The organism is Pseudarthrobacter sp. HLT1-3 (genome assembly GCF_059383535.1).
The window spans coordinates 1-57,671 of the sequence record NZ_JBWZCJ010000015.1 but is presented as its reverse complement, the minus strand read 5'-3'; the positions used below and the strand labels follow the sequence as shown (position 1 = coordinate 57,671).

Annotated in this window: 50 protein-coding genes, 1 tRNA gene and 1 pseudogene (1 of these 52 running past the window's edge); 32 read left to right on the top strand and 20 right to left on the bottom strand. The window is 67.5% G+C overall.

All coding sequences use genetic code 11. From position 1 onward, the window contains the following. Window positions 1-1,292 carry the 5' portion of a nicotinate phosphoribosyltransferase gene (locus AC50X9_RS13745; protein ID WP_494894314.1) on the bottom strand. It extends 37 nt beyond the left edge of the window, so 1,292 of the gene's 1,329 nt are visible here — the first part of the coding sequence; the start codon lies at window positions 1,290-1,292; the stop codon falls past the left edge of the window. 37 nt (window positions 1,293-1,329) lie between these two features. Between AC50X9_RS13745 and clpS the strand changes: the two genes are divergently transcribed. The 6 genes from clpS to rdgB all read left to right on the top strand — a co-directional run bounded on the left by clpS (window position 1,330) and on the right by rdgB (window position 5,695). Further along, on the top strand, window positions 1,330-1,692 hold the full coding sequence (clpS, locus tag AC50X9_RS13740; protein WP_494894313.1) for an ATP-dependent Clp protease adapter ClpS: 363 nt from the start codon (window positions 1,330-1,332) through the stop codon (window positions 1,690-1,692). Then, the gene (locus AC50X9_RS13735) at window positions 1,685-2,251 is read left to right on the top strand and encodes a DUF2017 domain-containing protein (protein WP_494894312.1); all 567 of its coding nucleotides are present in this window, start codon (window positions 1,685-1,687) and stop codon (window positions 2,249-2,251) included. Before clpS ends, AC50X9_RS13735 begins: the two co-directional genes overlap by 8 nt. 210 nt (window positions 2,252-2,461) lie before the next feature. After that, window positions 2,462-3,400 (top strand): glutamate racemase, encoded by a 939-nt coding sequence (gene murI / locus AC50X9_RS13730; RefSeq protein WP_494894368.1) that lies wholly within the window; start codon window positions 2,462-2,464, stop codon window positions 3,398-3,400. After that, window positions 3,397-4,194, top strand: coding sequence for an MBL fold metallo-hydrolase (locus AC50X9_RS13725; protein ID WP_494894311.1), 798 nt, complete (start codon window positions 3,397-3,399; stop codon window positions 4,192-4,194). The genes murI and AC50X9_RS13725 overlap by 4 nt, the downstream gene beginning before the upstream one ends. 68 nt (window positions 4,195-4,262) lie before the next feature. Beyond that, on the top strand, window positions 4,263-5,021 hold the full coding sequence (rph, locus tag AC50X9_RS13720; RefSeq protein ID WP_494894310.1) for a ribonuclease PH: 759 nt from the start codon (window positions 4,263-4,265) through the stop codon (window positions 5,019-5,021). Continuing rightward, window positions 5,018-5,695, top strand: coding sequence for an RdgB/HAM1 family non-canonical purine NTP pyrophosphatase (rdgB, locus tag AC50X9_RS13715; protein ID WP_494894309.1), 678 nt, complete (start codon window positions 5,018-5,020; stop codon window positions 5,693-5,695). Before rph ends, rdgB begins: the two co-directional genes overlap by 4 nt. Before the next feature lie 176 nt (window positions 5,696-5,871). Here the strand turns inward: rdgB and AC50X9_RS13710 are convergent, their stop codons facing one another. Continuing rightward, complete coding sequence (locus AC50X9_RS13710; protein ID WP_494894367.1) at window positions 5,872-6,639, bottom strand: VTT domain-containing protein; 768 nt, start codon at window positions 6,637-6,639, stop codon at window positions 5,872-5,874. Between the two features lie 93 nt (window positions 6,640-6,732). Between AC50X9_RS13710 and AC50X9_RS13705 the strand changes: the two genes are divergently transcribed. Continuing rightward, window positions 6,733-7,752, top strand: a complete 1,020-nt coding sequence (locus AC50X9_RS13705) for a 3'-5' exonuclease (RefSeq protein ID WP_494894308.1) — start codon at window positions 6,733-6,735, stop codon at window positions 7,750-7,752. Between the two features lie 80 nt (window positions 7,753-7,832). Beyond that, window positions 7,833-8,393 carry a DUF4395 domain-containing protein gene (locus AC50X9_RS13700; RefSeq protein WP_494894307.1) on the top strand — a complete coding sequence of 187 codons (561 nt, stop codon included), beginning with the start codon at window positions 7,833-7,835 and terminating at the stop codon, window positions 8,391-8,393. Here AC50X9_RS13700 and AC50X9_RS13695 read toward each other — a convergent pair. Then, the gene (locus tag AC50X9_RS13695) at window positions 8,390-9,517 is read right to left on the bottom strand and encodes an ADP-ribosylglycohydrolase family protein (RefSeq protein ID WP_494894306.1); all 1,128 of its coding nucleotides are present in this window, start codon (window positions 9,515-9,517) and stop codon (window positions 8,390-8,392) included. The two genes, AC50X9_RS13700 and AC50X9_RS13695, sit on opposite strands and share 4 nt — an antisense overlap. Window positions 9,518-9,682: 165 nt before the next feature. On the opposite strand from AC50X9_RS13695, the gene AC50X9_RS13690 reads away from it, so the two are divergent. From AC50X9_RS13690 to AC50X9_RS13675, 4 genes are all read left to right on the top strand, one after another. Next, on the top strand, window positions 9,683-10,615 hold the full coding sequence (locus tag AC50X9_RS13690; protein ID WP_494894305.1) for an MIP/aquaporin family protein: 933 nt from the start codon (window positions 9,683-9,685) through the stop codon (window positions 10,613-10,615). A gap of 128 nt (window positions 10,616-10,743) precedes the next feature. After that, window positions 10,744-11,928, top strand: a complete 1,185-nt coding sequence (locus AC50X9_RS13685) for an exonuclease SbcCD subunit D (RefSeq protein ID WP_494894304.1) — start codon at window positions 10,744-10,746, stop codon at window positions 11,926-11,928. Next, a complete protein-coding gene (locus AC50X9_RS13680; RefSeq protein ID WP_494894303.1) occupies window positions 11,925-15,065 on the top strand; it encodes an AAA family ATPase in 3,141 nt (1,046 codons plus the stop codon). The genes AC50X9_RS13685 and AC50X9_RS13680 overlap by 4 nt, the downstream gene beginning before the upstream one ends. A 166-nt stretch (window positions 15,066-15,231) precedes the next feature. Beyond that, entirely contained in the window at window positions 15,232-16,632 is a 1,401-nt protein-coding gene (locus AC50X9_RS13675) for an MFS transporter (protein WP_494894302.1), read from the top strand. A gap of 141 nt (window positions 16,633-16,773) precedes the next feature. On the opposite strand, the gene AC50X9_RS13670 is transcribed toward AC50X9_RS13675, so the two are convergent. After that, window positions 16,774-17,490, bottom strand: a complete 717-nt coding sequence (locus AC50X9_RS13670) for an IclR family transcriptional regulator (protein ID WP_494894301.1) — start codon at window positions 17,488-17,490, stop codon at window positions 16,774-16,776. A 191-nt stretch (window positions 17,491-17,681) separates the two neighbouring features. Between AC50X9_RS13670 and AC50X9_RS13665 the strand changes: the two genes are divergently transcribed. The 3 genes from AC50X9_RS13665 (at window position 17,682) to AC50X9_RS13655 (ending at window position 21,310) form a co-directional block, all read left to right on the top strand. Next, window positions 17,682-18,218, top strand: a complete 537-nt coding sequence (locus AC50X9_RS13665; RefSeq protein WP_494894300.1) for a flavin reductase family protein — start codon at window positions 17,682-17,684, stop codon at window positions 18,216-18,218. Window positions 18,219-18,294: 76 nt separating this feature from the next. Then, window positions 18,295-19,749, top strand: a complete 1,455-nt coding sequence (hpaB, locus tag AC50X9_RS13660) for a 4-hydroxyphenylacetate 3-monooxygenase, oxygenase component (RefSeq protein ID WP_494894299.1) — start codon at window positions 18,295-18,297, stop codon at window positions 19,747-19,749. Window positions 19,750-19,954: 205 nt separating this feature from the next. Then, the gene (locus tag AC50X9_RS13655; RefSeq protein ID WP_494894298.1) at window positions 19,955-21,310 is read left to right on the top strand and encodes an MFS transporter; all 1,356 of its coding nucleotides are present in this window, start codon (window positions 19,955-19,957) and stop codon (window positions 21,308-21,310) included. A 208-nt stretch (window positions 21,311-21,518) separates the two neighbouring features. On the opposite strand, the gene AC50X9_RS13650 is transcribed toward AC50X9_RS13655, so the two are convergent. The 5 genes from AC50X9_RS13650 to AC50X9_RS13630 all read right to left on the bottom strand — a co-directional run bounded on the left by AC50X9_RS13650 (window position 21,519) and on the right by AC50X9_RS13630 (window position 26,378). After that, window positions 21,519-22,346 carry an alpha/beta fold hydrolase gene (locus tag AC50X9_RS13650; protein ID WP_494894297.1) on the bottom strand — a complete coding sequence of 276 codons (828 nt, stop codon included), beginning with the start codon at window positions 22,344-22,346 and terminating at the stop codon, window positions 21,519-21,521. Window positions 22,347-22,350: 4 nt separating this feature from the next. Beyond that, entirely contained in the window at window positions 22,351-22,680 is a 330-nt protein-coding gene (locus AC50X9_RS13645; RefSeq protein WP_056426240.1) for a biotin/lipoyl-containing protein, read from the bottom strand. Further along, window positions 22,673-23,713 carry an alpha-ketoacid dehydrogenase subunit beta gene (locus tag AC50X9_RS13640; RefSeq protein WP_494894296.1) on the bottom strand — a complete coding sequence of 347 codons (1,041 nt, stop codon included), beginning with the start codon at window positions 23,711-23,713 and terminating at the stop codon, window positions 22,673-22,675. Before AC50X9_RS13640 ends, AC50X9_RS13645 begins: the two co-directional genes overlap by 8 nt. Continuing rightward, window positions 23,706-24,776, bottom strand: coding sequence for a thiamine pyrophosphate-dependent enzyme (locus AC50X9_RS13635; RefSeq protein WP_494894295.1), 1,071 nt, complete (start codon window positions 24,774-24,776; stop codon window positions 23,706-23,708). Before AC50X9_RS13635 ends, AC50X9_RS13640 begins: the two co-directional genes overlap by 8 nt. 237 nt (window positions 24,777-25,013) lie before the next feature. Further along, the gene (locus AC50X9_RS13630) at window positions 25,014-26,378 is read right to left on the bottom strand and encodes an amino acid permease (protein WP_494894294.1); all 1,365 of its coding nucleotides are present in this window, start codon (window positions 26,376-26,378) and stop codon (window positions 25,014-25,016) included. A gap of 175 nt (window positions 26,379-26,553) precedes the next feature. On the opposite strand from AC50X9_RS13630, the gene AC50X9_RS13625 reads away from it, so the two are divergent. The 6 genes from AC50X9_RS13625 to AC50X9_RS13600 all read left to right on the top strand — a co-directional run bounded on the left by AC50X9_RS13625 (window position 26,554) and on the right by AC50X9_RS13600 (window position 33,141). After that, window positions 26,554-27,027 (top strand): Lrp/AsnC family transcriptional regulator, encoded by a 474-nt coding sequence (locus tag AC50X9_RS13625; protein ID WP_494894293.1) that lies wholly within the window; start codon window positions 26,554-26,556, stop codon window positions 27,025-27,027. Window positions 27,028-27,220: 193 nt separating this feature from the next. Next, the gene (locus tag AC50X9_RS13620; RefSeq protein WP_494894292.1) at window positions 27,221-27,931 is read left to right on the top strand and encodes an NUDIX hydrolase; all 711 of its coding nucleotides are present in this window, start codon (window positions 27,221-27,223) and stop codon (window positions 27,929-27,931) included. Beyond that, entirely contained in the window at window positions 27,928-29,241 is a 1,314-nt protein-coding gene (nadA, locus tag AC50X9_RS13615; RefSeq protein ID WP_494894291.1) for a quinolinate synthase NadA, read from the top strand. The genes AC50X9_RS13620 and nadA overlap by 4 nt, the downstream gene beginning before the upstream one ends. After that, on the top strand, window positions 29,238-30,992 hold the full coding sequence (gene nadB, locus AC50X9_RS13610) for an L-aspartate oxidase (RefSeq protein WP_494894290.1): 1,755 nt from the start codon (window positions 29,238-29,240) through the stop codon (window positions 30,990-30,992). Before nadA ends, nadB begins: the two co-directional genes overlap by 4 nt. After that, window positions 30,989-31,984 (top strand): carboxylating nicotinate-nucleotide diphosphorylase, encoded by a 996-nt coding sequence (gene nadC / locus AC50X9_RS13605; RefSeq protein ID WP_494894289.1) that lies wholly within the window; start codon window positions 30,989-30,991, stop codon window positions 31,982-31,984. The genes nadB and nadC overlap by 4 nt, the downstream gene beginning before the upstream one ends. Beyond that, window positions 31,981-33,141, top strand: coding sequence for a cysteine desulfurase family protein (locus AC50X9_RS13600; RefSeq protein ID WP_494894288.1), 1,161 nt, complete (start codon window positions 31,981-31,983; stop codon window positions 33,139-33,141). Before nadC ends, AC50X9_RS13600 begins: the two co-directional genes overlap by 4 nt. Here AC50X9_RS13600 and AC50X9_RS13595 read toward each other — a convergent pair whose 3' ends face one another. Together AC50X9_RS13595 and AC50X9_RS13590 are read right to left on the bottom strand one after the other, a co-directional pair. Next, window positions 33,142-33,621 (bottom strand): GtrA family protein, encoded by a 480-nt coding sequence (locus tag AC50X9_RS13595; protein WP_494894366.1) that lies wholly within the window; start codon window positions 33,619-33,621, stop codon window positions 33,142-33,144. Between the two features lie 58 nt (window positions 33,622-33,679). Next, window positions 33,680-34,354, bottom strand: a complete 675-nt coding sequence (locus AC50X9_RS13590; protein WP_494894287.1) for a DUF1684 domain-containing protein — start codon at window positions 34,352-34,354, stop codon at window positions 33,680-33,682. Window positions 34,355-34,436: 82 nt separating this feature from the next. On the opposite strand from AC50X9_RS13590, the gene AC50X9_RS13585 reads away from it, so the two are divergent. Together AC50X9_RS13585 and AC50X9_RS13580 are read left to right on the top strand one after the other, a co-directional pair. Then, entirely contained in the window at window positions 34,437-35,261 is an 825-nt protein-coding gene (locus AC50X9_RS13585; protein WP_494894286.1) for a hypothetical protein, read from the top strand. Window positions 35,262-35,336: 75 nt separating this feature from the next. Then, window positions 35,337-36,143, top strand: coding sequence for a transglutaminase-like domain-containing protein (locus tag AC50X9_RS13580; protein WP_494894285.1), 807 nt, complete (start codon window positions 35,337-35,339; stop codon window positions 36,141-36,143). Window positions 36,144-36,168: 25 nt separating this feature from the next. Here AC50X9_RS13580 and AC50X9_RS13575 read toward each other — a convergent pair whose 3' ends face one another. Next, the gene (locus AC50X9_RS13575) at window positions 36,169-36,630 is read right to left on the bottom strand and encodes a MarR family winged helix-turn-helix transcriptional regulator (protein WP_494894284.1); all 462 of its coding nucleotides are present in this window, start codon (window positions 36,628-36,630) and stop codon (window positions 36,169-36,171) included. Further along, window positions 36,630-37,760, bottom strand: coding sequence for an LLM class flavin-dependent oxidoreductase (locus tag AC50X9_RS13570; protein WP_494894283.1), 1,131 nt, complete (start codon window positions 37,758-37,760; stop codon window positions 36,630-36,632). Before AC50X9_RS13570 ends, AC50X9_RS13575 begins: the two co-directional genes overlap by 1 nt. 364 nt (window positions 37,761-38,124) lie before the next feature. Between AC50X9_RS13570 and AC50X9_RS13565 the strand changes: the two genes are divergently transcribed. From AC50X9_RS13565 to AC50X9_RS13550, 4 genes are all read left to right on the top strand, one after another. Further along, window positions 38,125-38,817, top strand: a complete 693-nt coding sequence (locus AC50X9_RS13565) for a M20/M25/M40 family metallo-hydrolase (RefSeq protein WP_494894282.1) — start codon at window positions 38,125-38,127, stop codon at window positions 38,815-38,817. A gap of 330 nt (window positions 38,818-39,147) precedes the next feature. Further along, window positions 39,148-40,419, top strand: coding sequence for a diaminobutyrate--2-oxoglutarate transaminase (gene ectB, locus AC50X9_RS13560; protein WP_494894281.1), 1,272 nt, complete (start codon window positions 39,148-39,150; stop codon window positions 40,417-40,419). A gap of 214 nt (window positions 40,420-40,633) precedes the next feature. Then, window positions 40,634-42,031 carry an aspartate kinase gene (locus AC50X9_RS13555; RefSeq protein ID WP_494894280.1) on the top strand — a complete coding sequence of 466 codons (1,398 nt, stop codon included), beginning with the start codon at window positions 40,634-40,636 and terminating at the stop codon, window positions 42,029-42,031. 103 nt (window positions 42,032-42,134) lie between these two features. Beyond that, window positions 42,135-46,379 (top strand): Pls/PosA family non-ribosomal peptide synthetase, encoded by a 4,245-nt coding sequence (locus AC50X9_RS13550; protein WP_494894279.1) that lies wholly within the window; start codon window positions 42,135-42,137, stop codon window positions 46,377-46,379. Between the two features lie 43 nt (window positions 46,380-46,422). Here the strand turns inward: AC50X9_RS13550 and AC50X9_RS13545 are convergent, their stop codons facing one another. The 6 genes from AC50X9_RS13545 to bcp all read right to left on the bottom strand — a co-directional run bounded on the left by AC50X9_RS13545 (window position 46,423) and on the right by bcp (window position 54,979). Beyond that, window positions 46,423-49,698 (bottom strand): efflux RND transporter permease subunit, encoded by a 3,276-nt coding sequence (locus AC50X9_RS13545; RefSeq protein WP_494894278.1) that lies wholly within the window; start codon window positions 49,696-49,698, stop codon window positions 46,423-46,425. An 86-nt stretch (window positions 49,699-49,784) separates the two neighbouring features. After that, entirely contained in the window at window positions 49,785-51,287 is a 1,503-nt protein-coding gene (locus tag AC50X9_RS13540) for a malate:quinone oxidoreductase (protein WP_494894277.1), read from the bottom strand. Window positions 51,288-51,366: 79 nt separating this feature from the next. Then, a complete protein-coding gene (locus AC50X9_RS13535) occupies window positions 51,367-53,025 on the bottom strand; it encodes an ABC transporter substrate-binding protein (RefSeq protein ID WP_494894365.1) in 1,659 nt (552 codons plus the stop codon). Between the two features lie 315 nt (window positions 53,026-53,340). Then, complete coding sequence (locus tag AC50X9_RS13530) at window positions 53,341-54,015, bottom strand: fasciclin domain-containing protein (RefSeq protein WP_494894276.1); 675 nt, start codon at window positions 54,013-54,015, stop codon at window positions 53,341-53,343. Window positions 54,016-54,276: 261 nt separating this feature from the next. Then, window positions 54,277-54,358, bottom strand: a tRNA-Leu gene (locus tag AC50X9_RS13525). Between the two features lie 147 nt (window positions 54,359-54,505). After that, the gene (bcp, locus tag AC50X9_RS13520; protein ID WP_494894275.1) at window positions 54,506-54,979 is read right to left on the bottom strand and encodes a thioredoxin-dependent thiol peroxidase; all 474 of its coding nucleotides are present in this window, start codon (window positions 54,977-54,979) and stop codon (window positions 54,506-54,508) included. A 106-nt stretch (window positions 54,980-55,085) separates the two neighbouring features. On the opposite strand from bcp, the gene AC50X9_RS13515 reads away from it, so the two are divergent. From AC50X9_RS13515 to AC50X9_RS13495, 5 genes are all read left to right on the top strand, one after another. Next, window positions 55,086-55,559, top strand: a complete 474-nt coding sequence (locus tag AC50X9_RS13515) for a MarR family winged helix-turn-helix transcriptional regulator (protein ID WP_494894364.1) — start codon at window positions 55,086-55,088, stop codon at window positions 55,557-55,559. Between the two features lie 71 nt (window positions 55,560-55,630). Beyond that, window positions 55,631-55,771 carry a hypothetical protein gene (locus AC50X9_RS13510; protein ID WP_494894274.1) on the top strand — a complete coding sequence of 47 codons (141 nt, stop codon included), beginning with the start codon at window positions 55,631-55,633 and terminating at the stop codon, window positions 55,769-55,771. 173 nt (window positions 55,772-55,944) lie between these two features. Beyond that, window positions 55,945-56,583, top strand: a complete 639-nt coding sequence (locus AC50X9_RS13505; protein ID WP_494894273.1) for a hypothetical protein — start codon at window positions 55,945-55,947, stop codon at window positions 56,581-56,583. Next, window positions 56,583-56,807: a helix-turn-helix domain-containing protein gene (locus tag AC50X9_RS13500; RefSeq protein WP_494894272.1), complete on the top strand. Its 225-nt coding sequence runs from the start codon at window positions 56,583-56,585 to the stop codon at window positions 56,805-56,807. Before AC50X9_RS13505 ends, AC50X9_RS13500 begins: the two co-directional genes overlap by 1 nt. A gap of 162 nt (window positions 56,808-56,969) precedes the next feature. After that, window positions 56,970-57,386: a hypothetical protein gene (locus AC50X9_RS13495; protein WP_494894271.1), complete on the top strand. Its 417-nt coding sequence runs from the start codon at window positions 56,970-56,972 to the stop codon at window positions 57,384-57,386. Between the two features lie 39 nt (window positions 57,387-57,425). Here the strand turns inward: AC50X9_RS13495 and AC50X9_RS13490 are convergent. Then, window positions 57,426-57,671 (bottom strand): annotated as a pseudogene (locus tag AC50X9_RS13490) (hypothetical protein); the annotation flags it as partial.

The window sequence follows — 57,671 nt, the reverse complement described above, 5'->3', positions numbered from 1 at the left end:
CCGCGCTGCAGCCGGTTCACGGCAGCGGGAAGCTCCTTCATGGTGTCCGCGTGACGCTTGCGCGCCCGCACCACACCCTCCGCGCCGGTCCAGCCGGGCAGCAGTTCGCCGTTTTTCACGAACTGCTGCACCAGCGGCCGGTCGTTGCCGTCGTCGTCCGGGCGGTGTCCGATCCCGACGATCTCCTGGGTGGCCGTGCCGCGGTCGTTGAGCTTGCGCAGGGCGTACTTGCGCCCTCCCATGCTGGTCTTGTTCTTGGCGGCCTTGGCGACGGAAACGAAGTCGCCGTCGTCGTCCGTGCGGCTGACCAGCTTGTAGACCATACTGGCCGTCGGCGCGCCGGAACCGGTCACCAGGGAGGTGCCGACGCCGTACGAGTCCACTGGGGCGGACTGCAGGGCGGCGATGGCGAACTCGTCCAGGTCGGAGGTGACGATGATGCGGGTCCGTTCGTTGCCCAAGTCGTCCAGCAGCTGGCGGACCCACTGCGCCTGGGCGACGAGGTCGCCGGAATCCAGGCGCACCGCACCGAGTTTGTCGCCGGCCAGTTCGACGGCGGTGCGCACCGCTGCCTCGACGTCGTACGTGTCCACCAGCAGCGCGGTTCCAGCGCCCATCGAGGCGATCTGGGCCGCAAAGGCCTCGCGCTCGGTGTCGTGCAGCAGGGTGAAGGAATGCGCGGCGGTGCCGACCGTCTTGAGCCCGTAGCGGAGCCCCGCCTCCAGATTGGAGGTGCTGTCGAACCCGGCGATGATGGCGGCACGGGCGGCCGAAACTGCGGATTCCTCCTGCGTGCGGCGCGAACCCATTTCCACGCAGGGGCGGCTGCCGGCCGCGGTGATCATGCGCGAGGCCGCCGAGGCGATCGCGCTGTCATGGTTGAGGATCGAGAGGATGTAGGTCTCGAGGACGCACGCCTCTGCGAAGGTGGATTCGACGATCAGGATGGGGGAATTGGGGAAGTACGCTTCGCCCTCCGCGTAGCCCCAGATGTCACCGGAGAAAGAGAACCCGGCCAGATATTCCAGGGTCTCCTCATTGACCACCTTTGTGCGGCGCAGGAAATCGATTTCGGTATCGCCGAAGCGGAAGTCCGCAATGCCCTCCAGCAGCCGGCCGGTGCCGCCCACAATGCCGTAGCGGCGGCCGTCCGGCAGGCGCCGGGCGAAGGCCTCAAACACTGACTTGCGGTGGGCGGCGCCGGAATGCAACGCGGCCTGCAGCATGGTCAGCTCGTAATGGTCGGTGTACAGGGACGTGCGGGGCCGGTCCCAGCCAGCTGAGGTAGTCACAAATTCACTCTAGTGCGCATCCCCATAGAATGGACAGATGACCCTCAGCGTTGCGCTCGGCCCTGACACCCAGGAGAGCACCCAGACCGGAACAGGAACGTCAACCGATGTCCTGAGTGCCCCGGACATCCCATGGAACCTCGTGATCTGGAATGATCCGGTGAACCTGATGAGCTATGTCAGCTACGTTTTCCGCAGCTACTTCGGCTATTCGGAGGCGAAAGCCAACAAGCTCATGCTGGAGGTCCACAAAAAGGGGCGGTCCATCGTGGCGCACGGCAGCAAGGAGCAGGTGGAACAGCACGCGGTCGCGATGCACGGTTACGGTCTCTGGGCCACCGTGGAGAAGGCCACCGGCGGCGGCCCGGGTTCAAGCAAGGGCAAAGGAAAACGTGGCTAAGGCATTTAAATACGGAGTCAAGGGCATCACCGGCTATCTGGAACCGGCCGAGCGGGAACTGCTGCGCAGCCTTTTCGACGACGTCGTGTCCATGCTGGAGCCGGAGGAACGCGCCAACCAGGATCCCCTCGCCGCACTTGTCGGGCTCGACTCCGAGGCCCGCGAACCGTCAGACCGTGCCCTGCGCAGGCTGCTCCCGAATGTCTCGAAGACCGACGACGCGGCCTCGCTCGAGTTCCGCCGTTATACCGAGCGGTCGCTTCGGGAGAACAAAATCGGCGCGCTGAAAGCCGCGTCCCTGGGTCTGGACAAGGAGGAACTGGTACTGACACCGGCCGACGCGCGGCACTGGTCCACGGCGATCAACGACGTCCGGCTGGTGCTCGCAGAACGCCTGGACATCCGCGATGACGAGGACGCCGGGCACGTGCACCTGATGCAGGACTGGTCCCAGGCCGAGGACGTCGAAAGCTACCTGGCGCTGGTCTACAACTTCACCACCTGGCTCCAGGAATCCCTGGTCCAGGCGATGCTGCAGGCGCTGGAGACGCGCGCCTGACCCGCGCCCCCGGCCGAGGCCCGCCGCCGGAGGCTGCCGCCGCGTGTGACACATTAGACATGAGTCGCGCGGCACAATGAGATGGCCGCACCCGTGGCTAAGCCCTATCCTCGAATAACCATGACTTCAGCATCGAGCAAGCAGCCGGCAGCGGGAACTGTTCCGGACCGCCCAGCGAGCAACAGCGCCAGCAGCCAGACCGCCAGCCGGATGGGTCCGCGTCCCATCGGCGTGTTTGACTCCGGCGTCGGCGGCCTGACCGTGGCCCGGTCCATCATCGACCAGCTGCCCAACGAATCCATCCTCTACGTCGGCGACACCGCGAACGGCCCCTACGGCCCGCTCCCCATCGCCGAGGTCCGGGCCAACGCCCTGGGCGTGATGGATGAGCTGGTGGATTCCGGCGTGAAGCTGCTGACCATCGCGTGCAACTCGGCGTCCGCCGCCGTGCTGCGCGACGCCCGCGAACGCTACACCGCCCGCTACGGGATCCCCGTCATCGAAGTGATCCAGCCGGCCGTGCGCCGTGCCGTCGCCGCCACCCGCAGCGGCCGGGTCGGCGTGATCGGCACCTCCGCCACCATCGGGTCCCGCGCCTACGAGGACACCTTTGCGGCCGCGCCTGACCTGCACCTCACCTCCGTGGCCTGCCCGGCGTTCGTGCCCTACGTCGAAGCCGGCATCACGACCGGGCCGGAGCTGCTCGCCGTCGCCCGCGAGTACCTGGCACCGCTGAAAGCCGCCGGGGTGGACACCGTGGTGCTGGGCTGCACCCACTATCCGCTGCTCACCGGCGTCATTTCCTACGTGATGGGGGAGGACGTCACACTCGTCTCCAGCGCGGAGGAGACGGCCAAGGACGTGTACCGAGCGCTGGCCTCCCGCGGCCTGGAACGCACCGACGCCGCCGGCCCCACCCACAACTTCATCGCCACCGGCGACGCCGCACAGTTCGAGCACCTCGCCCGCCGCTTCCTCGGACCAGAGGTGCTCAGCGTCCGCCACGTGGACCACGTCGCCGCGCAGTACCCCACGGGCAGCCTCGCCAGAATCACGCCGGAAATGATCGCCGCCGCACAGGCCGGCGCCAGCCGGCCCCGGATCTCCAACTTCGTGGGCGGACCCGCGGGCGGGGGAACACTGCTGTGAAGCTGACCATCGTGGGCTGTACGGGATCGTTCCCGGGCCCCGGCTCGCCGGCGTCGTGCTATCTGCTCACCGCGAACGACGGCGAACGGAACTGGAAGATCGTCCTGGACCTCGGCAGCGGCGCGCTCGGCGCCATCCAGCGCTACACGGACCTGGAGGACATTGACGGGATCTTCCTCACCCACCTGCACCCGGACCACTGCATGGACCTCTGCGGGCTCCATGTCGCGGTGCGCTGGAAGCCGGGGGGCTGGGGCGGGGGCCGGATCCCGGTCTGGGGGCCCGCCGCCACCGCCGACCGGATGGCCACCGCCTACGGCCTGGATCTGGACCCCGGGATGCACGAGGAATTCGATTTCAGCAACTGGTCCGAGCGCAAGCCGGTGACCATGGGCCCGTTCACGGTCACCCCGTACTCCGTCAACCACCCCGTGGAGGAGGCTTACGCGCTCCGCGTGGAGGTCACCGAGCCGGACAAGGACGGCACCCCGGTCACCCGCGTGCTCAGCTACTCCGGCGACACCGACTCCTGCAGCGGCCTCGAAGACGCGGCCCGGGACGCCGATCTGTTCCTCTGCGAGGCGGCCTTCGAGGAAGGCCGCGACGACGGCATCAAGGACGTGCACCTGACGGGCAAACGCGCCGGGGACGCCGCCGTGGCCGCCGGCGCCCGCCGGCTGCTGCTGACCCACATCCCGGTCTGGACGTCGCCGACCACCGTTATGACGGAAGCCAAAGGGGTCTTCGGCCAGCACGTGGCCGTGGCCGTCGCCGGCGTGCACTACACGATCTGAGCGGAACGCCTTACCGTCCGGACGGGCAGGGGGCCGGCTGATCCGGTCCGGGTCGATAAGCTAGGGGCATGACTTCCGAAGCCCTAACTGCCCCCGTCGTCCGTGCCGACGGCCGCACCCCCGACCAGCTCCGTCCGATCAGCATCACCCGCGGCTGGTCCAAGCAGGCCGAGGGATCGGCTTTGATCGAGTTCGGCAACACCCGGGTGCTGTGCACGGCCTCGCTGACCGAAGGTGTGCCGCGCTGGCTCAAGGGCGAGGGCCGCGGCTGGGTCACGGCCGAATACGCCATGCTCCCGCGCGCCACCAACACCCGCTCCGACCGCGAGTCCGTCAAGGGCAAGATCGGCGGCCGCACCCACGAGATCTCCCGGCTCATTGGCCGCTCGCTGCGTTCCATCATCGACACCAAGGCCCTGGGCGAGATCACCATCGTGCTGGACTGCGATGTCCTGCAGGCCGACGGCGGAACCCGCACCGCCGCCATCACCGGCGCCTACGTGGCCCTGGCCGAGGCCATCCGCTTCGCCCGCGAAAATAAAATGATCGCCCGCAACGCCCAGCCCCTGATCGACACGGTCTCCGCCATCTCCGTCGGCATCATCGACGGGATCCCGATGCTGGACCTGCCGTACGTCGAGGATGTCCGCGCCGAGACCGACATGAACGTCGTCGTCACCGGGTCCGGCAAGTTCGTCGAAGTCCAAGGCACCGCCGAGGGCGCCCCCTTCGACCGTGACGAGCTGAACAAACTGCTGGACCTGGCCCTGATGGGCACGGAGCAGCTCGCCGCCATCCAGCGCGACACCCTGGCCGAAGCCCCGTGACGGCGGGCGCTGCCCAGCAAAGCGCTGCACGGCAGGGCGCCGCGCCGGTACTGGTGCTCGCCACACACAACGAGGGCAAGCTCCGGGAACTCCGTGAGCTGCTCCGCGGGCAGGTGCCGGGCCTCGACGTCGACACCCAGGTGGTGGATGCGGGGGCCGTCGGCGCTCCCGACGTCGCCGAAACCGGTGTGACCTTCGCCGAGAACTCGCTGCTCAAGGCGCGGGCGGTGGCGGAAGCGACCGGGCTCGTGGCGATCGCAGACGACTCGGGCCTCGCCGTCGACGTACTGGGCGGGGCACCGGGGATATTCTCAGCCCGCTGGGCCGGACGCCACGGCGACGACGCAGCCAACCTGCGGCTGCTGCTCGACCAGCTGGCCGACGTTCCCGACGGGCACCGCGGCGCCGCGTTTGTCTGCGCCGCGGCCCTGGCCGTCCCGGGCACCGCCGCTGAGGAGGGCCGGGAAGTTGTGGAGTACGGGCAGCTTGAGGGGACGCTGCTGCGCGAGCCGCGGGGTTCCGGCGGCTTCGGCTACGACCCGGTTCTTCAGCCCGCCGGGCTGGACCGCAGTTGCGCCGAGCTGAGCCCCGCGGAGAAGAACGCGATCAGCCACCGCGGGCACGCGTTCCGCGCGCTGCTTCCAGCGATTGTGGAGGCCCTGGCCGGAAAGTAGCCCCCCGGCCGCCGCGGCCGGCTGCAGGAACAGCGCCGCGAAAGCGCAGACGCCAAACGCGCAGGCGCCAAACGCGCAGGCAAAAAAGGATGGCGCCCCACACCGTGGGGCGCCATCCTTTTGGCTTAGTCCGCCGCTCCGGACCGCTGTTCCGGAATGCCTGTCCGGGACGGGAGTTACGGCGTCTTGCGTTCCTCTTCGGGTTCGTGTTCCTCGATGAATTCCTCGACGATGTCCGTGCCGTACTTTTCGGCCTGGCTCTTGGCGATGAAGCCGCGGACGACCTCGATGCCGATCGGGATCACCGAGAGCAGGACGATCACGATGAAGATGATGTCCAGGTTTTCGCGGACCCAGGGGAAGGTATCGCCGAGCAGGAAGCCCAGCAGGGTCACGCCGCCGCCCCACAGCACGGCGCCGATGACGTTGAACACAAAGAACTTGCGCTTGCCCATCTGGGCGACGCCGACGATCACCGGCACAAAGGTCCGGATAATCGGCACGAAACGGGCCAGGATCAGCGCCTTGCCGCCATGCTTTTCGAAGAAGGCGTGGGCGCTCTCAACATTTTCGCGTTTGAACAGCTTCGAATTTGGTTTGTTGAAAATGGCCGGGCCTGCCTTGGACCCGATCAGGTAACCGACCTGGTTCCCGATGATCGCCGCGACGATGATCATCACCACAAAAGCCCAGATGTTGAACTTGATGGTCCCGGTAGCCACCAGGAGCCCGGCCGTGAACAGCATCGAGTCGCCCGGCAGGAAGAAACCGATCAGCAGGCCGGTCTCGGCGAAGATGATGCCGCAGACCAGCAGCACAACCCAGGGCGCCAGCGCCGGGTCGGCCAGGAAGATCTGCGGGTTCAGCCAGTCCGGCAGGAAGGAGGCCAGCTGCGGCTGGACCGGGCCCGCACCGCCGATCGTGGACACGGCAAAGTCACTCAAAGCTAAAAGGTTCACTCATCAAGGGTACTTGACGGCCGCCGTCGGGCGTGGCCGGTGCGGGCCTGGCCGGAATCCGGCGGTAAAGTTTGGACCGTGGGTTTGGACTTTACGGCGATCGACTTTGAGACCGCGAACGGCTTCCGGGGTTCACCGTGCGCTGTCGGCCTGACCAAGGTGCGCGGCGGCGTAGTGGTCGAGGAAGCCGCCTGGCTGATGCGGCCGCCGGAAAACCACGACCGCTTCGACCACCACAATGTCCGGATCCACGGAATCCGGCCCGAGCAGGTGGCAGCGCTGCCGCGCTTCGGTGAGCTCTTCCCGGAGATCGGCGCCTTCATTGGCGGCGACGTGCTGGCCGCCCACAACGCCGCCTTCGACCTCGGCGTCATCCGCTCCGGCCTCGAGGTCTCCGGCCTACCGGGACCGGCCTACGACTACGTCTGCACGGTGATGCTGTCGCGCCGCTGCTACTCCCTGGTGTCCAATTCACTGCCGTACGCGGCCGAGGAAGCCGGCGTCCCGCTGGTGAACCACCACGACGCCGCCGAGGACGCCCGTGCCTGCGCCGGGATCCTGATTGACATTGCCGCCCGCAACGGAGCCGGCAGCATCGCGGAGCTGTTTTTGTCGCTGGGGCTGGCCGTTTCCCGGCAGGCGGCCTTCGACCCGCTGCGTGATCCGCTCTCCAAGGCCAGCCGGTCAGCCCTTGACGCACTCGCCGGGGGAGGGGCTGCAACTGCCCCGGTCCGGGCCTACCTGCCCGGCTGGCCCGAGGAGGGCGCCAATCCGCCGCCGAACGCCTTCGCCGAACCCGGGCACCCGCTGTTCGGCCAGACCGTGGTATTCACCGGCGAGCTCGCCATCCCCCGGCCCGAAGCGAAGATCCGCTCGGCCGAGTTCGGCGCCCGGCCCGAGAGCCGGGTTACGGCCCGCACGACTGTCCTGGTGGTCGGCGACGGGTTCGTGGCCGCCGACCTGCGCTCCGGCCGCATCACCGGCAAGGCACGGCGGGTGCTGGAACTGCACGATCGGGGCCAGCGGATCGAGGTCCTCTCCGAAGGCGAGTTCCTGCAGATGGTGGGCGGCCATGTGGCCTCCGCCGCGCTTGCCTGAGCCCCCACGTCCAGTGGGTCCGCGGTCACAGGGCGCAACAAACAGTGCGCCCGGGGCGGGTCTGCTCCTAGCCTTGAACGATGAGCAAACTGACTTCGGCACCAGCCGCGACGCAGGCACCTGCTACTGCATTTGCACCTGCACGGAGCGGCGGCATCGACTGGCGCACGGTCTTCGCATTTCCTAACCCGGTCAACGAGTACGCGGCCCGCATCACGGCCGCCCTTGTGGTGCTGCTGTCCGTCCTGACGCTGCTGACCGGCGTCGGCTGGGGCCTGGCCGTGATCGCCGCCGGGTTCTGGCTGCGCGTCCTGTTCGGCCCGCGGATCTCGCCGCTCGCCCAGCTGTCCGTCAAGGTCCTGACGCCGCGGCTGGGGAAGACCCGGCTGGTCCCGGGTCCGCCGAAGCGCTTTGCGCAAGGGATCGGTGCCGCGATGTCCACCGCAGCCGCCGTGCTGCTGGCCGTGGGGCTCGCGCCGGCCGGCTGGATCCTGCTGGCTGTCCTGATCGTCGCCGCGTCCCTGGAAGCGTTCGCCGGTTTCTGCCTGGGCTGCGCCATCTTCGGCTTCCTGCAGCGCCGCGGCCTGATCCCCGCGGACGTATGCGAGGCCTGCAACAACATTTCGCTCCGCCGCGCCTAGGCGCCGGTCACCGCTGCCAGCCGTGAGGCCATGCCACGGATAACTTCCGGTGCCTCCAGCGCCGCGAGCCACTGCACCGGCAGGCAGTCCTCGCCGTAGAACGTGCCCAGGATGTTGCCGGCAATCGACGCCGTGGAGTCGCTGTCCCCGCTGTGGTTCACCGCGAGCGTGATGGCGGCGCGGAAATGGGCCTCCGGATCCCCGGCAGCCGCCGTCGGATCCGGGGCAGGAACCGGGGCGGTGGCAAGGACCGCGTAGAGCGCGACGGCGAGTGCCTCCTCGGCCACCCAGCCCTCGCCCAGTTCCGCCACCAGTTCCTCGGGAGCCAGCCGTTCTCCCGCTCCGCCCAGCCGCAGGGCCGCCTCCAGCCGTGCGACGAGGTCCTGGTCGGGTTCCTCACCTTTGCGCAGGTGGCCCGCGTCCAGTTCCCCGAGCGCGAATTGTGCCGCTTCACGCAGGCCGTGTCCGGAGGTCAGGGCGTGGATGACGAGGCTGAAGACCCCGGCGCTCTGCCGGGCGGACGGGTGCCCGTGGGTCAGCGAGGCGGCGTCGGCGCTGAGCTTGTACACGGCGGCAGGCTCGATGTAGGGAATCAGGCCGAACGGGGCCGAGCGCATTACCGTTCCACATCCCTTCGAATCCGGATTGACCGGCCGGTAGAACGTACCCATCTCTCCGCTGGCCAGACCGCTCAGACAGGCGTTTCCCGGCGCCCTGCGGTGCTTTAGGACGTCGTGGGAGTCGATCCAGCGGGGCGGCTGGAACGGCGCCGCCTCAGGCACCGGCACACCCTGGGTGCCGAGCCAGCGCAGGTAGGCGAGCCACAGGCACGCGTTGGTGTCAGCGCCCACACCCGAGTTCGCCCATTCCAGCGCCTCCAGCAGCCCGTCGACCGTGTACAGAGTGAGCTGCGTGTCGTCGGAGAAGTGACTGCCGGCGTCGAGCGCGGTAAAGTCCTGCAGACCCTTCGCACCGAACCTCCCGCGGATCGTGGAGATATCGTCGAATTCGACGGCGTAGCCGAGCGAATCGCCCAGGGCACCGCCCAGCAGGCACCCGTGGATCCGGGATGAGTGTGAGGGGGTGGGGGAGGGGTCGGGGGTTGTGACGGGCTCAGTGCTCATGACTTTGAATTTTACCCCGCTCCGCCGGAGGCGCCGGCAGCCGGGACAGGACGGCTGCCACGCTTTGAGCCGGACATTGAGCCGGGTCTTCCGCCATGGCCCAGAGAACATCCAGATTCGGGTGACAGACTGCTCGCTGACCTCCAAACAAAGGAATGCCCGAACATGATGACGCCTGCGTCTGCCCCCGAGCCGGCCGCCCCTGCGGCCACCGCCCGTGACGATGCCCCGCGGCACGGGCTGCCTGCCCGGGTGTCCGCCGAAGCCCTCGGGACCTTCGTCATCGTGGTCGCCGGCCTGGGCGTTCCGCTGTTCACCATTCCGCAGTCGAACCCGCTCTCCGCGGCCCTGGCCGCGGGGCTGGCGGTCACCGCGGTGATGCTGGCGTTCGGCTATGTCTCCGGCGGCTACTTCAATCCCGCCGTGACGGCGGGCCACGCGATTGCGGGACGGATCCGGCTCGCCGACGCTGCAGCCTACGTGGGAGCGCAGCTGCTGGGAGCCCTGCTGGGCGCGGTGACGCTGTTCGGGATTCTGCGCACCGTCCCCAACATCGCCGACCCCAGGGCAGCCTTTGACACGGTGACCGCAGGATTTGGCGAGAATTCCATCATCCAGGTCCCGATGGCCGGGGTGCTGCTCATTGAGGTGCTCGGCGCAGCCGTGCTGGTGGCGGTGTACCTGGGCGCCACCTCCGCCCGGAACCCCTCACGGTCGGCCGCCCCGTTCGCCGTCGGCCTGACCATGGCGGTGCTGCTGCAGTTCGGCCAGGCGGCGGGCAATGCCCCCTTTAATCCGGCGCGGGCCACCGCGTCCGCACTCTTCAGCAGCCCGGACGTCCTCGGGCAGTTGTGGCTCTTCTGGGTCGCCCCGCTAGTGGGCGCGGCCCTCGCGGGACTCGTCTTCCGCGGCTTCGCGCTGACGACGCCGGCCGCCGGGCCGGTGCCCGACACGACGGCGGGGGACGACGAATCGGACGGCTGGGAAGCGGACGAAGCGGACGGCGGCGATCGGGACGGCAACGCCCCTGTCCCGGCCGCCGGCAGCGAGGAAGCGCGCGCCTTCTTCGACGGCGAACGAGGAGAGCGCGCTAAGTAGCCGGCCACCTCCAACGCGGGGTCACCTACGGCCCATCCCACGGGGTGGAACGGGCCGTAGGTGACCCCGCGTTGCTGTTCCCGGAGCGGTGGCGCAAGACTGTCGGTGCCAGCGGATACCGTAAGAGCATGCGGTTATTGCACACTTCGGACTGGCATTTGGGCCGGTCGTTCCACGGCGTCGGGATGCTTGAGGCCCAGCGCGCGTTCATCGAGCAACTCGTCAGTTTCGTGCGGGATGAGGCGGTCGACGTCGTCCTGATTGCCGGGGACGTCTACGACCGCGCCCTGCCGGGGGTCGACGTCGTCCGGCTGCTCGACGACGCCCTGGTGGGCCTGACCGGCGCCGGCGCACAGGTGGTGCTGACCAGCGGCAACCACGACTCGGCGATCCGGCTCGGCTTCGCCTCCCGGCTGCTGGCGCGTGGGGGAGTCCACCTGCGCACCCGCCTCGCCGAGCTGGACCAGCCCGTGCTCTTCCCGCTCGACGGCGGCGCCGACGCGGACAGCGACGCCCCGGTGCTTGCCATTTATGGTATTCCCTGGCTGGAACCGCGCCTTGTGGCTGAACAGCTTGGCGTCGATACGGCCAGCCACTTCGAGGTGACCCGGGCCGCCACCGCACGGATCCGCGCCGATCTCGCGGCCCGGGCCCGAACCCGGACGGTCCATTCCGTGGTCCTGGCCCACACCTTTGCCAGCGGAGGGATCAGCTCCGACAGCGAGCGGGACCTCAGCATCGGCGGTGTCGGCGCTGTACCGCTGGACCTCTTCGACGGCTTCGGCTACACGGCGCTTGGCCACCTGCACGGCCGGCAGGCGCTCTCGCCGTCAGTCCGCTACTCCGGTTCGCCGCTTGCCTACTCCTTCTCCGAAGCGCAGCACAAGAAGGGCAGCTGGCTTCTTGAGGTCGGGCCGGAAGGGATCGGCGACGTGCGTGAGGTGCTGTGGCGGGCTCCCCGCACCCTGGCCGTGCTGCGGGGCAAACTGAACGAACTCCTCTCCGCCGACGAATTCGCGTGGGCGGAAGGCGCCTACTGCCAGATCACCCTGACCGACACGCAGCGCCCGGCCCGGGCCATGGAACGGCTCCGCTCGCGGTTCCCCGACACCCTGGTGCTGGGTTTCGATCCCGAAGGTGCCGGCGCCCCAGCCAAAACCAGCTACAGCAGCAAACTCGCCGAGGCCGCGGACGACCTTTCCGTCTGTTGCGGTTTCCTGGAGCACGTCCGCGGCCGGACTGCCGACGACCGCGAGGCAGCTGCGTTAGCCGAAGCCCTCGAATCCGTGCGTCTTGAAGGAGTCTCGCTGTGAGGATCCACCGTCTTGAGATCTCCGCCTTCGGCCCCTTCGCCGCCACCGAACATATCGATTTCGACCGGCTGAGCGCGCACGGGCTGTTCCTGCTGAACGGTCCCACCGGCGCCGGCAAGACCAGCGTCCTCGACGCCATCTGCTTCGCGCTGTACGGGTCCGTGCCCGGTGCGCGGCAGGACGGAAAGCGGCTGCGCAGCGACCATGCCGGCGCCGCCGTCGAACCCCGGGTTACCTGCGAGTTCTCCGCGCGCGGTCGGCACTTCGAAGTCTCCCGCTCGCCCGCCTGGGACAAACCCAGCGCCCGGGGCAAAAAGGGCTTCACCGTCCAGCAGGCCAATACCGTGCTCCGCGAGCATGTCGACGGCGAATGGACCGAGAAGTCCGGCCGGAACGACGAGGCCGGCGCGGAGATCGCTGAAGTCCTCGGCATGAACCGGGACCAGTTCACCCGCGTCGTGATGCTCCCGCAGGGCGATTTCGCCGCTTTCCTGCGATCCAAAGCCACCGACCGCCTCGAGCTGCTGCAGAGCCTGTTCGGCACCCAGCGTTTTGAGGCCGTTGAGGAGGAACTTGGCCGGAAGGCGCAGGCCGCCCGCGCCGAGGTCGCCAGCCTCAACGGCCAGCTCGAGCTCCTGCTCGCCCGGGCGGAGGCCGAGACGGTCGCGCTGGAGCTGGACCTGGCGGATGCCCCGGACCGGGCCGACCCGGACTCCTTCCTGGCCTGGCTCGGGGTGAACGCAGGCTCGGCCGCGGCCCAGCGCCGCACGGCCGCGCTGGAGGCAGACAGTGTGCGCGCCGGCCGCCTGTCCGCCCGGGACGCCGCGACAGCGCGGGCTGCCCGCCAGACCAGGCTGGCCGCGGCCGAACGCCGGCGTTCCGAGGCCGAGGCTGCCGCTCCCGCAGTCGCGGCCCGAAGCGGACAGCTCGCCCTGCACCGCCAGGCCGAAGTCCTGGGCGGCCAGCTGCAGGCGGTCGACGCCGCCGGGACGGCGGAGAAACTGGCTGCCGCTGCCATGGCCGCTGCCGCTGAGGAACTCCACACCGCAGCCCTCACCGACCCCGAACTTGCCGCACTCCGGAACGCGACGCCGGACAGGATGCCCGGCTCACTTGCCGGTGACTCCCTCCGCGGAGCCGGTGTCTCAGATATTTTCACCGCCGGTTCCGCGGTCGGTCCCACCGTCAGTGCCGCCTTCCACGGAGACACCGTGCAGTCCGCGCTGCGCGGACTGCGCTCACTGCGTGCAGTGCTGGAGGAGCGGCTGCCCGACGAAGCCCGGCTGGCCGGGCTGCGGAGTCGCACCGCCGAGCTTCGACTGGGACTGGCTCAGCTGGAAGCCGAACAAACGTCCGGGGCTGCCGCCATCGCCGGTTTGCGCCGTGAATCAGAAGCCCTGCTCGCCGGCCTGCGTCCGCTCGAAGAACTCGCCGCCGAAGTGCAGCTGCGGACGAAGGAAGCAGCCGCCGCGGCGGAACTCCTCGTCCTGGTCAAGCGCTACGCCACGGCCGAGCAGGACTGCGGAGCCGTAGCGGCACGCCACCGCGGCGCCCGGGGGGAGTACCAGGATCTGCGCCAGAGCTGGCTGGATCTCCGCGAGGAACGGCTGGCCAACGCTGCCGCGGAACTCGCGTCCCAGCTGCAGCCCGATGTCGCCTGCCCGGTCTGCGGCAGTCCCGAGCACCCTTTCCCCGCCCCGGCCGCGGCGTCCGCGTTGATCGTGGCCGAGGCCGAGGAATCCGCGCAGCGCGCCTGCGAGGCGGCGGAAGCCGCCCTCGCGGCGCTTGAACGCGAGCTCTCCGATGCCCAGCAGATCGTCGCCGTGCTGGCGGCCCAGGGTGGCAACACGGCGCCCGAGGAGGCCACGCTCGAGGCTGCCCTGGCCAGGGAACGCGCCGCGGAGGCCCGCGACGCGGCAACTGAGCTTGCCGCCAGCCGGGCGCGTGAGGCGGATCTGGACGAGCAGATCGCCGCCGGCGAGCGGGCCCAGACGGCCGCGACGTCCGGCATCGTACAGACCCAATCAACCCTCACCGTAGTCCTGGAGCAGGCCGATTCCCTCGAACGGGCTCTCGGTGCCCTCCGGGCGGGCCACCCGTTCCTGGCCGACAGGATCCTGGCACTGGACGGCACGACCGCCGTGCTGGAACGCGCCGATGCGACGCGGACCCGGCTGGACCAGGCCGCAGCCCGTTCCGTGGAGGCCCGGCGGCAGCTGGATTTGGCGCTTCCGGGCACCGGCTTCGAGTCGGCGGAGGCGGCCCGGGTTGTGCTTCTTCCGGCCGCGGACGCGGCGGCTCTGGAAGCCGCCGTCCGCGCCGGACAGGACGAAGCGGCAAGGATCGCGGAGCTCTTTGCCGGCGAGGAACTCGTGCTGGCGGCGCGCGAACTGGACACGGAAGGCCCCCTCGCCGCGGAGGTCGTGGACCAGCTCCGCACCGACGCCGCCACGGCCGAACGGTTGGCCCGGGACGCCGAACTCGCGGCCGGCCTGGCGGAAAAGTCGGTGCGGACCCTGGAGGCGATCGCCGCGAACTACGCGGAACTCGCGGAGACCGGACGGGAACCGCGCGACCGCGCGAACCTCTTAACTGCCGTCGCCGACGCCGCGCGCGGGGCAGGGGACAACACCTACCGGATGAGCCTGAACAGCTACGTTCTCGCCGCACGCCTCGAGCAGGTCGCGGCGGCAGCCTCGGAGCGGCTCATTGGCATGAGCGACGGCCGCTACACCCTGCAGCACACTGACGCCAAGGCGGCCCGCGGCGCGAAATCCGGCCTCGGCCTGGAGGTCGTCGACCAGTGGACCGGGCAGCGCCGGGACACCGCAACGCTCTCCGGCGGCGAGTCCTTCATGGCATCCCTCGCGCTCGCCCTTGGGCTCGCGGACGTGGTGCAGCAGGAATCCGGCGGCGTGGACATCGAGACCCTGTTCGTGGACGAGGGGTTCGGCAGCCTCGACGAACAGGCCCTGGAACAGGTCATGGACGCCCTCGAAGGGCTACGCGACGGCGGCCGGGTGGTCGGGCTGGTAAGCCATGTCGGCGAAATGAAACAGCGCATCAGCACCCAGCTCCAGGTGGTCAAGGGACGCAACGGTTCCACCCTGCACATCTCCGACGACGCCGAGGGCTGACACGCGTACGCCCCGGCCGCGCCACGACGGCCGGGGCGCAGCCAGGGCCCGCGCGGGCCCTGCCGGGTGCGCCTGGGCGTCGCCGGTAGCGGCTATAATGGGGGCGTTACCGGGTCGCGCGCATCGGGAGGAGGGACGATGCGCACCATAGAACGAACCCGGAATCATGCCCCTCTCACCGCTTTCCCAGGCGCCCGGTTCCGCGGCGCCCCATTTTCCTGAACCCGATGCCGCCAGTGCCAGGTCAACCGCTGCCCCGGGACCCGCCGCCGCCCCGCCGACGACACGTACCGGCGGGCGGCTTGCCCGGCTGCCGCTGCTCGCCGGCCGAAGCTTCCTCCCGATTGGGCTCTTCGCCCGACTCCCGCTCGCCATGCTCACCGTGGGAACCCTCACCCTGGTCACGTCCGTCACCGGCTCCTACGCAACCGGCGGCGTCGCTGCCGGCGCCGTGGGGATCGGCTCGGCCCTCGGCGCCCCGGTCCTTGGCGCGCTGGCGGACCGGCTGGGCCAGCGCCCCGTGCTGCTGTTCGCCGCAGTCTTCAACGCAGCCGCCGTCATCGCCCTGATCCTCGCCGCCTCCCTGATTCCCGGCAGCGTGGACCTGGCGGCAGCCATCCCGGTCCTCGCCGCCGCCTTCGTTGCCGGCGCAAGCTGCCCGCAGGTGGGACCCCTGGCCAGGGTCCGCTGGATGGCACTCACCTCCCGTAACGGGCGCGACGCCAACACCGCGGACCTTGACACCGCGCTGTCCTACGAGGGCACTGCGGACGAACTAACTTTTGTCCTGGGACCGGCGCTGGTGGGAATCCTCGCCAGCCTGATCACACCCTGGCTGCCGCTCGCCCTCGCTGCCGCCCTGACCATCACCCTCGTCCCGGCATTCGCCGTGCATCCCACGCATCAGGCGGTGCCCCGGACTCCGGCGCGGACAGCGGCCGCGAAGGAACACACCCGACAGCTCCGGGCCACGCGCACATCCGGGCAGCGCGCCGGCGCCGTTGCCGCCGTCGCCCTTCCCGTTCTGGCCATGGTCTGCATGGGCACGTTCTTCGGTTCCACCCAGACCTCGCTGAGTTCCTTTTCCGCCAGCTTCGCCAGCTCTGAAGCAGCCGGCCTGCTCTACGCGGTGATGGGCCTGAGCTCCGCAGCGGCGGCCCTCTCGGTGGCGTACTGGCCCCGCGGGTTCACCGCAAACGCCCGCTGGCTGGCCTGCGCAGCGTTGATGGCGGGGCTCGCGCTGTTGCTGCTGCTGCCCGCAACCGCGCTGCCCATGATCCTCGTGCTCCTTGTCCTGGGGCTGCCGGTGGGACCGCTGATGGTCACGGTCTTTGCGGTCGGAGGACGCGTTGCCCCGGCCGGCAAGCTCGGCACCGTCATGACCGCGCTGGCCAGCGGCATCGTCGCCGGCACCGCGATCGGCTCGGCCGTGGCGGGGCAGCTGGCACAGAACCATGGCTACTCGGCAGCGTTCCTGGTGCCGGTGTGGGCCGCAGCGGCGCTCTTCCTGCTGGGAGCGGCAGCCGCCGTCGTGCTTCGGCGACGGAACAGGACGGCGGCCGGCTGATTCCCTGAAAACCGGCAGTTGCCCTATCACTTGTGGTTGCTCTCCGTGCCTCAGAAGGACGCAGAGTGATGGCGCACCGCGGGTAGCGCTCCGGCGGGGAGCCGGGCTGGGAGGCCAACCGGGGAATGACTCAGCTGCGCGTCAGCCCAGCTGGCTCTCGATCCGCCCGGCGCTCACGGACAGCGCCGCGGCGACGTCCTCGGGGTCCTGGTCGGCCCGGATGTACACGACGGCGAGGGCCGCCGGCCGCCCGCCCGGGACCCGGATGGGGACGGCAAGGGAGGAGACTCCGGCGATGACCTCGTCATGGCTGGCGGCATAGCCCCGGCGGCGAGCCGCGGCCGCTTCGGCCCGGTAGGGGATGCCCGGCGCGGCGGCGGCCCATTCCTCTTCCGACATGGCCGACTGGATCGCGATTCCCGGAGCCCCGGCGCTGATCGGATGCCGGGAGCCGGGGTGCTGGACCACGGTGGCCCCGGTGTGCCGCGGGTCCACGGTAACGAGCGTGACGCATTCGGCGTGGTCCCAGACGGCAACAAAGGCGCTCATCGTCAGGGTGTTGGCGAGCTGGGTGAGCTCCGGCAGGGCCGCCGTCTGCAGGTTGCGCGACACTCCCCGGGCCAGGACGGCCAGGCCCGGGCCGGGCTGGACCCGGCCGCCGTCGTCGCGCACCAACAGGGAGTGATCCTCCAGGGTGCGAAGAATGCGGTAGGCGACCGAGCGGTGGACCCCCATCGCGTCGGCGAGTTCGGCGATGGTGAGCGGGCGCTGGGCATCGGCGAGGATTTCCAGAGCGCGGATACCACGCGACAACGTCTGGGAGGGGGAAGCCTGGGCGCTGCCGGCAATCGGGGTCATTGGTCCATCCTAGGCGCGGGCGGTCGTCTGTTGCAGGGTGGCACCGGATGGCCCTTGTGCTCTGCATTACGGTGCGCTAGCGTTCTAAATGGGAATTATGTGTTCGATTATAGAACATTCTGTTGACCAGGCAATAGCCTGCACGCCAGCCCCGGCAGCATTTGGCCAGCACCGACCGCAAGGGATCAACGATGATTGCCAAGCCCCACAGCGAACCCGTTCCGGTAGTGCCGGGCCGCACGTCCGGGCCCGGGGCCCAGCACTTCCGCGGCAGCCTGGGCCGGTTCGCCACCGGCGTCGCGATCGTAACCTTCGACGGCGTCACGAAGCGGCACGGCATCACCGTCAATTCCTTCACCTCCGTGTCGATGGACCCGCCCCTCGTGCTCGTCAGCATCGCCCGCACGGCCAGGGCGCACGACGAGCTCGCCGGGCGGCCCTTCACCGTCAATATCCTTGGCGCGGAGCAGCGGCAGCTCGCGCAGCACTTTGCCGGCCGCCCCGGGCCCGAACCGCTCTGGGTCGAGGGCGAAACGGCACCGCGGCTTTCCCATGTGCTCGCGTACTTTGAATGCAAGCCCTGGGCGGCGTACGACGGCGGCGACCACACGCTCTACCTCGGCGAGGTAGTGGACTTCAACTACCGCTACGGAGACGCGCTGGCGTTCGCCAACGGCACCTTCACTACCATCCCGGAAAGCCAGCTGGGCATGGAGGACCTGCTCTGACCCGCCGCGTGGCCCCGGCCCATCCGCACACCATCTACGCCCTATTCGACTCAGCTCAACGACTGGAGAAACAGTAATGGGTATCCGCACCGGACAGCAGTACCTCGACAGGCTCAACGGGATGACACCGCACGTGGTGATCGACGGGGAGGTTGTCAGCGAGAAGATCGCCGAGCACCCCGCGTTCTGCAACGTGGCCCGCTCCTACGCCAAGCTCTTCGACATGCAGCACGACCCCCGCTACCAGGAAGCGCTGACGTACACCTCGCCCAGCACCGGCGACCTCGTCAACGCCTCCTTCCTGGTGCCGAAGACGGTCGAGGACCTGCAGCGCCGCCGGCGTGCCATCTCCACCTGGGCCGAGGACTCCAACGGCTTCCTGGGCCGCTCCGGCGACTACATGAACTCCTCCCTCACCGCGCTCAGCACGGCCGGGAAGTGGTTCTCCCAGGCTGACCCCAAGTTCGGCGAGAACATCCGCAACTACTACGAGTGGGCCCGGGAAAACGACGTCCTCGCCACGCACACCCTGATTCCGCCGCAGGTGAACCGATCCGTGTCCGGCTCCGAACAGCTCGGCGGCCAGCTCTCGGCCCGGATTGTCGAGGAGCGAGAGGACGGCATCGTCATCCACGGCGCCCGGATGCTGGCCACCATCGCCCCGATCGCGGACGAGCTCCTGGTCTTCCCCTCCACCGTGCTCCGCGGCACGCCGGAGGATGCCCCGTACTCCTACGCCTTCGCCATCCCCAACGACGCGCCCGGCCTGCGCTACCTCTGCCGCACCTCGCTGTACAACGGCGGCAGCACCCACGACGAGCCGCTCGCGTCGCGCTATGAGGAGATGGACGCCGTCGCGGTCTTCGACCATGTCTTCGTCCCCAGCGAGCGCATCTTTATGCTGGGCAACCCGCAGCTGTGCAACGGCTTTTACTCCGAAACCGGCGCCGGCGCCCTGATGACGCACCAGGTGGTCACCCGTACGATCGCCAAGAGTGAGTTCTTCCTGGGCCTGGCCTCCGAACTCGCCGATTCGATCGGCATCGACGGTTTCCAGCACATCCAGGAGGACATCGCCGAACTGATTGTCGACGTCGAGATCGGCAAGGCGCTGGTCCGGGCCTCCGAGGCGGATGCCCAGCTCAACGACGCCGGCGTGATGCTGCCGAAGTGGTCCACGCTGAACGCCGCCCGCAACTGGTACCCGAAGGTCGCCCAGCGGTTCCCGCAGATCATCCGGAAATTCTCCGCCTCCGGGCTGATGGCACTACCGGGCGAGGCCGACGTCAACAGCGACGCCCGGGCCGACATCGAGATGTACCTGCAGGGCAAGTCGCTGACCGGCCCCGAGCGCGTCCGGCTGTTCAAGCTGGCGTTCGATGCCTCAGTCTCCGGATTCTCCGGCCGGCAGTCGCTCTACGAGTACTTCTTCTTCGGCGATCCGGTCAGGATGGCGGGGGCCATGGTCAACAGTTACGACCGCGAGCCCGTCCGGGCCCGGGTCAGGGAGTTCCTGAACCGTACCGACTGACCCCCGGGGCGGGTCCCGGCTCCGCCCACGCTGTCATTTTTCGGGGCAGCGAAGCAATTTTTCCCGGGAGGTGTGTCCTGTCACACATTTCATAGTAAGATTCTGAATACTAACTGACCGTTCGATCAGTAAATGCTAGAGGCATTCAGTTATTCACATCGCACCCACCCCGGGCAGTACCACTGCCCCCAGCAACGGAGTTCCAATGACCGCAACTTCAAGTGTCGATTCTGAGGCGGGCCCCAGCAGCAAGCATGAGGAACGCAAGGTCCTCGCGGGCACCCTGGTCGGGACCACCATCGAGTGGTACGACTTTTTCATCTTCGCCCAGCTGACAGCCACGCTGCTGTCACCGCTGTTCCTGGCGCCGCTGAACGCCTCCAACCCGGGCCTCGCGCAGATCCTGTCCTTTGCCCTGATCGGCATCAGCTTCCTGTTCCGCCCGCTCGGAGCCATCGTCGCCGGCCACCTGGGTGACCGTCTGGGCCGGAAGGCCATGCTGGTCTTCACGCTGATCATGATGGGCGCCGCCACGGCGCTGATCGGCATGCTGCCGACCTACGCCCAGATCGGTTTCTGGGCTCCCGTCCTGCTGATCCTGCTCCGTGTCATCCAGGGCTTCTCGGCCGGCGGTGAATGGGGCGGTGCCGCCCTGATGGCCGTCGAGCACGCTCCGAAGAGCAAGCGCGGCCTGTTCGGCGCGTACCCGCAGATCGGTGTTCCGGTCGGCATGATTCTCGCCACCGGCCTGCTGTACTTCCTCAATACGTCCATGTCCAAGGAAGACTTCGCCTCCTGGGGCTGGCGTGTGCCGTTCCTGCTCTCGATCGTGCTGATCGTGGTCGGCTACCTGATCCGCCGGGCGGTCGCCGAGAGCCCGGTCTTCAAGGAGATGCAGGACCGCAAGGAGGAGAGCAAGGCGCCGCTGGGCGAGCTCATCCGGAAGCACAAGAAGGCCGTCCTGTACTCCACGATGATCTTCATCGGCAACAACGCCGCCGGCTACCTCCTGATCGCGTTCTTCATCTCCTACGCCACCAAGTCCCTGAAGATGCCCGTCGCGCAGATCCTGCTGGCCACCACGCTGGCATCCTTCGGCTGGCTGATCTTCACCCTGGTCGGCGGCTGGCTGTCGGACAAGATCGGCCGGGTCAAGACGTTCCTTACCGGCTACGCCATCGTCTTTGCCTGGATGATCCCGATGTTCGCGCTGATCGACACCAAGGACATCGTTCTTTACGGTGTCGCGCTGTTCGTCCTGACCATCGGCCTGGGCCTGTCCTACGGCCCGATGTCCGCAATGTACGCCGAGATGTTCCCGGCTAACGTGCGCTACTCGGGGATCTCTATCGGCTACGCCTTCGGCGCCATCCTGGGCGGTGCGTTTGCGGCCACCATCGCCGAGGCCCTGCTGCAGGGCACCGGATGGACCGGTTCCATCGGTATCTACATCATGATCCTCTGCGTGATCTCGGCTGTGGGTGTCCTCCTTGCCGGGGAAACCAGGGGCCGCCCGCTCGGCGTCAGCCACGGCGCAACGGATGATGCGGCGCGGCACTAGTCTCCAGGGGCCAGTAGCCAGCCAGTCTCGAGGGGCACGGGCCGCAAGGTCCGTGCCCCTCGAGCGTTAAGCAACGCGGAGGTCGCTCCTCACTCAACGCGCAGTCACCACTCACACACACAACGCGGGGTCACTTGCGGCCCATCCCAGACGTCCGGATGGGCCGCAAGTGACCCCGCGTTTCTCTGTGGCCGGGCGGGGGCGGTGACTAGACGGACAGGAAGCTGACCGCACCCTGCTTGAAGGCGCGGCTGGTGATGGCGTTGGTGTGGCTGCGGCCCGGCAGGATCAGCTGCTCGACCATCGCACCGGCCCTGGCTCCGAGGGCAGCAAGTTCCGGCATCGATGCGGCGCGCTCGTCCTTCTCCCCGGCCACCAGCAGCATCGGCACGCGCGGCACGGCCTCGGCAGGATCGAACGGCTCGCTCTTGATCGCCTCCACGAGCGACAGCAGCGAGAAAATGTTGTTGCTCGGCAGCAGCAGGGCCATCTTCAGCAGCCCGGCGGTCGACGCGTCGGCGATCGGGGTGCCGTCGGCCAGGTAGCGCTGCGCGGCGACCAGGTCGAAGTCGGCCAGCGGATCGGAGACGTTCGGGCCGCCGAGGACCAGCCGGTGCACCAGCTCATGCTGGGTGGCGCCGAACTCCCACGCCAGCCGCGAGCCGAGCGAGTAGCCGATCAGGTCCAGCCCGCTGGACGGGTCCCCGTCACGCAGCGGGCGGACGCCGGCGTCGAACGCGATCTGCAGCAGGTCCGCGCGGATCCTGCTGGGCGAGTAGGAGTCCAGGTCCTCGGGGGCGCCGCTGCGGCCGTGGCCGGGAAGGTCCACCGTGATGACACGGCGGCCGGACTCCAGCAGCGCCGTCAGCCAGCCGGTGTCCTCCCAGTTGAGCTTGGAGGAGGAGGAGAAGCCGTGCAGCAGCAGGACGGGGCGCAGCCCCGCGTCGGAGACGGGTTCGTGTACTCCCACGTACAGCTGGGGGTCGGTGCCCTCGACGGTGTGGGAATGCTGGTCGCCGGTGTGTCTGCCGCTCATGGTGTCAGTCCTCGTCAAGTACGGCGCTCAGGCGGACCCGGCGCTTCGGTGCCTCTTCCTTCGGGACCGTGCCCACGATGCCGGCGGTGTTGTCCGGCACCTCAAACACAATCAGGGGCTCGCCGACATTGATCTTGTCACCGGGCCCGCCGTGGATACGCACTACCTTACCTGCCTGCGGGCTGGGCAATTCAACCGCTGATTTCGTGGTTTCCACCTCGACGAGCGGCTGGTTGCGCTCGACCTGGTCGCCCGGCGCCACGAGCCATTCCAGCACGGTTGCCTCGATCAGGCCCTCACCGAGGTCCGGCAGCGGGAAAGATATTTCAGCCACGTTTGTACTCCAATACTCGCTGGATCCCGAACAGGATCCGGTCAATGTTCGGGATGTATTCGTCTTCCAGGTCCCCGGAAGGGTACGGCACGTCGAAGCCGGTCACGCGCTCCACCGGGGCCCTGAGCGTGTCAAAGCACGCCTGCGTGATCAGTTGGGCCACCTCGGCGCCCAGGCCGGACGTCAGTGGCGCTTCATGGACGACGACGGCGCGGCGCGTCTTGCGCACGGACGTCGCCAGCGCTGCGGCGTCGATCGGCTTGAGCCAGCGCAGGTCCAGGACCTCGACGTCGATTCCGTCCTCGGCGGCGAGTTCGGCCACCTGGAGGCAGCGGGCCACCATGGCGCCCCACGCGACGAGGGTGAGGTGGCGGCCCTGGCGCATGACCTTGGCGCCGGTGGGGGCGCCGCCGGCCGCATCGTGTGCCTCGAGGTCCACCTCGCCCTTCTGCCAGTAGCGGGACTTCGGCTCCATGAAGATCACCGGGTCCGGGCGTGTGGCGGCGTACTTGAGCAGGTGGTAGGCCTCGTGCGGGTTCGACGGCGAGACCACCTTGAGCCCGGGCACGTGCGCGAAGAGTGCCTCGAGGCTTTCGCCGTGGTGTTCGGGGGCGCGGATGCCGCCGAAGCTGGGAACCCGCAGTGTGATGGGCATCGGCAGGGTGCCGCGGCTGCGGTAGTTCATCCGGGCAATCTGGCAGACGATCTGGTTGATCGCCGGATAGGCGAAGCCGTCGAACTGGACCTCGGGGATGGGGTGGAATCCGGCCATCGCCAGACCCACCGACATGCCGAGAATGCCGGATTCCGCCAGCGGCGTGTCGAACACGCGCCGCTCGCCGTGTTTGGCCTGCAGACCGTCGGTGATACGGAAGACGCCGCCGAGCCGGCCGCAGTCCTCGCCGAAGACCAGGGTCTTCGGGTTCTCCGTGAGCACCTCATCGAGGGCCCGGTTGAGGGCCTGCTGCATGGACATCACGGTGCCGGAGGCGGGCGTGTCCACCGTCGCGCTTTCCAGGGTCGAGTTAGACATGTTCGGACTCCTCACGCCAGCTGGCGGCCTGGGACTGAAGGGCGGGGGTGGTTTCCTGGAAGACCAGGTCAAACATTTCGGCGCCGGGGCGGGATCCGAGCGCCTGGATTCCGGTGCGGATCTGTTCCTCCTCGGCCTGGGCGGCGGCGAGGGCTGCGGCGAAGAAGGCCTCGTCGGCGACGCCGTCGGCGAGCAGCCGCTGCCGGAAGCGCTCGAGCGGGTCCAGACCGGCGCCGTCGCGCTCCTCGTCGAGCGAGCGGTAGCGTCCCGGATCGTCGGAGGTCGAGTGCGGGCCGCGGCGGTAGGTCATGGCCTCGATGAGCACGGGGCCGTTGCCGGACCGGGCGTGCGCGAAGGCGCGCCGGGTCGCCTCGACGACGGCGACGACGTTATTGCCGTCGATCTGCAGGGCCGGCATGCCGTAGCCGGCGGCGCGGGCGGCGACCGAGCCGCCAGCCACCTGGCGTTCGGTCGGAACCGAGATCGCCCAGCCGTTGTTCTGCACGAAGAACACCACGGGGGCCTTCATGACGGCCGCGAAATTCAGGGCCTCGTGGACGTCGCCCTGCGAGGAGGCGCCGTCACCGAAGTAGGTGAGCGCAACCCCGAGCCTGCCGTCGGCGTTTGCATCGTTTGTCCCTGCCGGGCCTGCGGCCAGCGTCTGCCCGTGGGCCCAGCCGACGGCGTGCAGCACGGAGCCGGCCACCACGGCCTGGATCGGGGCGAGCCGGGATTCCAGCGGGTCGTAGAGGCCACCGTGCCAGCTGGCCTTGTGTGTGGACATGTAGGCCACCATGTCCACGCCCATCGTGCGGGCGACGCCCATCTCGCGGTAGGTCGGGAAGACGAAGTCCCGGGTGGTGTCCACGGCGTAGCCGCTGCCCACCTGGGCCGCTTCCTGGCCGAGCTCGGGCGCGTAGCCGGGAATGATGCCCTGGCGCTGCCATGCGACGGCCGCGGTGTCCAGGTGGCGGACCGCCACCATCAGCGAATAGAGCTCGCGGAGCTGGGCGGGGGTGAGCGGTTCGGCGGGGGCGCCGGCAGCCAACGGAAGTGTGTCCATGGCTGTGACCCTAGTCACCCGCCCGGCGCTGGGCAATCAGCCCGCGGATCACTGCCCAGACTGTACAAGAGTGCCAACCAAGGCGCCTCCGTCCCTGGCAGTTTGTATACTCCACGCGCGGGCCGCCGGATCGCAGCTGACTCGCAGCAGGGGCCGTTCCGGGACTCCGGAACGGCCCCTGCTGCGATTCAGTTTTTGGGCGGCTGTGGGCGGCTTCGTCGGGCGGTTGCTTGCGGGCTACTTGCGGGTCAGCCGGGCGCCGAGCCAGCAGGCCGCGGCAATGCCCGCGACCAGGGCGATGGTGCTGACCAGCTGCTTGCTGCTCTCCGGGCTGCTGAAGCCGACTGCGAAAATCAGGGCCAGGAGCACCAGCCCGAAGATCGTCAGTCCCGGGAAGCCCTTCATCCGCAGCGGCAGAACGGTGCCCTCACGGTCGGCGCGGCGGCGGAGGATCAGTTGGGAGACGAGCGCCGAGCCCCAGACCATCAGGCAGGTCGAGCCGACCAGCTGGAACAGCGCCGGCAGGATCCGCTCCGGAAAGAGCAGCTCCAGCACCGTCGCCAGGAATCCGAAGGTCACGGAGACGCCGACGGCGAGCACCGGCACCCGTGCCTTGTTGAGCCTGGAGAGGAAGCGGGGTGCCTCGCCGCGTTCGGACAGCGAGAAGACCATCCGGGACGCCCCGTACAGGTTCGCGTTCAGGGCCGAGAGGAGGGCGACGACGGCCACCAGGGTGATGGCGGCTCCGGCGCCGGGGATGCGGGCCACGTCCAGGACGCCGGCAAAGGGCGACGCGAGGGCGTCGGAGGTGTACGGAAGGACCGCGGCGATCACAAACACCGAGCCGATGTAGAAGACGAGGATGCGCCACACGACGGTGCGGATAGCCTGGGCCACGCTGTGCTGGGGGTTTTCCGTCTCGGCCGCCGCCACACTGACAATCTCGGTGCCGCCGAACGCGAAGATCACGACGAAGAGTGCCGTCGCGATGCCGCCCAGGCCCGCCGGGGCGAAGTCGGCGGTGAAGTTGCTCAGGCCGGGGGACTCGACGTCGGGCAGCCAGCCCAGCAGCAGGGCGGTACCGATACCCAGGAACAGCAGGATGGCGGCCACTTTGAGGATGGCGAACCAGAACTCGAACTCGCCGAAGTTCTTCACCCCGGCGAGGTTTATCGCCGTAAAAACGACCATAAAGATCAGCGACAGGGCCCAGACGGGTATCACCGGCCAGACGGTGAAGAGCAGACCGGCGGCGCCCAGGGCCTCGGCGGCGATCACCACCACCAGTTGCAGCCACCACAGCCACCCAACGGTGGCTCCGGCGGTCCGGCCCATGGCCTTTTCGGCGTAGACGGAGAACGCACCGCTGTTCGGGTTGGCGGCAGCCATTTCGCCCAGGGCCCACATCACGAGGATGATCAGGGTTCCGGCGACCAGGTAGGAGACCAGGACGGCGGGTCCGGCGGCCTGGACACCCGCCCCCGAGCCCAGGAACAGGCCGGCACCGATGGCGCTGCCGAGTCCCATCATGGTGAGTTGGCGTGGCTTCATGCTGTGGCCGAGTTTCAGCCCGGGGCGCTCCGCGGTGGACTTCATTGTCATGCTGGCGAACCTTCTTGTGGTTTGGATCCTGGGTCCTTATGGGACCTATTGAATTTACCGCTAATGGAGCGCGGTCCGGGTTCGCGGGCATGAGAGCATGGTGACAGTTTGCTGGCCGGAAGCGGTATCTCCCTAACGCTTTGTGAGCCTAAGGTGGCTCTAGGAGGAACTCTTGATGGACGTTGATGCTCTGGACGCGAAGATTGTCCGATTCTTCACCGATTCACCCCGGGCCTCCGTGCTGGAGGCCTCCCGCGTGCTGAAGGTGGCCCGCGCCACCGTGCAGTCGCGGCTGGACCGGATGCAGTACAGCGGGGTTATCGGCTCCTGGGTGCCGCAGCCGGATCCGGCCCGGTTCGGTTTTCCCGTGGTCGCGTTCTGCTCCCTGACGATCAACCAGGACCTGGGGCACGACGCCGTCGTCGAGGCCCTCGCGGCGATCCCGGAACTGATCGAAATCCACACCGTCTCCGGCAGTTCGGACCTGATGGCCCGCATTGCGGCACGCTCCAACCCGGACCTGCAGCGCGTACTGGATGCCATGATCGCCACCCGCACGGTGCTTCGTTCCTCCTCGGTGATTGTGCTGAACACCCACTTCCAGGGCCGCACGCTCCCGCTGCTGGAAGCCGCCGCCGCGGGACGTTGAGCCGGCTCGCCCGGGCTGCCCGGGCGGTCCGTCCCCGGCCAGCCCGCTGTGAGCTGCAACATTTTGTTCCCGGCCCCGAACGTCGTAGAATCAGTTCTAGTCAATATGACTATAACTAGTCCGGCGGTCGGTCCGGAACTTAGAGGCGGTCCTGAGGGGCCGGCCCGGAGCCCGGAAAGCGGGGTGAACCGCCGTGTACACCGCAGCAGCCAATGTCGCCGAACGGCAGCTCGCGCCGCCGTCGCTGGCCATCTCCACGGTGATCTTCGCCCTGCGCCCCAGCGAACAATCCGGCCGGCCCACCCTGTGGATCCCGCTGGTGCGGCGGATCCGTGAACCCTTCAAGGGGATGTGGGCGCTGCCGGGCGGCCCGCTGACCCACGCCGAGTCCCTGCCGGACGCCGCCTCGCGGAACCTGCGCGAGACCACCGGGCTGGCGCCCAGCTACCTCGAACAGCTGTACGCCTTCGGCGGGCTGCACCGCTCGCCCACCCAGCGGGTCGTCTCCATTGTGTACTGGGCGCTGGTGCAGCCCACCGAGGCAGCGCTCGCGGACGAATCCGAAAACGTGCGGTGGTTTCGTGCGGACCGGCTGGGCGCACTGGCCTTCGACCACAACGCAATCATCGAGTACGCGCTCTGGCGGCTGCGCAACAAGATGGCCTACGGGTCCATCGCGTACCACCTGCTCGGCGAGTACTTCACCCTGGCCCAGGTCCGGGAGGTCTACGAGGCCGTCCTGGACCGCGAACTGGACCCGGCCAACTTCCGCCGGCAGGTCAAAGCCACGCCGGAGATCGAAGAAACCGACCAGTATCTGCAGGGCGGCAAACACCGCCCGCCCCGCCTCTACCGCTATACCGGCCGCCCAGGCCTTGACCCAGACAACAGGAGCACACCATGAGCAGCGTCAACACAGCCATCCAGCTGATCACGCGTGAACAGGCCGCCAGCAGCGCCGAGGGCATTGCAGCAGCCGCGTCCACCTGCAGCCCGGCGCTCGCCCGCGGGCCCTGGGACTATGACCTCGCGGAGGCCCTCGCCGGCGTGCCGGCCTACGGCCCCGGCGCCTCCGTAGCGGACATCGCCCCGGCATCGACCCCCCGGCAGGGCCAGCTTCCGGAGGAGTACAAGCGGGCCGGCGACGCCGAACTTGACGCGCGGATCCGGGCCGCCAAGGCGACGCTCGGGGACCGCGCCGTGGTCCTGGGACACTTCTACCAGCGTGACGAGGTGGTGGCCTACGCCGACTTCGTGGGCGACTCCTTCCAGCTGGCCAACGCCGCGCTGACCCGGCCCGACGCCGAGGCCATCATCTTCTGCGGAGTGCACTTCATGGCAGAGACCGCGGACATCCTGTCCCGGCCGGACCAGGCCGTGATCCTGCCCAACCTGGCCGCCGGCTGCTCGATGGCGGACATGGCGGACATCGACTCCGTGACCGAATGCTGGGAGCAGCTCGAGGAGCTGTTCGGGACCGAACCCGACGCCGACGGCCGGGTCCCGGTCATCCCGGTCACCTACATGAACTCCTCGGCGGCCCTGAAGGGCTTCTGCGGCGAGCACGGCGGGATCGTCTGCACCTCCTCCAACGCCGCCACGGTGCTGGAGTGGGCCTTCGAGCGCGGCCAGCGCGTGCTGTTCTTCCCGGACCAGCATCTGGGCCGCAACACCGCCAAGGCGATGGGGGTCCCGCTGGAACAGATGCCGATGTGGAACCCGCGCAAGGACCTCGGCGGCAACGACGAACAGACCCTCGCGGACTCCCGGGTGATCCTGTGGCACGGTTTCTGCTCGGTCCACAAACGCTTCAACGTCGGCCAGATCGAGAAGGCCCGCGCTGAGTTCCCCGGGGTCCAAGTGATCGTGCACCCGGAGTGCCCCATGGAAGTGGTGGATGCCGCCGATTCCGCCGGTTCCACGGACTTCATCCGCAAGGCAATCGCCGCCGCGACCGAGCCGACCACCTTCGCGGTCGGCACCGAGATCAACCTCGTCAACCGCCTCGCCGCGGAAAATCCGCAGCACACCATCTTCTGCCTGGACCCGGTGATCTGCCCCTGCTCCACGATGTACCGCATCCACCCCGGGTACCTCGCCTGGGTCCTGGAGGCGCTGGTCCGGGGCGAGGTGGTCAACCGCATCACGGTGGAGGACGCCGTCGCCGCCCCGGCACGGGTGGCCCTCGAGCGGATGCTGGCGGCGCGGCCGTGACCAGACGGCTGGTGGTGGTCGGCAGCGGCATTGCCGGGCTGTACGCCGCGCTGCTGGCATCTGACGCCGTGCTTGACGCTGCGCCCGACGGCGGGCCGGCGTGCGAGGTGGTGCTGCTGAGCAAGGGAACCCTTGAGCAAAGCAACACCTTCTATGCCCAGGGCGGCGTTTCGGCAGTGCTCACGCCGGGGGAGGCCGCGCCCGGTGATTCCGTGGCCGCCCACATCGCCGACACCTTCACCGCCGGCGCCGGGCTCAACGACCCCGACGCCGTGCGGGTCCTCTGCATCGAGGCAGCCCGGGACATCGCGGGGCTGCAACGGTTCGGCGTGAACTTCGACGCCGGACCCGGCGGAGGCCCGGCGCTGGGCCTTGAGGCGGCCCACTCGGCCGCGCGCATCCTGCACGCCGGCGGAGACGCGACCGGTGCCCGGATCGCCCGCGCCCTCGTCGCAGCAGTCCTGGACCGCGCGATCCGGGGACAGCTGCGGGTCGAGACCGGAGCCTTCGTAACCGAACTCCTCACCGGGCACCCCGGAGCCGGGCCGGCGGGCGACACTGCCAGCGTCACCGGCGTCGCCTACCTGTCCCACGGGAAACCCCGGCGTCTGGACGCCGACGCGGTGCTGCTGGCCACCGGCGGCGCCGGACGGCTCTTCGCCCGGACCAGCAACCCCTCCGTTGCCACGGCTGACGGCCTGGCCCTGGCCTGGCGGGCGGGGGCGGCCGTCCGTGACCTGGAGTTCTTCCAGTTCCACCCCACCACCCTGGCGGCGGACGAGATTCCCGGCGGTCCGCCGGCTCTGCTGATCTCCGAGGCGGTCCGCGGGGAAGGCGCCGTCCTGCTCGACGCAGCCGGCTACCGTTTTATGCCCGACTACCACCCGGATGCCGAACTGGCGCCGCGCGACGTCGTCTCCCGCAGCATTGCGCTGCACCTCGCCGCCACCGGCACCCCGGCGGACAGCCCCGTGTACCTCGACGCCCGGGGAATCGAGGCCACCCGCGGTCCAGGTTTCCTGGCACGGCGTTTCCCCACCATCACCGCCGCCACGCGCGCCGCCGGCTACGACTGGACCACCCAAACGCTTCCGGTGTCCCCGGCGGCCCACTACTGGATGGGAGGAGTGGCCACCGACCTCTGGGGCCGCACCTCCGTGCCGGGACTCTTCGCGGCCGGTGAGGTCGCGTGCACGGGAGCGCAGGGCGCCAACCGGCTGGCCAGCAATTCCCTCCTGGAGGGACTGGTCTTCGGCCGCCGCGCGGTGGAGGCCTTCCTCAGCGGAACGGACCCGGAGCCCGTTCCGGCCATACCGGTCAAACGCACCAGGGAAGACCTCCCGGCCGCGGGGACGGGTCAGGGAACTATGCCGTTCAGCCGGGACGCCCTGCAGCGCCTTATGACCAGCTCGGCCGGGGTGATGCGCAGCGGAGCCGACCTCGACGCCGCTGCCGCCCGGCTCGCGGAATGGACCGCAGCCTTCGCCGCAGCCGACCGGCTTCCGGATCAGGGGGCCGTTCCCGGCCAGTCCGACCACGAGGACCGGAACCTCCTGCTGGCAGCCCAACTGCTCGTGGCCGCGGCGCGGAAGCGGACCGGCTCGGTGGGGGCCCACTACCGTGCGGACGCTGACACCCCCGCCACCCTTCCCGCAGTGCTGGCAGCCCCGGCCCGCGCCACCCCGCCGGCCGGCACACACAGCCATCGGCATGTCGCCGCATCCCGTCCGAAGCAAAGGATTTCGTCATGACAGCACCCGCAGCAGCCCGCCCCAGCGCCCTCCCCGGAACGGCGCTCGACGGAACCCTGCCCGCAGCCGCCGTCGACGCCGTCCTGCGGGCCGCCCTGCTCGAGGATGCCCCGTACGGTGACATCACTTCCCAGACGCTCATCCCGGCGGACGCGCGCGCGACGGCGGTCCTCGCCGCCCGCGTCCCCGGCGTGCTCAGCGGAGGGGCGGTGTTCGTGGCCGCGATGAAGCTCACCGACCCGGACGCCGCCGTCGAACTGCTGGTTGCCGACGGAGGCGCGTTCGCCGCCGGTACCGTGCTCGCGAGGGTCCGCGGGAATGCCCGCGCCGTGCTGCTCGCCGAACGCGTGGCACTGAACCTGGTCCAGCGGATGAGCGCCATCGCCACCAAGACGGCGGAGTTCGTCGCCCTGGTGGACGGCACCGGGGCACGCATCACAGACACCCGCAAGACGACGCCGGGCCTGCGGGTGCTGGAACGGTACGCCGTCCGCTGCGGCGGCGGAGCCAACCACCGCTTTGGCCTCTCGGACGCCGTGCTGGCCAAGGACAACCACCTGGCCGTGCTGACTGGGGGCGACGCCTCGAAGCTCACCGATGTGCTGCGGGAGGCCAAAACCCGCCTCGGGCACACCACCCACTTCGAAGTGGAGGTGGACCGGATGGACCAGATCGGACCCGTGCTGGCCGCCGGGGTGGACACCATTATGCTGGACAACTTCACCCCGGCGGAGCTTGCCGCCGGGGTGGCCCTGGTGGCAGGCCGGGCCCGCGTGGAGGCCAGCGGCAACGTCAACCTGGCCACCGTGGCCGGCATCGCCGCCACCGGGGTGGACGTCATCTCGATCGGCGGGCTCACGCACAGCATTGCCGCCCTGGACCTGGGCCTCGACATCGAACTGGGCCTGACCAGCAAGATGACCAGCGGCATGATCGGCGACATCACCGGCAACAAAAACAGCGACCAGACGGCGGGCCAGGCGACGCCGTGATCTTCCTCGACGCCGCTGCCACCACACCAGTGCGCCGTGAGGTGCTCGAAGCGATGTGGCCGTATCTCAGCGGCGACTTCGGCAATCCGTCCAGCCACCATTCGCTTGGTGACTCGGCTGCCACGGCGCTCGCCGGGGCACGGGCGGCGACGGCCAGGGCGCTCGGCTGCAGGCCGGGCGAGGTGGTCTTCACCTCCGGGGGCACGGAGGCGGACAACCTGGCCGTCAAGGGCATTGCGCTGGCCCGGCGCGGAGCGGACCCCCGGCTGGACCGGGTGGTGATCAGCGCCGTCGAGCATCCCGCCGTGGAGGAGTCCGCCCGCTACCTGCAGCGGGTGCACGGCTTCGCCGTCGACGTGGTGCCGGTCGATTCCTGCGGCCGCGTCACCGGGGCCGCGCTCGCCGCCGCGCTCCGGCCGGAGACCGCCCTGGTCAGCATCATGTACGCCAACAACGAGGTGGGCACCGTGCAGCCGATTGCAGAGCTGGCCGCGCTGGCCCGCGCCCGCGGAATACCCTTCCACACCGACGCGGTCCAGGCCGCCGGCTGGTTGACCGTCGACACGGCGGCCCTGGGCGTGGACGCGCTGAGCATTTCCGGCCACAAACTGGGCGCGCCGAAAGGAAGCGGGGCATTGTTCGTGCGGGGCCGGACCCGGCTTGAGCCGGTCATCCACGGCGGCGGGCAGGAACGCGGGCGCCGGTCGGGGACCGAGAACGTGGCCGGAGCCGTGGCCCTCGCAACGGCGCTGACGCTGGCACTGACCGACCAGCGGGACCGCGCGGCCCGCGTGGCCGACCTGCGTGATGAGTTCATCTGCTCGGTGCGGGCCCAGGTTCCCGGCGCCGTCCTCACCGGGCATCCGAGCGAACGGCTCCCGTCCGTCGCGTCATTCTGCTTCCCGGGGACCAGCGGCGAATCCGTGCTGCTGGAACTCGAACGGCTGGGGGTCATCTGTTCCAGCGGGTCGGCCTGCGCGGCCGGTTCGGACGAGCCGTCCCCGGTGCTGCGGGCGATGGGCATCGACGCCGGAATTGCGCAGACCGCGGTCCGCTTCAGCTTCGACTCAACAATCACGGCGGCCGAGCTGCAGGAGGCAGCGGCCGCCGTCGGCACCGCCGTCGAAAGCGTGCAGGCACTCGGCTCCGGCACCTGACTAGACGTGCCGGGCCCGCCGGAAGATCCAGTGCCGCAGCAGGGTGAAACGTACGGCAGTGGCCACGAAGCCGGACAGTGTCGTGGTCCACAACTCATCGGCGACGGTGGCCTCGGGGTTGATCCAGTGCAGGACGCCAAGGCTGCCGCCGGTGAGCAGCAGCGCCACCAGGATCACGATAAGGCCGTTGAGGTGGTCGCGTTTCATCCGGTGGCGCTCGGTGATTTTGAAGGTCAACCGGCGGTTCAGCGCAGTATTCAGGAGTGAGGTGAGGATCAGGGCTGTCGCGTTGGCCGGCTGCGCGCCAAGATATGGCCGGAGGAAGGCATAGAGCGCCAGTGACGTCACCGTGCAGACGACCCCGACGCCGGTGAACCTCAGCAGTTGCCGGGCGAGCGGGTAGCGCAGGACGCCCCGGTGCCGGTGCCGGAAGTGGCCGGGATCGGCAGCAGTGACCGGAACGGGAACAGAAACCGAAATGCCGCCGGCGGCAACGTCAGGGGCAGGCGGGTGCTGCTCAAGCTGGGCGTCCACCGGCTCAGTACAGTTCGCCGACAGGGATCTCGACGGCCAGGCGGTTGGAGGGTCCGGCGAGGGGGCAGGCCCACGCCTCGTTGTAGGCGCAGGACGGGTTATAGGCAAAGTTGAAGTCAATGACGAACTCCGCCTCCGGGCCGGACCCGCGCACACCGTGGAAGGCGCCCTTGATCGTGTCCAGCAGGTAACGGCCCGCGCCGTAGCTGCCGCCGGGCTGCCCGGCCGTGGCATCACGGAACGGCACGAAGAGGCCGCCGCCGTAACCATGGAGCTTCCACACGGCGAGCTGGCCCAGCTCCGGCAGATCGAATGTGCCGAGCCGGACGAACCGGACCACACCGTCCGTCCCGGTTTCCACGGTCATCTCCCTGCCCGCGCCCTCACCCGTGATGGGAATGTGGAAACGGTAGATCGGATCGTAGTCCGCCGTCTTGAGGCCGCCGAAACTGGACTTCGCCTCCGCCGTCAGCGGCGAAGCAGGGTGCGTGCCGAACATCCGGTCCCGCTCCTGGCGCCAGTAGGAATGCGCCTCGGCTGGTTCCTCCGCCGCGATTTTGCGCACATCGGCGTAGAGCGCGAAGGTCCGGAGCCGCCAGTCCGCGATGTCGACGGCGGAGATGTCCGCCACGCTGTCCTGGGCCCCAATGTCCGTGGAGTCAATATCCTGATCCGCCATGTCCCCAGCGTAGCCCGCTTTCCCTCGGCGAAACGCTGCCCCGCGGCCGCCGGGCGGCTTGAAGTCCCGCTACGCTGGCACCATGAATGGGACGGGCACTTTCCGGCGGACGGCCGCCCGCGGCCTCCGGATCGCCACTGCGGTGGTGCTCACAGCGGCCGCTCTGTCGGGCTGCAGCAGCGACAACAAGGGCACCCCCGCGTGGACGGCGGACACCGGCCCGGGCCCAAGCGGAAGTGCCGCGACCGCGGAACCAACGGCAGGCGGCACCCCGACAGCCGCCACACCGGGGTCCACCGCCTCCGGAACGTCGGAACCCGGCTCGACGGCGGCCGTCTGGAAGGTCTTCACCGATCCGGCCAGGACCATCAGTTTTGAGCTGCCGCAGGAGTGGATCGCCCAGTCGGTGGCCCCGGAGCAGGGAACCCTGACGGGCGCCCTTAAGGTCGAGGTCAAAGACGCCCAGGGCGGGTACCTCGCCACCCTGCAGACCGGACTCCCCTCGCGGCCCGCCGCGGCCTGCGCGGACGACGCGGCGAAACCGTATGTCGTGCTCAGCAGCGTTCCGGTGGAGCTGCCGCATCGCGGCGGGGACGGCACCATCGAGCCGCACGTGGTGTTCCGGGCGATCCAGGGCTACAAGTACTTTGGCTCCTACGGCATCACCAACATCGTCGGCGGCACAGCCGGAACCTCCTGCGCGCTGCAAAACCTGGTCCGTGGCCCGGAAGGCAGGGGGGACTACTCCTTCGCTGACCTGACGGAGCTGAAGGCGTTCGCCCCGGACGAGAAGGTTGCACCGGCCAAGGTGTTCGACACCCTCGACCAGGCGGCCAAATACGTCAGCGAAGGCTCCGACTTCGCCAACGTCCAGCGGATGCTAATGTCTCTGAAGATCAAAAACTAGTCCCGCTCCGCCCGCACACCTCCGGGACGGGGGACGGTCTCTTTACCCGCTGTTACCCTCACACCCCGGAGAAACATGGAACGCTCTGTAGCCACCCGCCTGGCCTTCAAAACCGTGGCCGACACCAAAGTCGCGCTGGCGGTGGCCGTGGCCCGCAACCCCGGCTACAGCGCCTTCGTGGAGTCGTTGTCCGTGACCGCCGGCGGCACCGATGTGCCGCTGACCGAGCTTTCGGACCACCACGGCGGCCGCTTCCACTACATGGAATTCGCTGAACCCTCGGACGTGCTGGTGGAGTATACGGCCACCGCCACCGGATTCGCGGTGCCGGAGGAACCACGGCTGATGGACCTCATCCGCTACGTCCGGCCGAGCCGATACGCCGAGTCCGACCTGCTCCTGCCGACCGCCTACGCGGAATTCGGCGGCCTGCACGGTACTGAGCTGCTGCACGCCGTGCGCGACTGGGTCTTCAACGAGCTGCGCTACATCAGCGGATCCTCGCGGGGGACCGACGGCGCGGTCGAGACCCTGCTGCAGCGCCGCGGTGTCTGCCGCGACTTCGCCCACCTGGCCATCTCACTGCTGCGCGCGAAGGATGTGCCGGCCCGGCTGGCCGCCGTTTATGCCCCGGGACTGAGCCCGATGGACTTCCACGCCGTGGCCGAGGCCCACGTCAACGGCGCCTGGCACATCATCGATCCCACCGGCCTGGCGCCGCGGGAGAGTATGCTGCGGATCACTGCCGGACGGGACTCGTCGGATACCGCTTTCCTCTCGACAGTTGGCGGCAGCCTGTCGCTGACGCAGCTCCAGGTCACCGCCGTCGTTGACGGCGCCCTGCCGGACGAGGACCCGGCGCAGCTCGTCGCGCTCCAGTAGCCGCCACCGGTTGACACGCCGCGGGTCAGCGCGCTGCCACCGAGGCCCGCAGCTTCTCAGTCAGACGCACCAGCTCCCGCTGCTCGGCCGGGGTCAGCGCCGGACCCACCAGGGTCGCGATGTCGCGGAGGTGCTCCCGGCCGATCTGTTTTTGCAGCTCCCGGCCGGACTCGGTGAGCCTGACCAGGACGCCGCGGCCGTCGTCGGGCGCCGGCCTGCGCTCGACGAGACCGCGCTTTTCGAGCCGCTCCACCAGCCGGCTGAGGCTGGACTGGCTCAGCAGCACGTGGTCGTTGAGCTCGTTCTGGCGCAGCCATCCGGACGGACAGCGCGAGAGCGTGAACAATACGTCGTACTCATTGATGGGCAGGGTCTTGAAGGCGAGACTGGACTGCAGCCTGCGCATGACCGCCACCTGGGCGCGGAACAGGGATTCCCAGGTTTCCGCGGCCAGGCGCACCGGCGACTCGCTGGTCTTGGCGGACATCACACGCTCTTGCTGCCGGCGGTGCCGGCCTTCTCACCGGAGGTCTGCCCGGCCGCGGCCAGGGATGCGGCGACGCGTCCGGCATGGGTGGGCGGTTCGGGGACATGGGCCGGGGTTTTCTCGGCGTATTCCTTGCGCAGCACCGGCAGGACCTCTTCGCCGAACAGGTCCAACTGTTCCAGCACGGTCTTCAGCGGCAGGCCGGCATGGTCGATCAGGAACAGCTGCCGCTGGTAATCGCCGAAGTATTCACGGAAGCTCAGCGTCTTCTCGATCACTTCCTGCGGGCTGCCGACGGTCAGCGGGGTCTGCGAGGTGAAGTCCTCGAGCGATGGGCCGTGGCCATAGACCGGGGCGTTGTCGAAGTAGGGGCGGAACTCCTTGACGGCGTCCTGCGAGTTCTTCCGCATGAAGAACTGTCCGCCGAGGCCCACGATTGCCTGGTCGGCCTTGCCGTGGCCGTAGTGCTCGTAGCGTTCGCGGTAAAGGCCGATCAGCTGCTGGTAGTGCTCCTTGGGCCAGAAGATATTGTTCGCGAAGAAGCCGTCGCCGTAGTAGGCAGCGACTTCGGCGATCTGCGGCGTGCGGATCGAACCGTGCCACACGAAGGGGGCGACGCCGTCGAGCGGGCGCGGTGTGGAGGTGAAGTTCTGCAGCGGAGTGCGGTGCTTGCCCGACCAGTTGACGGTGTCCTCGTCCCAGAGGCGGCGCAGCAGGCTGTAGTTCTCGATTGCGAGTTCGATTCCGTCCTGGATGTTCTTGCCGAACCAGGGGTAGACGGGGGCGGTGTTGCCGCGGCCCAGGACCAGGTCCACCCGGCCGTCGGCCAGGTGCTGGAGCATGGCGAAGTCCTCCGCGATCTTCACCGGGTCATTGGTGGTGATCAGGGTCGTTGCCGTGGACAGGATGATGCGCTCTGTCTGCGCGGCAATGTAGCCCAGCGTGGTGGTGGGGGAGGAGGAGAAGAAGGGACGGTTGTGGTGCTCGCCGATGGCGTAGACGTCCATCCCGATTTCCTCGACCTTTTTGGCGATCGCCACGGACGCCTTGATCCGTTCGTGCTCCGTGGGCGTTCGGCCCGTGGTGGGGTCGGTGGTGATGTCGCTGACGCTGAATACGCCGATCTGCATGATGTGCCTTTCCGTGGCCGGAGTGTTCCGGGAGCTGTTTACAGTATAGCCGAGTTAGATGCGTTTGCATCTATTGCCGGATATAACGTGCCCCACGTCCGAATATTCCCGCGCCCGTGCACCTTTCTCTGCAACGGCCGGAGCGTTATGTTCGTAGCCAGGAGGATACCCACATGACGAAAAGGCTTGGAAGCGCCGCGGCCGCAGCCCTGCTTGCGATCAGCCTGGCAGTGTCGGGCTGCACGGCGTCCNCTCCGGGTATGAGGCCTCCGCGCGCTACGTCGAGGAGCAGCTGCGCGCCGCGGGGTACACCCCGGTCCGGCAGACCTTCAGCTTCCGCGGCGAGGGAAAGAGCCGCAAGCAGGTGGAGAGCTTCAACATCCTGGCCGATACCGCAGGCGATGCCGGGAACACCGTGGTGGTGGGCGGCCACCTGGACTCCGTGCGGGAAGGGCCGGGGATCAACGACAACGGCAGCGGGATCGCGGCGATGCTGGAGATCGCCCGGTGGATGAAGGACAGCGGGTTCACCCCGGCGAACCGGGTCCGGTTTGCGTTCTGGGGCGCGGAGGAGGACGGCCTGTACGGTTCCCAGCATTACGTCGATGAGCTGGGCCAGGCCGGGAAGGCCCAGACCGCGGTGAACCTGAACGTGGACATGCTCGCCTCCCCGAACGGGGTGCGGTCCATACATGACGGCGACGGCTCGGATTTCGGTCACGCCGGCCCGTCGGGTTCGAGGCAGATCGAGGACGTCTTTTTCCGGTTCTTCCAGGAGAACTCGCTGCCGGCGGAAACCACGCCCTTTGACGGCGGCTCCGACTACGACGCGTTCCTGCAGGCCGGCATTCCCGGCGGCGGGCTGTTCAGCGGCGACGTGGAAAAGAAGTCCCGGGCCCAGGTGCAGTCCTTCGGCGGCACGGCCGGCAAGGTCCTCGATTCCTGCTACCACAAGGCCTGCGACACGATCAGCAACACCGACACGGACCTGCTCAAGGAAATGTCCGCCGCGCTGGCCTACGCCGCCGCGTCCTACGCCACCGCCGCCCGCGGCTGAATGTCCCAACAGCGGGGGTGTCGCGCCCCTCGTCATCCGTTCCAGGCACCCGGGCGGCCGGCTGCAGAGATGGAAACCCGGGTACTTGCCCGACTACTTGATTGACCGAAACTTTGGTGTGAGTACAGCCAAGTAGACCCGGCCGGAAGTGCTTCAGCATTTTAGAGTACGGCCTACGGATCCCGAAGTTACCGGATTTCCCTAGCTTGGAGTTATCACCGGTCACACCTTCGACTGCGACTTTGCGCCGCGGCAGTTCTCTCACCGTGACCGTTTTCCGGATGTCTAAAGCCGCACTACGGCTGGGGAAAGAACGAAGGAAAAATACAGATGGATATTTTCGAAAGCCTGGAATCAGAAGTTCGTACGTACTGCCGGACCTGGGACACCGTTTTTGACCGCGCCTCCGGCAGCACCCTCTACAGCGAGGACGGCAGGGACTATCTTGATTTCTTCTCTGGCGCAGGGGCACTGAACTACGGACACAACAACCCGGACCTGCTTCGGCCGCTGGTGGAATACCTTCTCTCCGGAGCAATCGTCCATTCCCTTGATATGAAAACGGTTGCCAAACGGCGCTTCCTGGAAACATTCCACGAGCTGATCCTGAAGCCCCGCAACTATGACTACAAAGTGATGTTTCCTGGCCCGACCGGAACAAACGCGGTGGAAGCCGCCCTGAAGCTGGCTCGAAAAGTCACCGGCAGGACACATGTCATCAGCTTTACGAATGCCTTCCACGGAATGACCCTTGGCTCATTGTCCGTAACGGGCAATTCAATGAAGCGCGAGGGGGCAGGGGTCCCGCTGACGAACACGTCCAGCATGCCTTACGACGGATTCCTGGACGGCCCGTCGACAGACTTTCCGTGGCTCCGACAGGCGCTGGAAGACAGCGGTTCGGGCGTCGACAAACCAGCCGCCGTCATCGTGGAAACCGTCCAGGGCGAGGGAGGACTCCGGGCCGCCCGGGCCTCCTGGCTGCGGAGCCTGGCCGAACTGTGCCACCAGCACGGCATCCTGCTCATCGTTGACGATGTCCAGGCAGGATGCGGCCGAACGGGGACCTTCTTCAGTTTTGAAGATGCCGGCATCACCCCCGATATCGTCTGCCTGTCCAAGTCCATATCGGGATTCGGGCTGCCCCTGTCCCTGACGATCTTCAAACCGGAGCTGGACATCTGGAAGCCCGGCGAGCACAACGGGACATTCCGGGGACACAACCCGGCGTTTGTGACGGGAACCGCCGCCCTCGAGCATTACTGGCAGGACCGGAAATTTGAGTCCAAAGTCGCCGGGCTGGCCGCGCAATTGCACGCGGGACTCACTCAGATTGCGGCGGGTACCGACGGTGCCCTTGTCCGGGGACGTGGTCTTCTGGCGGGCGTCTACTACCCCGACCATCAGCTGGCAGGGAAGATCGCCGTCGAATCATTCGCTCGCGGCCTCCTGGTGGAAACCTCCGGGCCGGACGGTGAAGTCCTCAAAACGATGCCGGCGCTGACGATAGAACCCGCGGAGCTGCTGAAAGGTCTCGACATTCTTGCTGACGCGGCCGAGTCTGTGGCCGGCGGGAAGGTCACGGTGAAATCCATTGCCTAGTGATTGGTGCAGAGGGAATTTAGCCAGCCAGAAGCGACCGATCAGATCATTAGGAACGGTAAATGAACAGCCAAAAGGCAGCAGCGGATAACCAGCATGTTTTCAGCGCGGCAGGCGCCCCCGCATCGCGGCATCCCGTTGCCGGGTCCGGGACGACTCCGAACTACCCGGTGGGTCAACGGACCTCGCCGGCCGGACGATTGGGCCCCGGCTCGTGCTAGATGAACGGGACGCGCCGACTCCCCGGGGAAGCATCATCGTGCAGAAGTTCGGCGGCTCGTCCCTGGCAGATCCGGCGGGCATCCTACGTGCGGCCGAGCGGATCGCGATGACGCGGGAGAACGGCTACCAGGTCGTAGCGGTTGTCTCCGCTATGGGCGACACCACCGATGAACTGTGCGACCTGGCTGCAGCAGTTTCGCTCCGGCCGCGTGCCAGCGACCTGGATGCCCTACTGAGCACGGGCGAACTCATCTCATCGGCCGTGCTGGCCATCGCGCTGTCGGATCTTGGCCTCGCGCCCGTCACGTTCACGGGCAGCATGGCGGGCCTTATCACCGACGGTGTGCATGGCAAAGCCCAGATCACCGACGTCAGACCCGACCGCATCCGCACCTCCCTGGCCCGGGGCGAGGTCCCGATAGTTGCGGGGTTTCAAGGGCGGACGAACAAAGGAAAGCGGGTCACCACCCTGGGACGGGGCGGCTCGGACCTTACCGCGGTTGCCCTGGCCGCGGCGCTGGGCGCCGGCATCTGCGAGATCTACACGGACGTCGACGGGGTCTACACAGCGGACCCCCGGATCGTCCCGAGGGCCCGGAAGATCGGTGTCCTCTCGAGCGAGGTCATGCTGGAGTTCGCGGCGTCCGGATGCAAGGTGCTGCACCTGAGGTGTGTTGAATACGCCCGCCGCTTCGGCATTCCGATCCATGTGCGCTCCTCGTTCGTGCCGGACGTTGGAACGCTGATCCTGCCCGGCCTTGACCGCCACCCATTCCGCAAGCCCGTAAGGGAGCAACCCGTCGTGACCGGCGTGGGCGGAGTCAACTCGGCGGTGAAAGTCGTGGTTGTCGGAGTTCCCGACGCACCGGACAGCATGGCGCGCCTGTTCCAGGTGCTTTCGGGCTCGGGCGTCACCGTCCAGACAATCGTCCAAAGTGCGGCAGGTTCAGGTTCCAGGCGCTCCGACGTTGCCCTGATTGTCCCGGCACCGGAGGCGTCCCCCGCCCTCGCCGTGCTGGGTGCTGCCCAGGAGACCATAGGATTCGAGGGCCTGCTGCACCTCGGAGAGGTCGGCAGGGTGTCAGTTACCGGCGTCGGCATGCGTTCCTCGCCGGACGTCGTCTGCACGTTCCTGTGGACCCTGTCAGAAGCCGGCATTGACGTCGATCTGGTCGAAATCTCGGAGACCTATGTCGCCGCGATCACCCGCGCCGAACTGCTGCCGGATGCCGAGCGCGCCGTCCGACTGGCGTTTGGCATGACCCCAGTGGCCGGCGATGCTGCACCGTCAGTGCCGCCCTCGGACCCCGGCGGGACGCTGCACGGCGACACCCGCTGGGGCCATGGCCTCAAGGGATTGGCACCGAGCACCGCCTCGCGGAGCGGCTGACAGCAGCCAAAACATCACGTGCGAGGCCCGGCCGTCCGGACCGGTCTCTCGTCGAAACAGCAGCTCCTCCGGGACACGTCACATCAGGCGAAGAAGGCATTCCATGAGTAAGAAGATACGGGTACACAGCGGCGATACCACGCCCGCTGAGCTGCGCGGCAAGATCCTGACCGACGGCGGTGCGGTGGAGGGCACCTTCCTCACGTCGGCCGCTCCGGACCAGGCCGCACGCTGGCATCAGGGCGAACGCCTGGACCAGCTGTTCGAGGAACGCTGTGACCGGTTGCGTGACGAAGGGCGGAGCGGCCAGATCGCTGTGGACACGGGTGATGTCGTCCTGACCTACCTGGAGCTGGATAAGCGGGCGAATCAGCTCGCCCGACACCTCCTGGATTGCGGTGCCCGCCCCGGAGACCGCATCGCGCTGCTGTTCGATCAGCCGTGGCGGGCTTACGTCGCCATGCTTGCCGTGCTCAAGATCCACGCTGCCTATGTGCCGCTGGACCCGGGGTTCCCCCCTGACCGCCTCAAATACATTGTGGAGGACGCCGATGTGGCCATGGTTCTGTCCCTGTCACATCTGAAGGACCTGCTGCCTGAAGTCGCTGCCCAGACGGTGTGCGTGGACCATGTGCAGGCCCACATCGACGCGGAGGACCCCGCCCGGCTGAATGCTGCCGAGATGGGCGGGAAGAAAGATGAACTGGCCTACATCATCTACACCTCAGGTTCTACCGGACGGCCGAAGGGCGTGGCCGTGGAGCACGCCAGTATCTGCAATTTTGTCCGGGTAGCGGCCGCACACTACGGCATCGAGGCCACCGACCGGGTCTACCAGGGAATGACGATCGCCTTCGATTTTTCCGTGGAGGAGATCTGGGTCTCGTGGATGGCAGGGGCAACGCTGGTGCCCAGACCGGTCGGACCCAGCCTGCTGGGGGGCGAGCTTGCTGAATTCCTGCTGGACAAAAGCATCACCGCGCTTTGCTGTGTCCCTACGCTTCTGGCGACGATCGACGAGGACGTGCCCGGACTGCGTTTCCTGCTCGTCTCGGGGGAGGCCTGCCCCAAGGATCTGGTCACGCGCTGGCACCGACCCGGCCGTCGGTTCCTGAACGTCTACGGGCCCACCGAGGCGACCGTGACGGCCACCTGGACGCTCCTTGACCCCGACCGGCCGGTGTCGCTGGGAGTACCCCTGCCCACCTACTCTGCTGTCATCCTCGACCCCAACGAATCCCGCGCATTGCCGGCCGGGGAATCCGGGGAGATCGGGCTCGCGGGCGTGGGCTTGGCACGGGGCTACGTCAACCGCCCGGATCTGACGGAGCAGGCGTTCATCCCGGATTTCCTCGGGATCGGGAACAATCCCTCCGGCCGGATTTACCGCACCGGGGACCTGGGCCGGATCAACGTCTCGGGGGAGATCGAATACTTTGGGCGGATCGACACCCAGGTCAAGATTCGCGGCTACCGCATCGAGCTGACCGAAATCGAATCATTCCTGCTCCAGCTTCCGGGGATCGCGCAGGCGGTGGTCCAGACCTTTGCGCCGGAACGCGGAACCGTGGAGCTGGCCGCCTACTTCACGCTCCGGCAGGACATCGCGACCATCGATGCGCGGGAAATCCGGCAGATGCTCCGCACCAGGCTTCCCGGATACATGGTGCCGGCCTATTTCGAAGAGCTTGAGTCCATGCCCATGATGGCCAGCGGCAAGGTGGACCGGAAGCGATTGCCCCAGCCGACAAACCGGCTCAGCCTGGCCGGCAACGGATCCTACACCGCCCCGGCCACGGAGTCCGAGAAAGAACTCGCGGATCAGCTGGGGGCCGTGCTGGGTCTTGATAACGTATCCACGGATGCGCACTTCTTCAATGACCTGGGCGCCGACTCCCTGCTGATGGCCCACTTCTGTGCCCGCGTCCGAAAGGAAACCGGGCTGCCGCCAGCCGCCATGCAGGACGTCTACAAGCATCCAACAGTGCGGCAGCTGGCCGAGTGTCTTCAAGCCAGGCGCAGTGAAGCTGAACTGACGCCCGCCCTACCCGCGGGTGACAATGAACCCCCGGCATCGATGCCACGGGTCAGCTCCTTCCAGTACGCCCTCTGCGGGGCGATCCAACTGCTGGTTTTCCTGGGCTACACCATGTACGTGGCCTGGCTGCTGGTCTTCGGCTTCGAGTGGGCATCCGGGGGAACCGGCCCTTTCGAAATATGGCTACGATCCATCGGTTTCGGCGCCGCCACCTTCGTCATCCTTTCCCTGACGCCCATCCTCGCGAAATGGATCCTGGTGGGAAGGTGGAAGCCGGGCCTGATTCAGATCTGGAGCATGGCCTACCTCCGGTTCTGGGCGGTCAAGATCCTGACGCGGGCAAACCCGCTCGTGCTCTTTGCCGGATCACCGATCTATGTGCTGTACCTGCGGCTCCTGGGGGCAAAGATCGGCAAAGGGGTGGTGATCTTCTCCCGGACGTTGCCGGTGTGCACGGACCTGCTCACCATTGGCGACAACACCGTGATCCACAAGAACTCCTTCTTCCTCTGCTACCGGGCACTTCCGGGAGTCCTCGAGAAGGGGCCGGTGACTCTGGGCAGCAACGTCCTTGTCTCGGAGAAGACCACCTTCGACATCGGCACGTCGATGGGAAACAATACCCAGCTGGGACATGCCTCGGCACTGCTGACACCCCAGGCAGTACCTGACGGACAAAGCTGGCATGGTTCTCCCGCCGAACGCACCAGTACCAACTACCGGCGGGTTCCCGCCGTGAATTGCAGCACCCGCCGACGGGTGATCTTCAGCCTGCTGCAGTTGTTCAACCGCCTTGTCCTGGTTGTTCCAGTGTTCATTCTCGGACTGGCCTCGTTACTGCCCTCCTACCTCGACACCGGGCACCTGCAGCTGGGCGCCTTCGCGTTCTTTGTCGATGTGGCTGCCGTGACACTGATCATGTTCCTTTCCAGCCTCATCGGCGGGCTCATCTTTGTCCTCGGTGTCCCTCGGCTGCTGAACCTCTTCCTCAAGCCGGACAAGGTCTATCCGCTGTACGGAGTGCACTATTCCCTGCAACGGATGATGGCGGGCATCTCCAACGCCGGCATTTACAAGAACCTCTTCGGCGACAGCTCCTACATCGTGCACTACCTGCAGGCCCTCGGCTACGACCTGGGCAAAGTGGTGCAGACCGGATCGAACTTCGGTCCGGCGGTGGCGCACGAGTCGCCGTTCCTGAGCAACGTGGGATCGGGAACGATGGCGTCAGACGGCCTCAACATGATGAACGCCGACTTTTCGAGTACGTCGTTCCGCCTGTCACGCATCAGCATCGCCGGCCGCAACTTCCTCGGCAACGACATCACCTTTCCGATCGGAGCCAGGGTCGGGGAGAACTGCCTGCTGGGCACAAAGGTGATGATTCCCATCGACGGGCCCATCCGTTCCGACGTGGGCCTGCTCGGAGCGCCCCCGTTCGAAATTCCCCGCTCCGTGCAGCGTGACGCGCAGTTTGATGATCTCAAGCTCGAGGAGGCGAAAAACCGGCTGCTCCCGGCCAAGAACCGGTACAACATCAAGAGCATGGCACTGTTCCTGACCCTTCGGTGGTTCCTGATCTATGCCGCTACCCTCAGCGGCGGCATCGCCGTGACGGCGCACGGCTACATCGGAGTGCTGGCGATTTCCCTCACAATGCTCGGCTTCATGCTGTTCAGCATCTTCTTCTCAATTCTCGTGGAGCGGTCGGTCATGGCCTTCCGCCCGCTGAAACCCGAATATTGTTCCATCTACGACCGCTACTTCTGGCGGCACGAACTGCTCTGGAAGCTCCTGACCGGAGCGCCCTTCGGCGGAACTCCCTTCAAGTCCTTCTTCATGCGGATACTGGGCGTCAAAGTTGGCAGGCGGCTCTACGATGCCGGCTGCGGCATACCGGAAAAGACGTTGGTGACGATCGGCGACGACTGCGCGCTGAACGAAGGAACCGTCCTGCAGGGCCATTCCCTCGAAGACGGAACCTTCAAGACCGGCTACATTGTCCTGGGCGACCGCTGCACCGTCGGTGTCGAGGCCTTCGTGCACTACGGGGTGACCATGCGCGACGGCACGACCCTTGAGGCCGACGCGTTCCTGATGAAGGGCGAAGACGTGCCGGAAAATACAGCCTACGTGGGGAACCCGGCGCGTGAAGTCAGCTCCCGGCAGAGCGAACTGCGCCCCGCACCCCTGGGCGGCGGGCCCCGCCATCGGGCATCATCGTTGCCGGCGGCCCACCGGTCGCAGGCGACGACGAGGGTGGGCCGCGGCGAGCACACGCCACACCGTCACAAGGCAGTCCGGCGCTGACCGGCACCTATCGGCGCTGGCCGGCTCCCAGGTCCGGCGAAGGCTAATGCGAACCCGTCGGGACGCGTGCGTCGTCGGGAACATCGTCCGGGAAGTCATCGGGAACGGCACCGGGCGCTGCGCGGCGGCCACGGGCCGGGGCGGACATCGCGCAGGCATTCGTACCGACACTAGTACCGGCGCCGCCACCCGCACCAAGACCGGCAGCGGCCTTGGCCAGGGCCTTCCGCTCGCGACGCCCCTCCACCAGGCGGTACAGCACCGGCACCAGGACGAGGGTGAGGGCGGTTGACGAGATCAGCCCGCCGATTACAACGATCGCCAGCGGCTGCGAGATGAAGCCACCGCCGCCGGTCAGGCCCAGCGCCATCGGCGTCAGGGCGAAAACGGTGGCCAGCGCGGTCATCAGGATCGGCCGGAGACGCTGCCGGGCGCCGTGTGTGATCGCGTCCGCCACGCTCATTCCGGGTTCGCCGTTCCGCGGCTGGCGGTACTGGTTGATCAGGTCTATCAGCACAATGGCGTTCGTCACCACAATGCCGACGAGCATCAGCATGCCAATCAGCGAGGGGAGGCCCAGCGGCACTCCGGTGACGAGGAGCAGGCCGATGGCGCCGGTGGCCGCGAAGGGCACCGAGACCAGCAGGATCAGCGGCTGGATAAGGGACTTGAACGCGGCCACCATGATGACGTAGACGATCGCGATGGCCGCCAGCAGGGCGAGGCCCAGCTGGGCGAAGGACTCGGCCTGCTGGGTCGTGGCGCCGCCGATTTCTGCCGTGACGCCGGGCGGCAGCTGGACGGTCTTGAGCCGGGCCTGCACTTCGGTGCTGACCGCCCCCAGGTTGGCGCCCGACGGCGTGACGGAGACGCGGGCGGTGCGCTGGCCGTTGCTGGCGGTAATCGAGACGGGAACGTCGACCTGCTCCACGGCGGCGATGCTGGCCAGCGGCACGGGGCCGGCCGCCGTCGGCAGCGGGGTCTGTCGGACGGCGTCGATGCTGGTGAAGCGGGTGCCCTCACCGATGCGGACGGGGTAATCGTTTGTGTCGATGCGTACGGTGCCGGCCGGGACGGGGCCGATGGTGGAGGCGAGCACGCCGGCCACCTGTTCCTCGCTCAGGCCGGCGGCGACGGCTTTGGCACGGTCCACCTTCACCTGGACCACCGGCTGGCTGGCGGCCAGGTTGGTGGCCACCTCGGAGGAGCCGGGGACGCCGTCCATTGCCTGGACCATGGCGTCGCTCGCGGTCCGCAAGTCGGCCGTGGTGGCGGCCTTGAGCGTGATGTCCACGGTCGAGGACGTGCCAAAGCCGCCCTGCTGCGAGCCCACGGTGATCTTGCCGGAATCGGGGATCCGGGCAAGTTCGCTGCGGACGGTGTCCTTGAGTTTGCCCTGGTTTGCCTTTTCCTCGGTGACGACGGTGAAGCTGGAGTTCGAGGCCCCGGCCGACAGCAGTGCGGAGAAGCCGGTCTGCGCGTTGCCTGTGGTGGCCTGGACGTCCTTGACGCCGTCGATTCCCAGCAGCACCTGCTCGACCCTCCCGGCCGAGGCGCTGGCCTCGGCCAGGCTGGTGCCGGCGGGGAGCGCCTGCCGGACGGTCATGCTGTTTTCGCCGGAGCTGCCCAGCAGGTCCGTGGCCAGCAGCGGAGTCATGGCCGCCGTGCCGCCGAGGACCAGCAGGGCCGCGACCAGCGTCACTACCGGGTGTTTCTGGGTTTTGGTCAGGATGGGGACGTAGCCGCGCTGCAGCACGGTGCGTTGCTCTGCCTCGGACGCCTTCGCCGCGATGTCCCGCGCAGAGGCTGACGGGGCGGTGGCTTCCCCGGCTGTGCCCGCCTTGCGGGCGGGGTTGCGCAGGAACCAGTACGCCAGCACCGGAACGATGGTCAAAGAGACCAGCAGCGAGGACAGCAGCGCGATGGTGACCGTCAGCGCGAACGGCCGGAACAGCTCGCCGGCCAGCCCGGCCACAAAGGCGATCGGCAGGAAGACGGCCACGGTGGTGAGGGTCGACGCCGTGATGGCGCCGGCGACTTCGCGGATGGAGGTCTGGATCGCGGTGATCTTCGCCTCGCCGTAGCTCAGGTGCCGCTTGATGTTCTCGATCACCACGATGGAGTCGTCCACGACGCGCCCGATCGCGATCGTCAGCGCGCCAAGGGTCAGAAGGTTCAGGGAGTAGCCGGTGGCCGACAGTCCGATGAAAGTGATCAGCAGCGAGAGCGGGATGGACACCGCCGTGACCAGGGTGGCGCGGACGGACATCAGGAACAGCAGGATCACCGCAACGGCGAAGCCCAGGCCCAGCAGGCCTTCCGTGGTGAGGTCCTTGATGGACTTTTCGATGAACGGCGCCTGGTCGAAGATCGGCGTGAACCGGGCGTTGGAGCCGAGTTCGGCCTCGAGCTCGGGGATGGAGGCCTTCACCGCGTGCGAGATGCCCACGGTGTCACCTTCGGGCTTCTTCGTGACGGACAGGGCGAGGGTTTCCTTGCCGTTGGTCCGGGTGATCGAGGTGCGGGCGTCTTCGATAATGCTGACGTCCGCGACGCTGCCGATGGTCGCGGCGTTTTTGGCGCCGCCCAACGGGAGCGCCTTGATGGCGTCGAGCGAATCGACCGGGCTGCCGATCTGCAGCGAAAGTGTCTTGCCCTGCTCTTCGATGGTGCCGGCCGGAACGAGTGCACCGTTGTTCTTCAGCGCCTCGCTGATGGACTGGATGCTCGTTCCGGCGTCGGCCATGGCCGCCGGGCGGGGGAGGATCTTGATGTGCTGGGTGGCGCCGCCGGTCACGTCGGCGCCACGGACGCCGTCGAGCTTCTGCAGCCGCGGCACGGTGAGCCGGGCAAGATCGGCGTTCAGCTCGCTGAGGGGCTTGTCGGAGGAAACCGCGAGGAACACAATCGGGAAATCGCTGATGCTGCCGGCGATTGCCTGCGGCTGGACGTCGTCGGGCAACGACCGTTTGGCGTTGGAGATGGCCCGGTCGATCTGGTTCCGGGCACGGTCCAGGTTGGACCCATAGGTGAACACCAGGCTGATCTGGGAGACGCCGTTGCGGGAGGTGGACGACGTCGACTCCAGGCCTTCAACGCCCTTGAGCGCCGTCTCCAGCGGGCTGCTGACCTGCTTGTCCACCACTTCCGGAGAGGCCCCGGGCATCGAGCTGAGCACCGTGATTTGCGGGAACTCGATGGAGGGTATGAGTTCCTGTTTGAGCGAGGACATCGTGATCACGCCGAAGACCGACGCGAAGACGGTCACCAGCGCGATCAGGGCCCGGTTGGCCAGTGAAAGCTTTGCAAGCAGGAACATCTGATGGTCTCCTGATGGGTCGACGGACGTACTTCCGAGGGATCAAGCCCGCAAAGCGGTCGAACCTGCCCAACCCGGAGCGGGCCCTAGTTGCGCGCGGTGACCGGTTCGAGCTGCAGTGCCTTGGCCGTGTCGGCCTCGAGTTGCGCGGCAAGGTCCGGGTTCTCGTTGAGCTTGATGCCGTAGCCGGGCATCATTTCCTTGAACCGGGACTGCCAGCCCTTGAACTGCTTCGGGAAGGACTTCTGGAGCAGTTCGATCATGATCGGCACCGCCGTGGACGCGCCCGGGGACGCGCCGAGCAGGGCCCCGATGGATCCGTCGCGGCCGGCGATGACTTCGGTGCCGAACTGCAGCACGCCGCCCTTCTTCGGATCCTTCTTGATGATCTGTACACGCTGGCCTGCAGTAATGAGTTCCCAGTCGCCGTCCTGCGCCGCCGGGTAGTACTCCCGCAGGGCCTCGACCTTGGCGCCGTGCCGCTTGGCTACTTCCTTGACCAGGTAGGCGGTGAGGTCCATGTTGTCCTTGGCCACGGCCAGCATCGGAATGATGTTGGAGGGCCGGATGGACAGCGGCAGGTCCAGGTAAGAGCCGTTCTTCAGGAAGTTCGTGGAGAAACCGGCGTACGGGCCGAAAAGCAGCGAGCGTTTTCCGTCGACGTAGCGGGTGTCCAGGTGCGGGACGGACATGGGCGGGGCGCCGACGGAGGCCTGGCCGTAGACCTTGGCGTTGTGCTGGGACGCCAGCGTCTGGTCGGTGCAGCGGAAGAACTGGCCGGAGACCGGGAAACCGCCATAGCCCTTGCTCTCCGGAATGCCGGAGGCCTGCAGCAGGTGCAGGGCCCCGCCGCCGGCGCCCACGAAGACGAACTTCGCGTGGATGGATCCGTGCTCGCCGGACTGGGGGTGCTTGAGCGCCAGGTCCCAGCCGCCGTCGGACGCGCGTTTGATGCCGGAGACGTCGTGGCCGTAGTTGACCTCGACGCCGTTGTTCCCGAGGTAGGTGGTCAGTTCCCGGGTCAGCGCACCGAAGTCGACGTCGGTGCCTTCCGGGGCACGGGTGGCGGCGATCCGCTGCTTCGGGTCGCGGCCCTTGACGATCAGCGGTGCCCACTTGGCGATCTGGGCGTGGTCCTCGGAGTACTCCATCGAGCGGAACAGCGGGTTCGGCTTGAGTGCCTCGTAGCGGGTGCGCAGGAACCTGGTGTTGTCCTCGCCGATCACGAAGCTCATGTGCGGAACGGTGTTGATGAAGCCCTTGGGGGAGCCTATCTGGCCGTTCGTGACGAGGTGGGACCAGAATTGGCGGGACAACTGGAACTGCTCGTTGATGAGGATTGCCTTGGCGGGGTCCACCGAGCCGTCTTTGGCGGCGGGGGAATAATTAAGCTCACACAGCGCGGCATGGCCGGTGCCGGCGTTGTTCCAGGGGCCGGAGCTTTCCAGGCCCGGCTCATCCAGCTTCTCGAACAGGGAAATCGTCCAGTTCGGCTCGAGCTGCTTCAGGAAAGCACCAAGCGTGGCGCTCATGATGCCGCCGCCAATCAGGACGACGTCGGCATGTTGGGTCTTGGAAATGAAAGTCACAATCAGTCTCCGATAGCAGCGGGTCTGGCTGTCACAGAATATCCCCGCACCCGCCGCATACTGAAATTGGCTCCCCCCGTCAAGGCTTCAGCTCGATCTTTGTGAAAACTTCATTGAGGACCGGCGACGCCGGATACTTCAGCACCCGGTCCGACAACGCCAGCGCCGAGATCGGGAACGCAATCGGCACAGCCGGGACCGTGGCGGCGATCTGCGCGTTGATGGTCTGGTACTGCTCGGTCCGTTCCTTGCCCTCGGGCAGCCCGCGCGCCCGGGCGATTTTGGAAAAGACCTGCGGGTCCTGGAAGCCGAACTCGCCGGTGTTCTCGCCGAAAAGCGGACCCACGAAGTTGTCCGGGTCCGAATAGGAACCATTCCAGCCCAGCAAATGCAGTGCATGGTCGCCGGGGGAGGTGACCTGCTGAAGGTAGCCCTCAGACCATTCGACCGGCACCGGCTTGATGTTTAGTCCGACGGCGGTCAGCTGCTTGCTGATCTCCGCGTAGACCTTCTCCGGCGTCGGCAGGTATGGCCGGGTGACGTTCAGCGGATAGTAGAACTTCAGTTCCTCGCCCAGGTAGCCCGCCTCGGCGAGCAGCTCCTTGGCCTTTGCCGGATTGTGGCCCAGGGACGGGGCGTTGTTGTTGAAGCCGCTGAGCTTGGGCGGGACGAACTGGGTCGCCTGGGCGGTGTTGTCAATGAAGAAGCTGCGGATCAGGGTGTCCTTGTCCAGCGCCATTTCGATGGCCTGGCGGACCTTGAGGTTCTGCAGGATCGGCACTTCCTGGTTCATGCCCAAATACATAACGGAGAAGGGATCCCGTTGGATGATCTGCTTACCGCGTTTCACGAGCTGGTCGAAGTTGCCGGCGGTCACGGCGTCGTAGGCGTCGATCTTGCCATCGAACAGGGCCTGCATCCGGGTCTGGGCGTGATCGTAGGTGACGAAATTGATCGTGCCGATCTGGCCTTTGTCCCCCCAGTAGTCCTTGTTGCTGGAGAGCGTGATGGTGCCCGGGTCCCAGGAGCTGAAGGCGTATGGCCCGGTTCCCACCGGGTGGAGCCCGTAGGCGGAGACGGGCTGGCCGTCACGGGTCTGGTTCAGTTCGTTGGCGTTTTGGGACGCGAGGGCCTGGGGTGAGGAGATGGCAAAGGCAGGCAGGGTGAGGGCCTGCAGGAACCCCGTGAAGGGCTGGGTCAGCGCGATCCTGACGTTGTCCGGCGCCAGCGCTGTGCAGCCCTTGTAGATGGAGAGCGACGCCTGGTCGGCGTGTGCCTTGAACACGCCCTTGAACGTGGTCCCGGCAGCCTGCTTCCGCAGCGTGTCGGAGAAGTTGAACCAGCGGTCGAAGTTGCTGCAGACGGCGGCCGCATCGAAGGCCGTTCCGTCCTGGAAGGACACCTTGTCGCGGAGTTTGAAGGTATAGGCGCGGCCTTCATCGCTCGTGTTCCATTCGGTCGCCAGCAGCGGCGTGGGTTCCCCGGTGGTCTGGTCGACACCGACGAGTCCTTCCAGCACCTGGCGGGTAATCCGGTATGACTCGATGTCGGAGACGACGGCCGGATCCAACCCAAGGGGCTGCGATGCGGTGCCGAAGGTGAAGACGGCGCTGGGGGCGGCGCCGGTGGGGCTGCCCGAAGCGGTCGCCGAGGCGGGGCCCGGCCCGGGGGTGCCGGTGCACGCGGCAAGCGGGAGCACCAGGAGCACGGCACCGATACCGGCGGCAATGCGGCGCACTGCACGGGTTCGGACCGTGCCTGGGCGCACGGTACGGCTGGTCACTGTACTTCTGGGCACTCGGGAATCACCTCGGGGACTGGATTGACCGCCGGCTGCGGAACAGGCCCATTCTAGTTGACCTGCCCGGACGATCGCTGTGAGCCAGCCCGCCAGAGTCCGGGCCGGTTTTGGGCCGGTGGGCCAGCGCGTTGATCCGGAGGCGGCGGACCGGCCGCACACAAACGAAGGCCCGCACCAGGGGTGCGGGCCTTCGTTTCTCCCGGATGGTCCAGTGAGTCAGGCTGGAACCTGAGCAGGAGCGTTCAGTGCTGCCTACTTGGGCATCAGGACGGAGTCGATCATGTAGACAGTGGCGTTTGCCGTCTTCACGCCGCCGCAAATGACACCAGCGTCATCGACCTTGAGGGCGTCCTTTGTCCCGGTCACCGTGACGGTACCGCCCTGGACCGTGGTGTGCGTGCCCACAATCTCGTCCGGGCTCAGCTGGCCGGGAACAACGTGGTAGGTCAGGATCTTGCTGAGCAGGGCATCGTCCGTCTTCAGCGTTTCGATCGTGGCGGCATCAATCTTGGCGAAAGCGTCATCAACCGGCGCGAAAACAGTGAACTCGCTGCCATTGAGGGTGTCCACCAGGTCGACCTTCGGGTTGAGCTTGCCGGAAACAGCGGCGGTCAGGGTGGTGAGGATCGGGTTGTTGGACGCCGCGACCGCTACCGGGTCGAGGGCCATTCCGGAGACGGAGCCGGCGCCGCTGGGGACCTGGGCTGCGTAGGCAGCGCAACCGGAACCGACGAGGTTGGCCGCCGGATCCATGGCCGCTGCCGAGCTGGTCGATGGCGACGGAGCCATGCTCGTTTCCATCGGCGTGGACGCCGGGGCCGAGGAAGCGGGTGCTGTGGTGGCGGATCCGCCACACGCAGTGAGGCTGAGCATGGCTGCAGCAGCGATACCTGCAACGGAAAGTGTCGTGCGCTTGATGTTCTGCATTTCGGTTTCTCCCTTGTTGTGCCGAGCTTGGCCAGCGGCGCTAGTGCCGCACCGGCCCTTTTCTGACTTGTCGGGCACCGACCCTTGGTTGGTGTCTCAATGGGTATTCGGGAGGTCCGGGGAGACGGATGGGTAAGGGATGGGAATTCTTTTCGATCGCTGGAATCTGGCCGGCTATTCCGGTGTTCCGGGCGGCGGCATGCGACGGCCGCGGCGTTAAATGAGGAGAGCCCCGGTCCAAAGACCGGGGCTCTCTCTTAGTGCGCAAGGGGGGATTTGAACCCCCACGCCCGAAGGCACAGGAACCTAAATCCTGCGTGTCTGCCAATTTCACCACTCGCGCGCGTCGTTGCTCAAAAGGTCGTAGGACCGTTGAGGGCGGATGCCAGGCTCCATTGTACATTTCGCAGCGCGCGGTACGGCGACCTTCAAATCGGCGGATGCCCGCCCGGCTTTTTAGCGGCGGCACCGGAAGTCCCCGATTGCGTGTCTAGGCGCCGACCTTGAGGTCCCGGCGGAGTTTGGCGACATGCCCGGTGGCCCGGACGTTGTATTGCGCGACGGCGACCGTCCCGTCGGCGTCGACGACGATTGTGGATCGGATGAGTCCTTCGTACGTCTTGCCGTAGTTCTTCTTCTCCCCCCAAGCTCCGTAGGCCCCGGCGACGGAGTGGTCCGGGTCCGAGAGCAGGGGAAAGGTAAGGCCTTCCGCGGCCGCGAATTTGGCGAGCTTTTCTACCCGGTCGGGGGAGACGCCGACCACCTCGTAACCGGCCTGCTGCAGGGAGGCCAGGGAATCCCGGAAATCGCAGGCCTGCTTTGTGCAGCCGGGGGTGGACGCCGCCGGGTAGAAGTAGACCACTGTGTTCCGGCCGCGGAAGTCCGTGAGGGAGACCTCCACCCCTTCGGAATTCTTGAGAGTGAATGCCGGGGCTGGGTCGCCGGGGATGAGTCGTTCAGGCACGTTGTGCTCCTTCTCGGAGGGGTCTCGGATCTCGATATCCCAAGCCTACTGAGCGTCGATGCGGGCGCCGAATCCTTCGCTCGCTATACTCGTTGGTATGCCTGATATGGATCGCTGGCCCACTGGGCGCCTATTGTCCACGGCAGCACGCCTTGTTGAACACTCCTGGAACGAGAAGCTGGGGGCCATTGGCCTAACCCATGCCGGGGTCATCGCCATGGAAGTGCTCGCCGTCAACGGACCGATGACACAGGCCCAACTGGCCCAGCTGGTGCGCGTCCAGGCGCAGACCATGGGAAAGACCCTCAGCCGGCTGGAAGCACACGGACACATCTCCCGGCAGCGGAGCGCCTCTGACCGGCGCAGCCACGTCGTGTCGTTGACGGACCGGGGCCGCGAGGCCGTGGCGGAGGCAGCGGACATGGAACGCTCGGTGCTCGCCGCCGCCTCCATCGACCCGGATGTGCTCAGGCAAGAGCTTCAAGCAGTCGTCCGCGAACTGGCGACCCGGATTTCGGCCCCGGCCGTGAAGGCTATCGTCACCTCTGCGGAACCCGGCCTTTCGGTCGAGGCCAACTAGGCTTTCCCGAAGCTTTCACGGGCCCCGTGTCAATCACCTGCACTGACGCGCACCGCACATAGGCTCGTGGGATGGACGCGAAGCCGACTGTTGAGCTGGACGGGCAGACCTCGATCAACGAGCTGCTCGACGAGCCCGTCGGCGCGTCCCCGGTCCAGCTGGCGCTGCCCATCCACTTCCAGCTGGCAGTTGCAGCCCAGCGAGGTTCCTGAACTAACCCGCCGCAGCGGTCCGCACCCGGATCGCCAGTGTCGCGGGGGATCTGATCCCGCGAGTCTTGGACCCAACTGCAACAACCCGAAGGGACCCCATTGACCAGCGGCGGAGGGTCCGGGTATCTTATCGACTGTCGTTATTAACGAATGTCGATAAACATGGGGAACCGATGAAACTGTCGAACGCTGGAGCGCGGCCGCAGAGCGGCGGCAAGAAGGTCGTTTCCAGAGCGGACGCTGTCCTGCTCATGATCACGTCGTTGGCCGCTGCCCTCCTCACGACCGTGATGACTGTCTCCGGTCTCATCGGGTACTCAAGCGGGCCTGTGACGCTGGTGCTTCCGGTGTCCACGGCGCATCACACCGCCACGGGTCTGATACCGGGAGTGACGGGACACTTCACGGCTGTTGAGGCCACCGTTCTGGCCCTTCCCCCCGGCCCCGCAGCGCTTCTGGTCTGGGCGGGATCCTTGAATCAGATCGGCATCCTGGCCGTTCTGACCCTGGTTTTCCTGCTGGCCCACAGGCTCCGGAGCGAGATTCTGTTCACTCCTGGATCCGCGCGGATCGTCGGTTCCTGCGGCGCCGTCCTCGTTTTGGCCGGCAATGTAGGGCAGATCCTTGACGCCATCGCGCGCAGCAATCTGGCAGAAGTGATAGGGGCCAACGCCCGCCCCACAGGGGCGTCCTACAGCTTCACGGCCGACTTCAACATCGCACCGTTGATGCTGGGCATGGTCCTGATGCTGGTCGCCGGTGTCTTCCAGTACGGCCGCCGTCTGCAGAAAGACACGGAGGGTCTGGTCTGATGCCGGCAGATGACGCATGCGATATTCACTGCCGCCTCGATGAACTCCTGGCGGCAAGGGGCTTAACCCTGACGGAGCTCAGTAAGCGGGTCGGCGTAAGTCTAGTAAACCTGTCGGTGCTCAAGAACGACCGGGCGAAGGCGATCAGATTCTCCACACTGACGGCGATCTGCGAGGCGCTGGACTGTCAGGTGGGCGAGCTGCTGGTGAACGTGCGGCACTGACCGTTGAGCAGATGACTGAGTCTTAAATTTGCCGCAGAATTATCCGAATTCCAGAGCAGTTGGGCAGCTTTGCAGAATAGCGAACCGGTCAGGTCCGTGCCGGCCCTCAGGGTGGTCCGTCCGGCCCTACTTCCCGCGGACGCAAATACCTAGCATGGCGTCATGGAACAGCTACAGGACACGGGCGCCGAAGAACCGGCGATTTCTGCCACCACGGTTTTCGCCAGTCTGGCGGAGCTCCGGGACGCTCCCGGCTATGGCCCAAAGGCCATCGCTGACCGGCTCATACATTCTATGGGCGCCGATGCCGCCGCACCCCTCCTCGGGGTCAGCGTGGAACTTCTGAATCGCTGGGCAGCGGGCCAGGACGCGCCGGACCCGAACGGCCGACTCCAGTTGGCGGATCTGGATGCCCTCGTGTGCCATCTGCACAGTGCCTTCACCCCGGCGCAGGCCATGATGTGGATGTGCAGCCCCAACGTGCACCTGGGTGCCCGTCCGATCGATGTTTACCGCACCCAGGGTTCGGCTCCGGTGATCGGAGCCATCCGCGCCCACGCGCAGGACGCATTCGCCTGACCGGCCTCGCCAGGCCCGGAACGCGCGGGACAGCCGATTTCAGCCCAGCGGCACCTGAACCGGATTGAATTTGCCCGGTCCTCCACACTCGCGCCCGAAGGGATACTCTCCGGTCGGCTCCGTCACGATGGGCAGCGCGCGGTCGATGCGAGCACCGGACGGGTACACCGCTTCAACGTAAACAGACGTGGGTCCTGCGGGCGGAACCAGATAAGGCTGTGACTGCGGCACCAGCCAATTGCCGTCCGGGCTTCTGTTCACCGCGGCGGGGGTGCAGCCCCCCCC

Coding starts and splice junctions, on each gene's coding strand:
- ectB (WP_494894281.1), top strand. CDS start 39,148: ATGGATATTTTCGAAAGCCTGGAATCAGAAGTTCGTACGTACTGCCGG.
- AC50X9_RS13510 (WP_494894274.1), top strand. CDS start 55,631: ATGGACGCGAAGCCGACTGTTGAGCTGGACGGGCAGACCTCGATCAAC.
- AC50X9_RS13630 (WP_494894294.1), bottom strand. CDS start 26,378: ATGACAATGAAGTCCACCGCGGAGCGCCCCGGGCTGAAACTCGGCCAC.
- nadC (WP_494894289.1), top strand. CDS start 30,989: ATGACAGCACCCGCAGCAGCCCGCCCCAGCGCCCTCCCCGGAACGGCG.
- AC50X9_RS13675 (WP_494894302.1), top strand. CDS start 15,232: ATGCCCCTCTCACCGCTTTCCCAGGCGCCCGGTTCCGCGGCGCCCCAT.
- hpaB (WP_494894299.1), top strand. CDS start 18,295: ATGGGTATCCGCACCGGACAGCAGTACCTCGACAGGCTCAACGGGATG.
- AC50X9_RS13625 (WP_494894293.1), top strand. CDS start 26,554: ATGGACGTTGATGCTCTGGACGCGAAGATTGTCCGATTCTTCACCGAT.
- rph (WP_494894310.1), top strand. CDS start 4,263: ATGACTTCCGAAGCCCTAACTGCCCCCGTCGTCCGTGCCGACGGCCGC.
- AC50X9_RS13575 (WP_494894284.1), bottom strand. CDS start 36,630: ATGTCCGCCAAGACCAGCGAGTCGCCGGTGCGCCTGGCCGCGGAAACC.
- AC50X9_RS13550 (WP_494894279.1), top strand. CDS start 42,135: ATGAGTAAGAAGATACGGGTACACAGCGGCGATACCACGCCCGCTGAG.
- AC50X9_RS13695 (WP_494894306.1), bottom strand. CDS start 9,517: ATGAGCACTGAGCCCGTCACAACCCCCGACCCCTCCCCCACCCCCTCA.
- AC50X9_RS13505 (WP_494894273.1), top strand. CDS start 55,945: ATGAAACTGTCGAACGCTGGAGCGCGGCCGCAGAGCGGCGGCAAGAAG.
- AC50X9_RS13670 (WP_494894301.1), bottom strand. CDS start 17,490: ATGACCCCGATTGCCGGCAGCGCCCAGGCTTCCCCCTCCCAGACGTTG.
- AC50X9_RS13665 (WP_494894300.1), top strand. CDS start 17,682: ATGATTGCCAAGCCCCACAGCGAACCCGTTCCGGTAGTGCCGGGCCGC.
- AC50X9_RS13690 (WP_494894305.1), top strand. CDS start 9,683: ATGATGACGCCTGCGTCTGCCCCCGAGCCGGCCGCCCCTGCGGCCACC.
- AC50X9_RS13640 (WP_494894296.1), bottom strand. CDS start 23,713: ATGTCTAACTCGACCCTGGAAAGCGCGACGGTGGACACGCCCGCCTCC.
- nadA (WP_494894291.1), top strand. CDS start 27,928: ATGAGCAGCGTCAACACAGCCATCCAGCTGATCACGCGTGAACAGGCC.
- clpS (WP_494894313.1), top strand. CDS start 1,330: ATGACCCTCAGCGTTGCGCTCGGCCCTGACACCCAGGAGAGCACCCAG.
- AC50X9_RS13635 (WP_494894295.1), bottom strand. CDS start 24,776: ATGGACACACTTCCGTTGGCTGCCGGCGCCCCCGCCGAACCGCTCACC.
- AC50X9_RS13515 (WP_494894364.1), top strand. CDS start 55,086: ATGGATCGCTGGCCCACTGGGCGCCTATTGTCCACGGCAGCACGCCTT.
- AC50X9_RS13700 (WP_494894307.1), top strand. CDS start 7,833: ATGAGCAAACTGACTTCGGCACCAGCCGCGACGCAGGCACCTGCTACT.
- AC50X9_RS13685 (WP_494894304.1), top strand. CDS start 10,744: ATGCGGTTATTGCACACTTCGGACTGGCATTTGGGCCGGTCGTTCCAC.
- AC50X9_RS13530 (WP_494894276.1), bottom strand. CDS start 54,015: ATGCAGAACATCAAGCGCACGACACTTTCCGTTGCAGGTATCGCTGCT.
- AC50X9_RS13650 (WP_494894297.1), bottom strand. CDS start 22,346: ATGAGCGGCAGACACACCGGCGACCAGCATTCCCACACCGTCGAGGGC.
- AC50X9_RS13495 (WP_494894271.1), top strand. CDS start 56,970: ATGGAACAGCTACAGGACACGGGCGCCGAAGAACCGGCGATTTCTGCC.
- AC50X9_RS13500 (WP_494894272.1), top strand. CDS start 56,583: ATGCCGGCAGATGACGCATGCGATATTCACTGCCGCCTCGATGAACTC.
- murI (WP_494894368.1), top strand. CDS start 2,462: ATGGGTCCGCGTCCCATCGGCGTGTTTGACTCCGGCGTCGGCGGCCTG.
- AC50X9_RS13570 (WP_494894283.1), bottom strand. CDS start 37,760: ATGCAGATCGGCGTATTCAGCGTCAGCGACATCACCACCGACCCCACC.
- AC50X9_RS13655 (WP_494894298.1), top strand. CDS start 19,955: ATGACCGCAACTTCAAGTGTCGATTCTGAGGCGGGCCCCAGCAGCAAG.
- AC50X9_RS13590 (WP_494894287.1), bottom strand. CDS start 34,354: ATGGCGGATCAGGATATTGACTCCACGGACATTGGGGCCCAGGACAGC.
- AC50X9_RS13585 (WP_494894286.1), top strand. CDS start 34,437: ATGAATGGGACGGGCACTTTCCGGCGGACGGCCGCCCGCGGCCTCCGG.
- AC50X9_RS13580 (WP_494894285.1), top strand. CDS start 35,337: ATGGAACGCTCTGTAGCCACCCGCCTGGCCTTCAAAACCGTGGCCGAC.
- AC50X9_RS13545 (WP_494894278.1), bottom strand. CDS start 49,698: ATGTTCCTGCTTGCAAAGCTTTCACTGGCCAACCGGGCCCTGATCGCG.